Source organism: Effusibacillus pohliae DSM 22757, assembly GCF_000376225.1.
In the GTDB taxonomy this organism is placed as follows: Bacteria; Bacillota; Bacilli; order Tumebacillales; family Effusibacillaceae; genus Effusibacillus; species Effusibacillus pohliae.
In genome coordinates, this window is record NZ_AQXL01000131.1 from 1 (window position 1) to 57444 (window position 57444).

Genomic DNA, 57444 nt, shown 5'->3' on the forward strand with positions numbered 1-57444 from the left:
AGAAGAAAGGCTATGTGGTGACAAAATCAGCTGACGTCACAGCCTAATCAACTTAATTAATCCCCTTAATATGGAAGGAGAATGGGCCTCCCGGGCATCCTATTGCCCAAAAACCGAGGCAAACGATCCCCTACTGCCTCAATGATACTCTATTTTCTCATCAAACACGATGTGGTCGTGCTCAAAGAAGACGTAGCTGTACTCAAAGAAGAAGTTGCTGGGCTCAAAAACGATGTCGCCGGTCTGAAGCAAGACGTGGCCGAAATGAAAGGACAACTGGATGAAGTGACCCAATCGGCACACTACCTTGTTCACAAAACCGGCGAGCATGAAAGAGAAATCTACGTACTGAAGTTAAGACAGAATGGTTAAACGGCCACACGTTTCCACACGCATTGCACTTCAAACACCTCCGCAAACGACCGCACCCACCCGCGTTTGACTTCGTCCATTGGGACCTCGCGGCCAAGCAGTCGCTGCATCGATGTCACACCCTTGTCCACAATGCCGCACGGAACAATATGGGTAAAATGACTCAGGTCCGGCTGCACATTCAAAGCGAACCCGTGCGACGTAATAAAACTTTTGCCTGCCCTGTCGCGGCTCGCCTTAACGCCGATCGCGCAGATTTTTTCATTGCCGACCCAAACGCCGGAGAGCCCTTCGATGCGCCCGCTCTCGATTCCGTATTCCCGCAAAAAGCGGATCACCACTTCCTCCAGCATCCGGATGTACCGGCGCACATCATTTCCCCAACGGGCCAGCGGCAAAATCGGATAGCCGACCAACTGCCCCGGGCCGTGGTAGGTGACGTCGCCGCCGCGGTCCACTTCGTACAGGGAGATGCCCAACTGTTTGAGCTGCTGTTCATCCACCAGCACATGATGTTCCCCGCCCGCCCGGCCGATCGTATACACAGGCGGATGTTCCAACAGATAGACCCGGGTGGTCGATTTATCGGCCATCACTTCCCGGACCGCCTGTTTTTGCAATTCAAAGGCCGCGCCGTATTCGATTTTCCCCAGGTCGATGATCTTGCAAGTTGTCACCATCTCTTGCTCCCGCCTCCTGATAAGCAAAAAGACCCCCGCCTTGCGCGAGGGGCATGTGGTTATTTGGCATTTGCTTCCGCCTGCTGAACTTGTTCGTGCGCATGGTAGGAACTCCGCACCAGCGGCCCGGATTCGACATGCTTGAATCCCCGTTTCAGGCCTTCTTCCTTAAGCGCGGCAAATTCTTCCGGCGTCCAGTAGCGCACGACCTCGAGATGTTTCTTGGTCGGTTGCAGATACTGGCCGATCGTCATGATGTCGACATCAACTGCCCGCAAATCGTCCATCGTTTCCAGCACTTCTTCGTACCTTTCGCCAACGCCCAGCATAATGCTCGATTTGGTCGGAATGTCCGGCTGCATCTCTTTCGCCCGGCGCAGCAGTTCCAGCGACCGGTCGTATTTGGCTTTGGCACGGACTTTGTCCGACAAGCGGCGAACCGTTTCCACATTGTGGTTCAAAATGTCCGGCCGGGCATCCATCACGACCTTCAGCGCGTCCCAGTTCCCCTGAAAATCAGGGATCAGCACCTCGACCGAACACCACGGCCGCTTTTCCCGAATCGCGCGAATCGTGGCGGCAAAAATGGCAGCTCCGCCATCGTGCAAATCATCCCGCGCAACAGACGTGACGACCACGTGCTGCAGCCCCATCACTTCCACCGATTCCGCCACCCGCCGCGGTTCCTCCCAGTCCAGTTCGGTCGGCATGCCGGTCGTTACTGCACAGAAGCGGCAAGCTCGCGTGCAGATCGAGCCGAGAATCATAAAGGTAGCCGTCCGGTTCGCCCAACATTCGAAGATGTTGGGGCAGCGGGCTTCCTCGCAAACCGTATGCAGCCGGTTCCCCCGCATCAGCTCTTTCAGTTCCGTGAAATTCTGGTTGGTGTTGAGTCGTATCTTCAGCCACTCCGGCCGGCGAAGCGGTTTCGATTCTTGCGTCGTCTCGTTCAAGACGTTCAGTTCTTCCACCTGTCCCACCTCCATAGCACGACTTGGCACTTTCGTGCCAAAGCGTGACTTGTGCCCAAGTGATGGCAAAAGCGCGCGGCCGGCGGCTGTGATCGTCTAGTAAAGACTCACCTTGCTCCCGTCGAACGACTCCAACCGCTGCTTGACTGCAGTCAGGAACTTGCCGCAGACCAACCCGTCCAGCACGCGGTGATCGAGCGACAGGCACAGGTTGACCATCGAGCGGATGGCAATCGCGTCGTTTTCCAGCACAACCGGACGCTTGACAATCGATTCCATCGAGAGAATCGCGGCTTGCGGCGAGTTGATGATCGGCTGCGACAGGATCGAGCCGAATGCTCCCGTATTGTTGACGGTAAACGTTCCGCCCGAAATATCATCCGGTGCCAGTTTCCCCGCCCGCGCCTTGGCAGCCAGCTCATGAATCGCATGGGCAAGCCCGAGGATCGACATGCGGTCGGCATCCTTGATGACCGGTACAAACAGAGCATCGTCGGTCGCCACCGCAATCGAGATATTGATCCGTTTCTTTATAATAATCTTATCTCCCGCCCATGTCGAGTTCAACACCGGGAATTCCTTCAACGACTCGACGACCGCTTTGATGAAAAACGGCAGGAAGGTGAGCGAAATTCCTTCTTTTCGCTTGAACTCGTCTTTCACTGATTCACGGAATTTGACCAGGCTGGTGACATCCGCTTCCACCATCGTCCAGGCATGCGGAGCCGTATGCTTGCTTTCCACCATCCGCTTGGCGATGGTGGCCCGGATCGGGGTAACAGGAATCACCGTATCCCCCTCTTCCGCTAACCGCTCTGCCGGTTTCGCCGCCGGGGCTGCAACTGTTGCGCCATTAGCCGGCCGCTCGTCCCCGGTCTCCACAGTCGTTTTTGGTGCGGCAACCTGAACCGGAACAGATCCTGTCGCCGGTTTTGTCGGAACAGCGACCGAGGACAGGTCTTCTTCCGTTTTGATCAGCCGTTGCGCCGCTCCTCCCTGTTCAATGAAAGCAAGAACGTCTTTGCGGGTGATCCGCCCGCCTGCTCCCGTCCCCTTGATCTGTGAGGGATCCAGGTTATGCTCCTGCAGCAAACGCATCACAGCCGGCGAAAAACGGGCTCTCGCCTCCCCGTCCGCTGCTGCAAACACCGTTGCCGCATTCCCGCGGTCCGCAACTGCTGCCGGCTCGGCTGCAACCCCCTCTGCAGCCGCTCCCACCGCCGCTGCCGCTGGCGCAGCTTTTGCTTCTTCTGCCGGGACTTCCGCCCCCACCTCTTCGACGACGGCGATCACCGTGCCGACCGGGACGGTCTCTCCCTCGTGTACCAGAATTTTTGTCAAGACACCTGCAAAATCGGAGGGCACCTCCGCGTTCACCTTGTCTGTAATCACTTCGCACAGCGGGTCGTATTTGTTGATCCGGTCGCCAGGCTGTTTCAGCCATTTGGCAATCGTGCCTTCCGTCACCGATTCGCCCAGTTGGGGCATCTTGATTTCCGCCATTCGACAACCTCCTTGCATCAGGTTCACCCGTTCCGGGCTGCGTCTAGAACTCGGCCAATTTTCGCATCGCATCGGCGATCTTCGTCGGGTTCAACAGGTAGAATTTTTCCAGCGGCGGGCTGTAGGGCATCGCCGGGATTTCCGGACCGCACAGCCGCATGATCGGCGCATCCAGATCAAACAGTGCCTCTTCCGAAATGATGGCGGACACTTCGGCTCCGACCCCGCCAAATTTGTTGTCTTCGTGCACGATCAGAACTTTGCCCGTTTTTCGCGCCGCTTCCAGAATGGTTTCGACGTCAAGCGGCCGGATGCTGACCAGGTCGACCACATGCACCGAAATGCCTTCCTGCGCCAGCGCTTCCGCCGCTTCCAGACAGAAATGAACCATCAGCCCGTACGTGAAGACCGTGATGTCGGTGCCTTCCCGCTTCACATTCGCCTTGCCGATCGGCAGCACATAGTCTTCTTCCGGAACTTCTCCCTTGATCAGACGGTAGCAGCGTTTATGTTCGAAAAAAATCACCGGGTCCTCGTCGCGGATCGCGGCTTTCAGCAGGCCTTTCACCTCATACGGCGTGGAGGGCGCAACGATCTTCAGCCCGGGAACATGGTGAAAAAGCGCCTCGACGCTTTGCGAGTGATACAGCGCCCCGTGCACGCCGCCGCCGTAGGGCGCGCGAATGGTGATCGGGCAATTCCAGTCGCCGTTGGAACGGTAGCGAATCCGGGCGGCTTCCGAAACAATCTGGTTGTACGCCGGCATAATAAAATCGGCAAACTGGATCTCCGCCACCGGACGCATGCCGACCATCGCGGCGCCGATCGCCACGCCAACGATCGCCGATTCGGCCAGCGGCGTGTCCATCACCCGCTCCTCGCCAAACCGCTCGATTAAACCGGCTGTTGCCCGGAACACCCCGCCGCGCACGCCGACGTCTTCACCCAGCACAAAGACGCGCGGGTCTTTTTCCATCTCTTCGGCCAACGCTTCCGTCACCGCTTCAATGTATGATTTGATCGCCATGTTTCCCCGCTCCCCCTACTCTGCGTATACGTGAAGCAGCGCGCTTTCCGGTTCCGCATAGGGCGCTTTTTCCGCCGCTTCCGTCGCTTCATTCACTTCTTTCATGACGCGAGTCTCATACTCGTTGACCAGTTCGTCGGTCAGGATTCCTTCCGCCATAAGGTAGTTGCGAAACTTGAGAATCGGGTCGTGTTTTTTCGCTTCCTCCACCTCTTCGCGGGTACGGTAGCTGCGATCGTCGTCGTCGGACGAGTGCGGCACCAACCGGTACGTCTTCGCCTCGATCAACGTCGGTCCTTCCCCTTTGATCGCCCGCTCGCGCGCTTGTTTAAACACGCGATAGACTTCCAGCACATCGTTGCCGTCCACAATCACACCGGGAAACCCGTATCCGATCGCCCGATCCGCGACGTTCTCGCAGCCCAGCTGCTTGCTGAGCGGGACGGAGATCGCGTATTTGTTGTTTTCCACATAGAAAATCACGGGCAGCTTGTGGACGCCCGCGAAGTTGCAGGCTTCATGAAAATCCCCCTGGTTGGTCGAGCCTTCGCCCAGCGAGGTGAAGGCCACAGTCGGTTCCCGCCGCATTTTGGCGGCCAACGCGATCCCGACAGCGTGCGGAACCTGTGTCGCCACGGGCGAAGAACCGGTGACAATGCGGTATTTTTTGCCGCCGAAGTGGCCAGGCATCTGGCGTCCGCCCGAGTTCGGATCTTCCGGTTTCGCAAACGCGGACATCATCACATCGCGCGCCGTCTGGCCAAACACGAGGGCAACCCCGAGATCGCGATAGTACGGACAAACATAATCATGCTGGCGGTCGAGCGCGTAGGCAGCCCCCACCTGCGCGGCTTCCTGCCCCTGGCAGGAGATCACGAACGGGACTTTGCCCGCCCGGTTCAACAACCACTGGCGCTCATCAAGACGCCGCGCCAGCAGCATGTAGTAATACATTTCTAACAATTGCTCGTTCGTCAGGCCCAACTCTTCATGCTTGCTCACTTTGACTCCCCCCGCACGGAAGATTTCACTTTTTATGGAGCCGGTCCCGCGGCTCGGAACCGGAATTGACATGCTGCCAACCACTCGGAGATTTCCATCGGATCCCCGCCAGAGTGCTTGCCGATTAAGCCTTATATATGCAGCGCCCGGCCTTCCACCGCCAATGCAGCCTCTCCAATCGCCTCCGCCAGCGTCGGATGCGGATGGATCGACAATCCGACTTCCCATGCGGTCGCATCCAGCAGCATCGCCAGCCCCGCTTCCGAAACCATGTCTGTCACATGCGGACCGACCATATGGACGCCGAGCAGGTCATTCGTCTCAGCGTCCGAGACGATTTTGACAAACCCGTCGATTTCTCCGTTGACCAGCGCCTTGCCGATGGCGCGGAACGGAAAATTCCCGACTTTCACCTGATGCCCGCGCTCTCTCGCCTGCTTTTCGGTGATCCCGACACTGGCCACTTCCGGCCGCGAATAGGTGCACCGCGGCACGTGATCGTAGTGGATCGGATGCGGATCGAGTCCGGCGATCTTCTCCACCGCCACAATCCCTTCATGGTCCGCCACATGGGCCAACTGCAGGCCGCCGATCGCGTCTCCGATGGCAAAAATGTTGGACTCGGCCGTCTGCATAAACCGATTCACTTTGATAAAGCCTCGTTCCACACGGACTTCCGTTGCTTCCAGGCCGATGTTGTCGATCGCCGCTTCCCGTCCTACCGCAATGAGGATTTTCTCGGCCCGCAGCGTTTCCGTCCTGTCACCCTGCTGAACCTGGACCGACACTTGATCGCCTTCGATTTGTACCGTCTCCGGCAGCACCTTGGCACCGGTCAAAATTTTCATCCTGCGTTTCTTGAAGTTGCGGGCCAGTTCGTTCGCCACCTCTTCGTCTTCCTGCGGCAGAATGTGCGGCATCGATTCGACAAGGGTCACGTCACAACCGAAGTCGTTCAGCATCGACGCCCATTCCACCCCGATCGCGCCGGCACCGATAATGATCATCGATTTGGGAACTTCCGTCAGTTCCAACGCGTGGTCCGAGTTGATGATTTTGTCTCCGTCGAATGCAAGCCCGGGAAGCGCTTTCGGACGCGAACCGGTGGCGATGATCACATGATTGGGCGTCAGAATTTCAGACTCTCCATCCGGCCTTTCAACCCGCACGGCACCTGCCCGCGGCGAAAAAATGGAAGGTCCCATCACCCGGCCGAACCCTTCGATGACCGGTACGTTGTTCTTTTTCAGAAGATGCTGCACCCCTTTGTGCAGTTGCGCGACGATTTTCGATTTCCGTTCCATCACTTTTGCAAAATCGAGTGTCGGCTCGCCTGTCACAACGCCAAATTCGCCCAGCTTTTTCGCCGCCTGGAACATCTCGGCGCTTTTCAGCATCGCTTTCGACGGGATGCAGCCCTTGTGCAGGCAGGTGCCACCGACTTTTGCCTGTTCGACGACCGCGACTTTCAGCCTCAATTGGGCAGCGCGGATGGCAGCCACATAGCCGCCGGTCCCGCCGCCAACAATCACGACATCATATTGTTCCACCATATGCCCCCCTGTGAGGCCCGGCGGTGCACTGAAGCGGTGCTCCATGCGCTGCCGGGACTCGTTCGTTCCGCTGATTGATTATGGAAAAAAGCGTCACTTGCTGTGCAGGCTCCGTTCGTTCACCAGGAAGTTGCTGCGCGTCCGACGCATCGTTTCGATCCGTTGCTCCGCCAGACGATCCGCTGCTTTGTAGGTCGGAATCCCTTGCTCTTTGGCGATCTGATACACATTGAGCAGGATGTTGTAGATATTTTCGACTTTCTTGCGGGCCCGTTCCGCATTGTATCCTTCCAGTTCATCCGCCACATTGATCACGCCGCCGGCGTTGATCACATAGTCGGGCGCGTAAAGGATTCCCAGTTCCTGCAATTTGTCGCCATGCCGGTCTTCCTTCAGCTGGTTGTTGGCCGACCCGGCGATCGCCTTGCATTTCAATTGCGGAATCGTCTCGTCATTGATCACCGCGCCCAACGCACAGGGTGCGAAGATATCGCATTCCACGCCGAAGATATCGTTCGGCGCGACCGCTTGCGCCCCAAACTCTTCGACCGCACGCTTCACATTGTCTTCGTTGATGTCGGTGACGATCAATTTGGCTCCCGCTTCATACAGATGTTTGCACAAATAGTAGCCGACGTTGCCGACGCCTTGCACGGCCACGACCTTGCCCTCCAGCGAGTCGGAGCCGAACGCTTCCTTCGCCGTCGCCTGCATGCCGCGGAACACGCCGAGTGCCGTCATCGGCGACGGGTTGCCGGACGAACCGTATGTTTCCGAGACGCCGGTTACATATTTCGTTTCCTGGTGAATGATGTCCATATCGTGCACCGTCGTCCCGACATCTTCCGCCGTGATGTAGCGGCCGTTCAGGCTTTGCACGTACCGCCCCAACGCGCGGAACAGCGCTTCGCTCTTGTCAGTCCGCGGATTGCCGATGACCACCGTTTTGCCGCCGCCAAGGTTTAACCCTGCCGCCGCGTTTTTGTAGGTCATGCCGCGCGCCAGGCGCAGCGCGTCCTGAATCGCTTCTTCTTCTGTCGCATATGTCCACATCCGGCATCCGCCCAGCGCCGGCCCTAGCGTGGTGTCGTGAATGGCGATGATCGCTTTCAGACCGGACGCTTCGTCGTGGCAGAAAACCAGTTGCTCGTAGTCGTATTTTTGCATGTACTCGAAAACCTTCATGTGACCTGCCCCCTCAAGGAATTTTGCAGGGAATTGTGATCAGGTATTAATATCAACTCATGATACCTCCACCTTATCACATTCCGTTTCTGTAAGCAAAGAGGTGAACGGGGAAAAATTTGCTTCCCCGCCAGTTACTATGCAAGGAGCGTGCCAACATTTATAACAGCGATTTCAAGCGTTTTGCAGGGGTTTTTTGAACAAATTGTGAACTTCTGTTCACGTCCCTGAAATTTATTTCATGAAATAATTTTCATATCCGATCAGTCTGCTGGATTCCGTATTTCTCCAACTTGTTGTACAGATGTCGGACGGATACACCCAACATCTGGGCCGCCTTCGTCTTGTTACCGGCGCTCGCTTCCAGCGCCCGCAGGATCAGGTTTCGCTCCGTTTCAGCGACCGCCTGCTCGAGCGTCTGCAGCGTCCGGTCCGCTTCCGCTCCCGATTTTTTCGCTTCCTGCGGCTGCCGGGATTGTTGGAGTTCCGGCAGATGTTCCGCCTCAATCACCGTTTCGGTAAATTTCATGTTGATGATCGCCCGTCCCAGCACGTTTTCCAGTTCGCGGACGTTGCCGGGCCAGTCATAGGCCAACATTTTGGCAAACGCCGCGTCTGAAATCCGCTCCACATTGCGGCCGTACTCCTGATTGAACTTGCGGATCAGTTTGTGGCACAGCGGCAGCAGGTCCGTTTTTCGTTCCCGCAGCGGGGGAATCACGATCGGCAGCACGTTTAATCGGTAGTACAGATCTTCCCGAAAGCGGCCGCTGCGGATCGCCTGTTCCAGATCGACGTGCGTGGCGGCGATCACCCGGACGTCGACAGCGATCGGTTTCGACGAGCCAACCCGCAAAATCTCTTTTTCCTGCAGCACGCGCAAAATCTTCGCCTGCGTGCTGACTGACAGTTCACCGATTTCATCGAGAAAAATAGTACCGCCGGACGCCTCTTCAAACAGCCCTTTCTTGCCGCCGCGGGCGGCGCCGGTGAAAGCCCCTTCCACATAGCCGAACAGTTCGCTTTCCAGCAATGTCTCGGAGATGGCGGCGCAGTTCACCCGGATAAACTGGTTGTACCGGCGGACAGACGCGCTGTGGATCGCATGGGCGAACAACTCTTTGCCGGTTCCCGATTCCCCCCGCAGCAGCACGGTCGCCGGCGTCTGGGCCGCAATCTTCGCCTGCTCGATCGCCATCTGCATTTCGGGCGATGTCCCGATAATATCTTCGAACGTGTATTTCGCTTCCAGCTTGCGGATCAATTGTTTCGCTTCGTCCAGTTCATCCGACAGCTTCTTGATCTCCGAGATATCCTGAATCACCGCGACGCTGCCCCGCAGGTTCCCCTCGACCAGCACCGGTGCGACGTTGACCAATACTTCCTTGCGGTTGGGGCCGACTTTCATCTGCACGCCCCGCACGGGCTGGCCGGTCTGCAGGACGTGCATGTGCATGCTTTCCCCTTCCGCAATGTCGACTGTCGCCGGTTTGCCCAGCACATCTTTCTCCGTAAGTCCGGTCAAGCGGGTGTAGGCCGGATTGATCAGCAGTCCGTGCCCCTTTTCATCGACCACCGAAATCGCGTCTTGCGTCGAATGAATGATCGCGCTTAACAGCGATTGGATCTCTTTTAAGTTGGTGACTTCCTCCACCAGTTCCTGCACTTCCGTCACGTCGCGAAACACGGCGACGGCGCCGATCAGTTTCCCCGCGTCGTCGGTGACCGGCACCCGGTTGGTGATGATCCTCGTATCCTCCAGCCATTGCAGTTGGTTCAACTCCTGCTGCCCCGATTGCAGCACCAGATGCAGCCGCGTGTTGGGGATCACCTCTTGTGCGGGATAGCCGATCGCATCCTCCGAACGAATGCCCATGATCCGCTCGGCTGCCGCATTGAACAGCGTGATGATGCCGTTTTGGTCGACTGCGATCATGCCGTCGTGCGTGGAATTCAAAATCACGTCCAGCTCATGCCGCTGCTGCGTCAAGCGGCGGATCAGCCGCTCCTTCTCTTCGATCAGCGACATCAGCAATTGGGCGATGTCCCCTGGAATCAGGATCACGTGTGCCGGCAAACGTTCGAGGATTTTTTGATACGCTTCGCCGGAACCGGTCGCCTCAATCACAAGGTCCAACGCTTCCGTCAAAAACGGCTCAAACGTCCGGCCTGTCGGAATGCCCAACTGGCGGGCCAACTGGATGCCCGGCGCCTGGTCATCCAGGTCGATCACGCCTACCACCTGAACCTGCCCCCTTTCCGTCAACACCCGAAGAATCGACGAGCCGCCCTTGCCGGCTCCAATCAACAATACCCGCTTCATACATCCTCACCCAGTCTTATATATGAAAAAAATTTCAGGAAATATTCTTCATACACATTCTAACACAATCCAGCAGCCAGGAAAGTTGAAACATCCGGCAAAATCCGGAAAATCCCTTGTGCAAGCCGGTTTGATCTTGTATATTGAAGCAAGAAAGGAAGGATTACGATGCTGCGGTTGGTTTCCTGGCTGATTTTGATCGGGATTTTTCTGCTGTCCGGATACGGACTGAATCTGATCCGGGTTGCCGTGATGGACTCGATCAGCAATCCAGCCGCCGTCGTCTGGTGGCGGATTTTGCTCGGCTCGATTTTGATGCTCGGCGGGCTTTTCTTCCTCGGCGGATTCATCTACTACCGCGACAAAAAGCGCGGTCTGGTCCGCAAGCCCGCCTGGAAACTGCAGAAGGAGCGGGAAAAATAAGGCGCGTCTGTCATTGCGCCTCATCCCGCCCCAGTTCGTCCATCCATGTCAGCCACCTGTTCTGTTCGATCAGTTTGCTCAACGAACGGGATTCCGTATACCAGTGCAGACCGGCGAGGACTGCAAGCACTCCCGCCGTGGCTGCCAACCCGAATGATCTGACGATCGCATACCCCAACATGCCTCCGATAAAATTGGCGCCCACATCCCCCATCATCGCTCTGCCCCTGAGATCGGCCGGAAAATAGGCGGCTACCGCACCGGCCAGCAACAGCAGCAACACCGATGCATCGAACGGCACAAACCATAGCAATCCGCCAATTTTCAACAAACTGGCTTTCAATGCTCGGCCGGGGCGGACATCCAAAAGATTGATCCAATTGGCCATCAGCGCGATCACCAGCCCGTCCAGTAAAATCGACAGCACCAGCTTACCGTTCCAATCCGCGTGTTCCGCCGGCGACGCGGCCACCGCCGCCCCCAACGCAAGCATCAGACCGCCGGCTGCCTTCAATAGACCGGTTGTAACTTCGCCTTCCATCACCCATTTTCGCAAATGTCCTTTCAGACCGGCCGCTTCGCGCGATCCGACCATGTCGTCCAACAGACCGAGAAATCCCATGCCAACCGCCAACAGAAGAGCCTGTTCGATGCCTGTGTCAAGCCGCACAAGCTTGTCAACCAGCAGCACCGGCACCCCTGCAGCCAGAAACGCCAACACCATGATCGCTCCGGCGCTCACCGGGATCCGCTCTCCTTTGTAATTGGGGCGCAACCACCCGGCTTTCGCCGCCATCCGGCAATAGGCGGGCAGCAACCGGCGGGTCACAGCCGCACTGACCAAACAACCCGCAGCCGACATTCCGAAACAGATCAAGTCTGTCTGCCCCAAGCCCCCCACCGGCCATCACCTCCACCCGGCTGTCGGCCGTTCCACTTCCCGGTCAACGTCCGGCAGCGCCGGGGAATCGTTCCAACACTCCAGCAGCGCCCGCAAAACGTGCAAAAATTGCCTGCCCCGATGCAGGAACCCGCGTATTGTCCGCCCGTATTCGCGGTTGTGCATCGCAACCGGCACTTCCACCACCCGCCAGCCGGCCCGCAACGCATCGATCGTCATCTTCACCTCCGCACCGTACCCGTCAGCGATGTTGAGCTGCCGGGCCAATTTTTTGCTCAGCGCCCGCTGACCCGACAACGGCGCTTCTGCAGAAAAACCGGTCAACCGCCGGATCCCCCAGCGCGCGATCCCCTTCACCATTCCGAACCCTCCCTTCCCCTGCAGCGGCGGAAACACGCCGACCGTCATGTCAGCCTCCCCGTTTGCCACCGGTTCGATCAGTTTCTGAATCTCCACCGCCTGCTCGCCCATGTCGGCGTCCACCACGGCCACAATTTCGCTCTGAATCGACTGCAGGCCGGTTTTTAACGCCTGCCCCTTGCCGTAATTTTTCCCGTGCCACACCACCCGTGCCCCCGCCCGCAGCGCTTCCGATATGGTGTCGTCGGTCGAACCGTCATCGACCACCAGAATTTCCGCCACTTGCGGCAGGGAACGGACCGCCTGAATCGTCATCCGGATCCGCTCCGCCTCGTTATAGGCGGGAATCATCACTCCCACACGCACGCTTTCCACCTCCGTTATCCTCCTGCTTCGATCCGACAGGAGACCAAGATTGAACGCTACGAATTGTCCAACGGCGGGATCAAAGATTCGGCCGTTGGCTTGACGCCAAAATGGCCCTGTTTGCCATTGATCAGCTCAACCAGCGACAGTAGCCCGCTCGCCTGATCGCAGTTGTCGACCGTCGGGATGCCAAGGCTGCGATAGGCCGGCACGATCGAAGTTTCGTTGTCCGACCGCTCCGCCCCGACAATTCGCACATTTTGTTTGCGAATCTCTTTTAGCAAAGGGATATCGAACAACTGCAGCCGCGCTTGCGAATTTTTGCCGAGTCCGCCGAGCACCACCACCGCGTCCGGCCGGCCCCCCAATTGGCCGCGGATCTGCACCCACCCGCTGTCCTGCAAAAAATCCGCCCAGGCGGCAGAAGCCGTCCCGGTAATGCTGTTCGCCAGCGATTGCGCCGAATGGGAGTAGATGGCGGCACCGCCCGTCTCCGCGGGAATGCCGAGGCCCTGCGCCAACGCCGGCAACGTCGACCCGTCGAGAAACGAGTCCGGGTCTTTCAGTTTGACCGTCGCCAGAATCTGGGCGCCCGCGTTTTGCAGCCAGCCGGCGATTTTCGTCGCATCCGCTTTTTCCAGTTGAACGAGCACGATTCTTTTGCCGGCCAGCTTGTCTTTCACGTACGGATCGCCCAGCTGCCGGATCGCCTGGTCGTACTGGTTCGTCTGCCGCGTCAGCTCCGATACCTTGCGCATCCATTTCGAGTTTTCGGCCCGCAGCCCGTTGTATTTTTCTTCCAGACGATCCAAGAGCGCCACCTGTTCCTTCGGAAACAGCTCCGGTCCAACCGCCCCGCCCAATAAAATGCCGATCCCCAGCGCCATGAACACGGCGATGACCGTCACGAGGTGATAGCGGAATCCGTACATCCGGCCACCTCCTATGCGAACAACAGTTTCAGTTTCCAGTACAGGATCCGCAGGATATTGCGAACCACCGGATTGACTGCCGCCAGCACCGCCACCGGCAGCAGCGTGGCCAGTATCACCACCAGCACCCCATTCCACGAAACACGGGTCTGGTACAGCTGACTGACTCCTTTCGCGTCCACCAGTTTCGGCCCGACCCGCAGCCGTGTCAAGAGAGTGCTGGCCATGCCCTTGCGTCCTTTTTCCAGAAAATCGACCATATTCGTATGCGTCCCCACGGCGACGATCAGTTCGGCCCCCAGCTCGTGCGCGACAAGCATGGCGATGTCTTCACTGGTACCGGGAGCGGGATATTTGTGCGCGCGCAAACCGAGCCGCTCGATTCGTTGCAGCCCCGGCGCCCTGCCGTCCAGATACGCGTGCACCAGCAGCTCCGCCCCGCAGGCCAACCCCGCATCGGAGACAGAATCCATGTCGCCAACGATCAGATGCGGGCGAAAACCGGCCTGCAGCAAGGCGTCCGCCCCGCCGTCCACCCCGATCAGCACCGGTTTTTGCTCCCGGATGTAATGGGAGATCGCCTGCAAATCTTCCCGGTACGTACTGCCACGTACAACCACCAGCACGTGCTTGCCGCGGATGCGGGTCTGCAAGTCCGGCACCGGCAGCGGTCCGAGAAAAAAATCTTTTTCCCGGCCCGCGTATTGCAGGGTGTTATCGAGAAACCGCCGCAATTCGGTGGGCGCGTTCGATTGGGCCAACTCCATGCGGCGGCCGATCTCCCCGCTTGTCAACACTTCAGCCCTTCCCGCGTAGCGATCCCACACATACAAAACACCGTCGAGAATGGTCATCCAATCCCCGTCATGCACCCGATCGATCAGGCTTTGCCCGCTGTCTTCCTCCGGCTCGGCGTCGAGCAGCGGGATGCCCGCCTGCAACAAAAGCAACGGGCCGCGATTTGGGTAGCGCCCCGTCATCGAACATCGCGTATTGACAACCGCCGCGACGCGGGCTTCAATCAACCCTTGCGCCGCGATTTCATCCAGATCTTCGTGTGCCAGCACGGCGATCTCCCCAGGCTGCAGGCGCGGGATCAGCCGCTTGGTTTTCAAATCGCATCGCACGGGCCCGGCTGCCCGAACCTGACCGGCGGACGCCCGCTGCGGAAGAATCGCCATCTCAACCATGCCCTTCTGACGGATTCTCTGTCATTCTTTGGCATTAGTATGGATTTCCAGCCAATGTTTCATACAAAAACAGAGCGGTTTGTTGCAGCAAACCATGGCATTACATAACTCCGGCGGTTCCGTGCATTCTATGGGTAAATTCAGGCAAGATGGAGGGATTGCACGATGGGATACGATGATGTGCATTTTCAAGGAGAAAAAGACGCGGCGGAGGAAATGGACCGCATGGAAAACGAAGGCGGGGGTGTGGTGATGCAGAACATCCCGAACGCCGGGCCGGTGCAGCGAGGTGAACTGGTCGAGGTGGAAGGGGAACCTGGCAAGGCGGAAACGGGCGGGGAGTGACAATTCCTCGCCCGTTCACTTGACTTCCCGCACGAAATCGCAGCTTTTGACGCTTTTGGCTGAAAGCCCGGCGCATCGCCATTCTTGCTGCAGGAAAGCGGACACGGAGAGAGTTGCCCGAAACATGCAGTCGACTACCAAATTCGGTACCAATCGTTTACCCTATTGATTAGGGAAGAAACTGCTAGTATGATATGATATGTTTTGAACAGGGGGAATCGACATGGAGCATACAATCCGTTTTTTTGCCGGCGTCGCCGAGGCAACCGGACATCGCGAATACACCGTTCGCTTGCAGGAAGGAGCGACGGCCGGCGATTTGCTGGCCAAGCTGCAGGCCGATTTTCCAGCCGCGGCCGAACTGCTGGGCCGATGCTTTGTGTCGGTCAATCAGGAATATGCGGATCGCGCCACCGTGATCCGGGAAGGTGACGAGCTGGCTGTGATCCCCCCCGTATCTGGCGGTTCCGGGAACGATCCGCGGTTTGAAATCACGACAGAGCCCCTGTCATCCGACAGGCTGATCCGAAAAGTGTCCAACCCTTACGCGGGCGCTGTCCTGACATTTGTCGGCACGGTCCGTGAGTTTACCAACGGCCAGCGCACCTTGCATCTGGAATACGAAGCCTATCCGCAAATGGCGGTCAAGAAAATGGCGGAAATCGCCGCCGAAATCGAAGCAAAATGGCCCGGCACGCAAGTGGCCATCAGTCACCGCATCGGCAAACTGGAGATTGAGGAAGCGGCCGTCGTCATCGCGGTCGCCACTCCGCACCGGGCAGCCGCGTTTGAAGCGGGAAGGTATGCGATCGAACGGTTGAAACAGATCGTGCCGATCTGGAAGAAAGAAGTGTGGGAAGATGGCTCCGAGTGGAAGGGACACCAGCAAGGCCCCTGGAATCCGCTCGCCCATCCGTTGGAATAATCGACTTGCGAAAAATCCAATCCGGGCGTGGCGGGGATTGCCGCATCTACTCGCAATCCGCTGGAACAACCGTACCTGTGCAGGAGGTGATTCGCCATGGACCATATGCGTTATTCGAGACAAATCCTGTTCGCCCCGATCGGCGAGTCGGGTCAACAAAAATTGCTCAACAGCCGGTTGGCGATCGTCGGCATGGGCGCGCTCGGCACGGTGCTGGCGAACCACATGGTCCGGGCGGGCGTCGGTTTTGTCCGTCTGATCGACCGCGACTTTGTCGAAGAAAGCAATCTGCAGCGGCAAATGCTGTATGACGAGAACGATGCACGGGAGGGAATTCCGAAAGCGGCTGCAGCAGCCGACAAGTTGCAGCGGATCAATTCCGGCGTCGAGGTGGAGCCGGTAATCGCCGACCTGACGTGGCAAAATGCGGAGAGGCTGTTGGCGGATGTCGATCTGGTGCTGGACGGAACCGATAATTTTCAGGTTCGCTTTCTGATCAACGACGTTTGCGTCAAGCACGGGATCCCCTGGATCTATGCTGGCGGTGTCAGCGCTCATGGGATGACGCTCACGATTCGCCCCGGCGAGACGCCCTGTTTGCGCTGCCTGTTCGATTCACCACCGGCGCCGGGCAGCACGCCGACATGCGACACAGCGGGCGTAATCGGCCCCTTGATTCATATCGTCGCGTCGTTTCAAGCGGTCGAGGCGATGAAACTCCTGGTTGGTGATCACGCGGCGCTGCGCCCCTCGATGCTGCATGTCTCGCTTTGGGACCACCACCTTTCGGAGGTGAATGTGAAAGGCGCCAGACGGCCCGATTGTCCGTGCTGCGGCATGCGGCAGTTCGACTATTTGGAACCGCGGTCCGGCACGGAAGCGACCAGTCTGTGCGGTCGCGACACAATCCAAATCTCGCCGCAAGCGGAGATGCAGCTCGATCTGGATGCCCTCCAGCGCAGGCTGTCCCCGCTGGGTGCAACCGAACGGAACAAATTTTTGCTGCGTTTCCAACCGGGCGAGCAAAAACTGGTGATTTTTCCGGACGGCCGTGTGCTGGTGCAGGGAACGTCCGATCCGGCTGTCGCCCGCACCCTCTACGCAAAATATATCGGGATGTAGACGGTTCCCACCGGTTCAGGTGGGACCTTTTTTCCTGCGTGATGAAGCAAACAGACAGGAATGTTCAATTTATTTGCGAATTGAATAGAGTAAGGAGTTCCGCAATTCGACCAACACCGGGGGGAATCTCACGTGAAAGTGTCTTCCAAACTGGAAAAACGGGCATTGGCGAAAGTGCAGGCGGCAGCAGACGAACTGGAAAGAATATTGGCCCAGCGGACGCTGGAAGAGGCGACTCCCGAGCTGCGCGAACAGCTCGACCGCCATCTCGACGGAGATGAGTATTTCGTGCTCGTGTCGCGGGAAAATGGGCTCGCCGTATTACATACCAACCGCTTGCGGGAAGGAATGCACTTTTTCAATTCGAAAATGGAGAAAACAGCCGCCCAGACGCTGCAGCCGATCGCGCAGCCGTATCACCGGGACACGGGCGAATTCCTGCTGGATGCAGCGGCGCCGGTGCGGATCAATGGAAAGCCAGCCTACAACCTTCGGTTGGGGATCATCATCCGGTCCGCCTCGCTCGGCTGGAAAATCCTCGGCGCCTGCGCCGCGCCGACCCTACTGGCCGCAGCCGGAATCTGGGTGGGCGATTCGCTGCTGCTGCGGACGATTTTTACGGCTGTCTCCCTGTTGCTTGCGATCCTCGCAAGCCGGTTGATGTTCCGCGATTTTTTGCGGAATTGGAAACAGTGGATGGCGGTTACCAAATCGGTTTCCTCCGGCAAACTGACAAAACGGGCGGAAACGGGCCGGCGCGACGAATTCGGGCAAATGGCGTTTGAAATCAACAAACTGGCGATCGGCATGCAGAATATCCTGAAGGAGCTGCGCAACGCCTCCGTTTCCACGCAGGACATCAGCGGCAAACAGGAACAGATGGTGCACGACCTGGTGGCCGCTTCCCAACAGTTGTCCGCCAGCCTGCAGCAGATGAGCAGCGGTTCGCAGCAGCAGACCGGTCTGGTGCGGGAGACGGAACAAATTTTGAAACAGATCGCAAGCAAAATCAGACAGGCGGGCGCCGACCTGCAAGCGACCAGCCAACTGTCGCAGGAAGCGGAAAGCGTGGCGAAGCAAGGCATGGAAAAAACGAACACGTTGCAGGCGCAAATGCAACGAATTCAAGCGGCCAGCCTGACGGCCGAAGCGTCGATGCAAGAGTTGGAAAAACAGGCGGCAGGCATTGAGCAAATGATTCGTGACATCCGCGAAATCGCCGAGCAAACCAATCTGCTGGCGTTGAACGCGGCAATCGAGGCTGCCCGTGCGGGGGCCGAAGGCAGAGGATTTGCCGTGGTAGCGGATGAGGTGCGCAAATTGGCGGCGCGCTCCGATGAAGTGGCGTCGGGCGTGATGCAACTAGCGGGAGCGATCATGCTGAAGTCGAATCAGGCAGCCACCATCGTGCAGGAGGAACGGCTGGAAGTGGAGCAGGGAATTCGGCTGGTGCAGGAATTGCAAACGTTGATTCAGACCCTGACAGACAAATCTTCGGTCACCGCCGTTCAAACCACCCGCAACTCGACCATCATGGCAGACGTGTTGCGCAGCGTCGATGACATTGAATCGCGCATTGAAAAAGTCCGGGAGATTTCCGACTCGTTCACCCTGTCTGCGCAAGAAGTAGCCGCAGCCGGCGAAACGCAATACAATGCGACCGAACAACTGGCCGATCAAACGGCCCGCCTGCGGAACGTTTCCGACAAAATCCACCAGATTGCAGAACGGTTTGAGGTATGACCTAAGCCGGCCAAGTTGCATCCGGCTAGTCGAAAGGACAGCCCCCTTGGCTGTCCTCGAAATGGGTCAACGCGACCAGATCAAAATCGTGTGTCCGGTAAAAATCAGCCAAGTCGCGCAGCAAACTCTGCGGACCGATATCGATCAGCATCCCATCATCGGCGTTCCCTTTCCTCACCGGCCCAGACTGCAAACTGTACAAGCGAACGAAACGCGCTGTCCGAAATCGTCCGCCCGGCCAAAATTTCGCGTTCCCGGTCCGGTCGCACACTCAACCGGCACCAGTGCTCGACTGCCAGCAACCTTCTGCCGTCTCCGTCCGTCTGCAGATCGTACTGCGCTTCCTCCAGCAGGTGGATGGCGCTGTACACATCGTACATCGCGTCGGCCAATTTTTTCGCCACCGCCGTCTGGGTCAGTTCATCCTCGGCCAGGATGTGGCGGATCAGGTGTTCCACCCGATCGGCGACTTCCGTCAAGGTCTGTTTCAGCTCCGCCGGTTTCGGATGCTCGATTTGCGCCAACGTACTGCGGAGGTCTTCAATGAACGGCTCACCTCCCCCTTTTTGCAGCGTTTTCAACACCTCCAGCGCCTGGATGTTCGCCGTTCCTTCCCACACCGGATTGACCACCGCGTCGCGCAGCAACCGCGGCGTCACATATTCTTCGATATACCCATTGCCCCCGTGCAGTTCCAGTGAACGCTTGGCCGCCGTCACTCCCAGTTCGCTGCAGCGGTATTTGGCAAGCGACAGTAGGATGCGCAGCAGCTTGTAATCGGCCTCCGTACCGGCACCGTACGTGTGCACCCGGTCAAACTGCTGGATCATTTGGGCGACGATCGCCCAGCCCGCTTCAATCTCGGTGATCAGATCGGCTAATGTTTCCTGCACCATCGGGAACCGGTTGATTTTGCTGCCGAACGCCGTCCGGTGGCTGGTGTAAATGGCCGCTTCCAGAAACGACCGCCGCGCGATCGCCAGGCCGGCGAGGGCCGTTCCAAGCCGCGACACGTTCAACGCTTCCGCCATGTATTTGAATCCTTGATCCGCTTCGCCAATCAGATAGCCGACCGCCTGGTTCAAAATCAGTTCGCCGCTCGCCACCGCCCGCACCCCAAGCTTGTCTTTCAGCCTGCGGATCGACACCCGGTTGCGGCTGCCGTCAGGCAGCGTTCGCGGCAGCAGGAACAGTCCGAGCCCCTTGGTGGAAGGTTTGTCATTCACCCGCGCCAGGGTGATCGCCACTTCGGCGTCACAGTTGCTGGCAAACCATTTTTCGCCGGTGAGCAGATAGTGATCCCCGTTTTTGACAGCGACCGTCTGGGTGGCTCCCACATCGGATCCGCCCTGGATTTCCGTCAGGAATGTGGCGCCTTGCGCGATCGTTGCCGGATCGGTCGAGGCCAACCGGGTCAAATAGTTCCGCTTCTGTTCCTCGGAACCGAACTTCTCCAGGACAAAGGCGACCGACTGGGTGAGCCCGACCGGACAGGTGAAACCTGGCTCCGCTTCGCAGAGCAGGTACAACAGGATGGAATTAACAAAAAAAGGGATTTTCTCGGGCGCATTCTGATCATACCGATAGGCCACCACCCCGGTCCCGTATCCTTCCTGCACCGTTTTCAGATACCCTTCGTTGTACCAAACCTCGTTGATCTCCTCCCCCCGCCGGTTGTATCGAATCAGCCGCGGAGCGCCCTCGCGGTCCGTATGTACCGCCCGCCGGTCGATCGGCCCTGCAGCAAGCGCCCCCGTGTGCATAAACGTTTGTTCCACATAATGATAGACCGCCTGCGGCAGGTACCGTTTCGCGTACCGCGTGAGAATCGGATCATCCGAGTACCAGTTGGCGTCGTTGCCTGTCTCCCATTTTTCGTAATCGATCATCCCGCTCTTCCTCCTTTTTCCTTATGAATCTACAGGTGCTTAACCTGCTGTTTGAGGATCTTTCCACTGGCGTTGCGGGGGAGTTCCTGCACGAACGAATACAACCGGGGTCGTTTGTAATCCGCCAGGTAAACGCTTACAAAATCCCGTAATTCCGCTTCCGTCACATCTCCTTTCGGCACGATCACCGCCTTTACCGTCTCGCCCCATTCGTCATGCGGTACGCCGACAACGCACGATTCGAGCACCGCAGGGTGCCTGGCCAGCACTTCTTCGATTTCCCGCGGATAGACATTGACACCTCCGGTGATGATCACATCCTTTTTGCGATCGACGATATAGACGTACCCCTCCTCATCCCGGTAAGCGATATCCCCGGTAAGCAGCCAGCCGTCCCGGATTACCTCGCTTGTCGCCTGCGGATTGTTGTCGTACCCGAGCATCAGGCTGTCGCCTGTCAACACGATCTCCCCGTATTCGTTGGGAGCCGTGTCGCTGCCGTCAGGCCGCACGACCCGCATTTCCATGTTCACCGACGGACGCCTGCCAATGCTGCCCGCTTTCGTCAAATGCTCGTGCGGACGCAGCATACACCCGTTCGGCCCGGCCTCCGTCAAACCGTACACCTGATAGAAATTATCGTTTTGAAACGCTTCCCGCACTCGCTGGTAGGAGGCAAGCGCCAACGGCCCTCCCCCGTATGCGAACACCCGCATGCTGGACAAATCGTATTCCCTCAGGTTGGGTTCTTTGGCTACAAGCAGGTAGGCCACGGGAGCTGCAAACGTAAACGTGGTCTTCTCTTCTTGGATCCACTTCAAAAACGACTGCGGCGTGAAATCTCCCAACACGTGCGAAGCTCCACAATACAGGCCGCTGACAAAAATGCAGTTCAGCGGAAATGAGTGGGACAGCGGCATCAGGGTTAATATCCGATCGTCGAAAGAAAGCTGGAATTCAATCGAAATCATCGTCGCCGCCGCCAGAATCCGTTCGTGGTTGAACATTGCCCCCTTCGGAACGCCGGTCGTCCCAGATGTGAAGAGAATTTTGCACACGTCCCGGGAATCGATCGGCAAGTTGAGATTGTCCGGGGCGCAGAACGCTGCGGCAACTGCCCCATCCTCGATGCAGATCAGGTGCTGAACCGGGTAGAACTCGCACAATCCGTCTACCGTTTTGGCCAGATCTTTTTCAAACAGGATGCCCTTTGCCTGGGAATTGCGCAAGAGCACAGCGAGTTCCGGGGTCGTCAGGCGGGCGTTGACCGGCATCACGATGCATCCAGCCTTGAGCAGTGCGAAATATGCGTATAAAAAATTTTCATTGTTGCGAGCGAGGATCATCATCCGGTCACCGCGCCCGATGCCGCTTGTTTGCAGCCACCGCGCAATCCGGTTGGCCGCCTCGTTCATTTGCGAATAGGTGAGACGCTTGCCGGAACTGATGAACGCTTCCTTGTCAGGAAACTTGCGGGCGTTTCGTTCCAGCAATCCATGGATGGTCGGTGCGGGTTGGCTCATTCCGATTCCCCTTTCGTTTCTGTTTCCTTCAGAAACTTTTCCCGGTTGGCCAAAATATCCGCTTTCAGCATTTCCAGCTCGGCGATTTTCTCGTCGATCTCCCGCAGTTTTCGGTCCGCATACGCGAGGATCCGCCGCCTCTCCTCCTCGCCCGTCGGATTCGACTCGTACATGTCCACCATCTCCTTGATCTCCTGCAGGCTGAACCCCAGCCGCTTGCCGCGCAAAATCAGTTTCAGCCGGCGGCGTTCCGTGTTTGTGTAGTAACGCTGCTGGGTGGGACTCGCCCGCGTTTCGGAAGCCAGCAAGCCGACCTCTTCGTAATAGCGGATCGTGCGCGGGCTAATGTCAAACATGGCTGCCAGTTCGCTGATTGAATAAAGACGCTCCTGTGACATGGCGACCTCCGCAAGTTGACGTTAACGTAAACTTACCATCATATTATTTTGATAATTCTTTTTTGTCAAGCAAAATTTTCTCTACCCAAGTGTCAGCGCGAGCACGTCTATGGAAATAAACGGGAGGAATGACGAAGGGGTTTCATGATGTGCAATTTCGAAGTGAAAAAACGTAGCAGAGGAAATGAAGCGCATGGAAAATGAGAAAGGTGGAGAGCAGGGGGATGTGTCGGCATTTCACCCCTGCTCGCCTCCCCGCACAAAATCGCCGCTTTTACCGCCTTTTTTCTCCAGCAGGCAGACGTTGGCGATCACCATCCCCTTGTCGATCGCCTTGCACATGTCATAGACGGTAAGCGCCGCTACTGAAACGGCGGTCAGCGCTTCCATCTCGACGCCCGTCACGCCCGTCACTTTGGCTGTGGCGTATATGTCCAGCGCGTTTTCGTCCGGTTGCGGTTCAAACCGGATATCGACTTTCGTCAGTGGCAGCGGATGGCACATGGGGATCAGATCGGCGGTCTTTTTCGCCGCCATGATGCCCGCCACCTGGGCCACCGCCAGCACGTCCCCTTTTTCCATCGATCCTTCTCGAATGCGGGCGAGCGTCGCCGGCTGCATAACGATTCGCGCATACGCGGTCGCCGATCGTCGGGTGACCGGTTTGTCGGTAACATCCACCATGTGCGCCCGTCCTTGCTCGTTAAAATGGGTCAACTCCTTGTTCATGCTTCTCTCCTACCCGCCTATCTGCGACATGCGGCGTTCCGTCGGCTGATGGCTGAGCCGCTCCCCGAACAGCACTTTCGCCATTTCGTGGGTTTCCGGTTTGATGTCCAGCGCCCGGAAAAACAGGTCGGCCAGCGCCTGCTCATCGCCGATATAGTTCCGCACGTTGAACTCGTCCTGCCAGAACAGGCAGGGCTTAAGATTTCCGTCAGCCGTCAAACGCAAACGGTTACACCGTTCGCAAAAATGGTCGCTGACCGGATGGATCAGGCCAAACGTTCCTTTGGCACCCGGCAGCCTGAAATACTCGGCCGGTCCGTTTCCAAACACGGCTGCCTCCGGTTGGGGTGTCAGCCCCAAGGCCAGACAGCGCTCTTTTACATAGTCGAGCGGCAGGTATCGGTTTCGCCATCCGTCATCGTCATGGCCGATCGGCATGTACTCGATAAAGCGGATGTGGATCTCCCGTTCCATCGACAGCCGCAAAAAGTCATCCACTTCATCGTCGTTGAACCCTTTCATCAGAACCACGTTCAGTTTGATCGGGTGAAAGCCAACGCGAAACGCCGCTTCCAACCCGGCCAGCACCTTGCTGATATCACCGCCTCGGGTGATTTGCGCAAACCGGTACTGGCGCATCGAATCGAGCGAAATGTTGATCCGCGTGATGCCCGCTTGTTTCAAAGCTTCCGCTTTCGGCGCGAGAAAAATGGCATTGGTGGTCAAGGCGATGTCCTCGATTCCGGGAATCGCCGCCAAACGTGCCACCAGTTGTTCCACATGCGGCCGCACCAGCGGTTCGCCGCCAGTGAGACGCAGTCGGCGCACTCCCAATTTTGCCGCGACACGCACCACCGCCTCGATCTCGTCAAACGTCAGATGCTTGCCGTTCTCCATAAACTGCATGCCCTCTGCCGGCATGCAATAGACGCAGCGCAGGTTGCAACGGTCCGTCAAGGATATCCGCAAATAATCGTGCACACGCCCAAACCTGTCCGTCAACAACCGGTTTTCCGCCGCTGTTGGCGCCCTCAATGGTTCCATTGTATCAATCTCCTTTCCAAATCGGGAGGACACAGCGTTTCCCCTGTATCCCTTTCGGTCCGACCTCCATGGCGGGAAAATCAACCGGCCAAAAATCTGGCGGCCCGCTGATTCCCGCTGTAGGAAAGCCGACTCGGAGATAGCTGCTGCTGATGGGATGCCAAAACGGAGTTGCCCAATATGCAGTTGGACTACCAGTTTCGTTGGCAGTATTATACCATAGGCTTGGCGCCCCCTCTATTTTGCCGCTTTCTCGAGAACAGCTGTTTCGATCATGGTAAGGGAGACGGCGGAGTATCCTCTTCCTCACGCCGCCGTTTTTTGTTTCTTTGCCAGCGACAACGGTACCCTCCCATTCGCCGTGAACAGATACACGCCGCCGATCACCAGCACAGTGGCGGCCAGCTGCACCAACGTCAAATGCTCACCGATCAGAAAATAAGCCAGGACGGCCGTAAAAACCGGGTTGAAGTTGAGAAACATCCCTGCCCTGGTGCCGCCCACCCGCTGCACGCCCAGATTCCAAAACACCATCGCCAGTACGGTTGCGCCCAGACTGACATACAGGCTCGCAATCCAGAAGCCCAAATCGGCGCTGTCAATGGCAAACGAAGGCAGGTTCAACGGCAGCAAAACCAAAACGCCGAAAACGCCCGCCCACAAGGTGGACATATACGGCGAGACGTACTGCATCGCCTTGCGGCCGGCAACCGAATAGAGGCCCCAGGTGGCGACTGCCGCCAGCATGAACAGATCTCCGCTGTTCAAGCGAAACTGCAGCAACTTCGAGAAGTCACCATGGGAGATCACGGCCACCACCCCGAACAAGGAGATGCACATGCCGGCGAGTTGGCGCGGCGACATTTTTTCATGCAGGATGAAAAATGAAGCGATCGCAATCGCCACCGGATTGAGTGCCGACAAGAGGCCCACGTTGTCGGCGGACGTCCGTTCCAAAGCCAGAAACATGAAAAGATTGAACAGCACGACGCCCGTCAGGCCCATCAGGAACAGAGGCCACACCGCCTGTTTCGGCGGCAGCAGACGCCGGTCGATCAGCCAGACGACCGGCACCAGGCACACAATCGCCCCCAGCCAGCGCATGCTGGTCAGCGTCAGCGGCGATGCGTGACCGACGAGAAATTTTCCCGCGACAAAATTTCCGGCCCAGAGAACGCTCGTGCACATCAACAGCCCATAAAACAGAATTTGCAAGTTCTATTCCCCCTCCAGCCGGAACAGTTCCCGTGCATTGTCGGCGGTTACCACCAGCACCCGTTCGACAGAAACACCGTGAATCCAGGCCGCCGTCTGTGCGACATCGCCCACCCACAACGGGTGGGTCAGCCTGCCCTGATAAGGCCCCCGGTGCGGCCAAGGCCCGTCCGTTTCCAGCAGCAGTTGGCCGAGCGGCACCCGGCGCAGCAACTCCATGTCCCGTTCCCGGTACACCGCTTCCGGCGTCACCGAAATGTAAAACCCGTGCGAAACGATCTCATCGACCACATCATGCGGAGCTTTCAGCCAATGAAACACGGCTCTCTCGATCCCGTGTCGCAAAATCAGCTGCATGCATGGCCGCGCCATCGTGTGGACCGCATGCAGGATGACCGGCAGTCGACAGTTTTTCGCAAGCGTCAGACTCCGCTCCAGAATGTCCCAAGCAAGCCCCGGAATCATCTCCGGCAAACGGCGGCCCTCCGGCAGCGAGTAGTAAGGTAACCCGACCTCTCCGATCGCGCAAATGTTCCCGCCGCCCATTTGCAACAGTTGCTCCAATTGCCCGATTTCCTTCATCACAGACGCCCGCGCAGCTGCATCTCCGGAACATACATCGGGTCGTTCCGGGTGTACGCCCACCCCGATTTTTACAAGCTGCGGGTAGCGATCGCGGATCTGCAACAGCCGCCTGGCCGATTCCAAACCGGTAGCCGGGGCGATCACTGTTTGCACGCCGCCTGCCTGCGCCTCCCGCAGCATCCGATCCAACTGTTCGTCATCCAGTTGATCCAGGTGATAATGCGTATCGATCATGCGGCCGATTCTCCCTCTTGCGCTTGCGGGGTATGTGTCCAAATCCACAGCGCGGCGGCAAAAAACATCCCCATCGTCACCAGAAACGTCTCCTGCAGGCCGATCCAGCCGGACAGCCAGCCGCCCGATAGCGGACCGGCCACCGTTCCCAACAATGTCATACTGGTCGTCACACCGTACGCCACGCCTCGCTTCTCCTCCGTCACAAACCGGGAAATCAGGGCGTTGCTCGTCGGCATCAGACCGCCGATAAACAGGCCGGCTGCGATCCGCGTCGCGGCAAACGCCAGAATCGTCGTGGTCAAGGCGGTCAGTCCAAACATCAACGCCGTCCCGATCGTTAACGCCAGCAGAATCCGCCGATGCCCCACCCGGTCGCCCAACCGTCCTGCGGTGATCGACGAAACGGAGGCAGCAACGCCAGCGAGTGCCAGGATCGTACCGGTGATGGTCGCGACATATGTTTCGGGACCGGCCATCGATTTGATATACAGAGGTACCAGCGGGGCAACGATCATCAGCCCGAACTGGATCAGAAAATTGATAAACGCCATCGGCAGCAACCCAGGAATCTGTGTGACGGCCGACAGACTGGCGAGGAACGATTCCGGCTTTTTTAACGCATCCGTACGCGGCGGTTCCTGCACCTGGAAATGCACCAGCAAGAGTGACAGGAAGCTGATAACGCCCATAAAGTAAAATGGAAACCGGTATCCGAACGCATCGGCCAACAGCCCGCCGATAAACGGTCCGGATGCGGTTCCAATCAACGTTGCCGTCTGGTAGATACCCAGCGCCGCGCCCGTTTTTTCCCGGGGGGTGAACGATGTTACCAACGCCAATGCGGCAGACGCAAAGCCGCCGAGCATCCCCTGCAGAATCCGCAGCCCGAGCAGCTGGTAGACGTTGCCGACAAACCCCATCGCCACCACGACAAAAATATTGCTCAGCAATACCCGTTCGACCATCAGCTTGCGGCCGTGCCGGTCGCCGAGATTCCCCCACAGCGGCCCCAACAGGGCGGCGAACAGCGGGGCGGCCGCCATCAGCACTCCCGCCCAGACGGCCACCTGGTGGGTCTCCGTAATCCCGAGGTATGGCAAATACAACGGCAAAAACGAAAAAATAAAACTCAGACTGATCCCCGCTCCGCATTGCACAAAGCACATCATGTACAAATTCCGTTTCCACGTCTCCAACCGATCCATCTCCACCCGGTTTTGTTTCTTTCCACATTGTAACGGAAAACCGCCGAAGAAGGAAAGTGGGCTGCAAGCACCCGTATCCGTGCAGAACCGAACACAAACGGCGCCCTGCCGCGGGCGCCGTAACAAACGGGAGATATTAAAGTTCTACGTGGAATACTTCCAGGATATTCGGGATCTCCGCGATCTGCCGGATGACTTCCGGGCTTGCCGGGTTGTCGATCCCAAGCACCATCACCGCCTTGCCGCCGACTTCTTTCCGTCCCACCTGCATCGTTGCGATATTGATGCCGGCATCGCCCAGAATCATCCCGATCCGTCCGATCATCCCCGGCTGGTCCAGGTGCGAGGTGACGATCATCCGGCCTTCCGGCGCGGCATCGATCGTGTATCCGTCCAGCCGCACGATCCGCGGACCGAAACCGTTGTTTAACGTGCCGGCTACCCGGCGAGTCTGATGCGGCGTACTCACCTCAAGCCCGATCAGGTTGGTGAAAACGCTGTGCTTGCCGGTCTTCGATTCGACCACCTGAATCCCGGACTGTTCCGCCACCAGCGGCGCATTGACAAAATTGACCTCCGCCCCGTGGTGATACGACAGGATCCCTTTCAAAATCGTCCGGGACACGGGCGCCACTTCCAGATTGCTGATGTCGCCGCTGTAGGTAATTTCGATTTTTGTCACTGGATGGTCGACCAACTGGGCGGCCAGTTTGCCCAATTTTTCCCCCAATACCAGGTACGGTTCCACCTGCTTCAGTTTATCGGCCGGGAGGGACGGCAGATTGACCGCATTTTTGAACGGTTCGTCGCGAAGCACTTTCAAAACTTCCTCCGCCACGTCGATCGCCACGTTGATCTGCGCTTCTTCGGTCGACGCCCCCAGATGCGGAGTAAGCACCACGTTCGGAAAATCTTTCAGCGGATGGTCTTTCGCAATCGGTTCTTCCTCGTACACGTCGAGCGCCGCGCCGGCCACCTTGCCCGACTTGAGCGCTTCGATCAAGGCCGATTCCTTGATGATGCCGCCACGCGCGCAGTTGAGGATGCGGACCCCGTCTTTCATCATGGCAAACTCGCGCTCCGCCAGCAGATGTTTCGTCTCTTTGATCAGCGGCGTGTGAACCGTGATAAAATCCGCTTCCGTCACGATCTCATCAACCGTGCTCGGTTTCACGTTCAGCGAAGCGGCCCGTTGCGGAGACAAAAACGGGTCGTAAGCCAACACCTTCATTCCGAACGCCTGCGCCCGTTTGGCCACTTCCGCGCCGATCCGTCCCAAACCGATAATGCCGAGCACTTTCTTGTTCAGCTCGACACCGACGAACGTCTTGCGGTCCCATTCCCCGCGCAGGATCGATGCATGCGCTTGCGGGATTTTGCGTGCCATCGCCATCATCATCGCAAACGTATGCTCCGCCGTGGAGATGGTGTTTCCGTCCGGCGCATTGATGACCACAATCCCCCGCTGGGTGGCGGCCGGAACGTCAATGTTGTCGACTCCTACACCGGCCCGCCCAATTACGCGAAGGCGCGTCGCATGTTCCAGCACCCGTGCATTGACGCGCGTTTGCGAACGAACCAGCAACGCGTCGTATTCGCCAATCATTCTGCAAAGCTCGTCTTCCGGCAACCCGGTTTTGATGTCCACCTGAATGTCGTCCGCCTCTCGCAGCTTGCCAAGGCCCTGTTCCGAGATCGGATCGCTGACCAGTACTCGAATCATTCTAGCCCCTCCCTGTTTTTCCGGCCGATTTTGCAAAAAGACCGTCTGAACCCCTTGTCTGTTGCAAAAAGGGGCCCAGGCGGTCGGCCATTATCTCCAGTTGCACTCCCTTGTGGTAACCCACTTCCGCCAGTCATGCAACTTGCTGGTGTGTAATTTATGAGAAAATTGTATTAGTACAGAGCCCGTCTGTCAATCCTAAATTGTAGCAACATTTTTTGACAGATCAGGAGGGCCCGATGCATCAGGTCGAAACTTTGCTGTTTGCCGACTGGTTCCCGACGCGGGACGGATTTGTCGGAATCCGTCCGGAATATTGTGGAACCGCCGTCTATCAATATCGTTCGGAAAATCCGCTCAAACATTACTGGTTTCAGCAGCAAGACGTCGCCTATGCGCTGTACGAAGAGTTGCGCCAGTACCTGGCAGTCTAGCGGCAAAAATAGGCGCCCGGTGCATGCGCTATTTTTTGCGGGCAAACAGATGCATTGTGTCCCGGTTCGCCACTTCGTCAAACACGGCAAAGCCGCTTTCGTCAAAAATCCGGTGCAGTTCCTCCGGCTTGTAAAAAGCATAATACAGATCGTCGATAAACCCGTCCTCCCCTTCCGTCAAAAAAGAGGCATACAGCACACCGGTGTCTTTCAGCACCCGCCGTACCTGTGACAAGGCGACCGGCAGGTCTTGTTTCATCAGATGCAGCAGCGACAGGTTCGCCCAAATGCCGTCAAACATGTCGTCCGGATACGGCAGATTGCGAAAATCGCCTTTCCGGAACGGCACGTCATTCACCGTCTTTTGGGCGATCGCCAGCATCTCTTCCGAGATATCCAATCCCTGTACATGCACCCCGTACCGTTTCAGAGTCAGCGTGTCCCGGCCCGCACCGCTTCCCAGATCGAGCACCTTGTCACCCAACAGCATCGTCGTGAACCGCACGACCAGACCGGGGGTCAGTTCCGTATGCCGCCACTCATGAGAACGTGCCAATTGATCGTACCGCTGTTTTGTCCGTTTGATGTAGTCCATCGATACCGCCCCAAACTGTTGATCATCAGGATATTGTATTCGATATTCGCTGGCCCGATCCCTCCCGGCAAAAAAGAAAACCCCCAAGCGATCGCTTGAGGCGCGTGTTTGTTGTAAGTCAAACGCTTTCAGCGGGCACCGAGAAACGACAGGCACACCCACCATTGGTATTCTTCTTCCGTTCCGTGACTTTCCAGCTCTTTGTAATACTGGATAAACTCTTGACTGGTCATGCCAAACTTCCGTTCACAGGTTTCCACAAAAGAACGCATGGCTTGTTGACGCCGTTCCAAATATTGTGTCATACCTGACCCTCCCTCGAGTATGAGTATAACACATTTGATTAAATGTGTCATTATCATTTCACACTTTCCACAAAAAACACAAAAGAGAGCCTCAGCGCCCTCGAACCTGAATTTTTGTGCTTTTTACTTTGGCAAAACCACCAGGTTGGCCACCATCGGCCCGTGCGTGTTCGCATCCGGGTGCGTCAGGCAACGGATTTGAAACGTGCCCGGTTTGTTGGCCACGAGCTTGACAATTTCCGTTTTGCCCCGTTCCGCCGACCAACGCCGCCAAACCGGCCGTCATCCACAGACGGTTCCGGGCGCTCCATTGCACTTTGCCCATAAAAAATTCCCCCCTAGATCATGGCTGTTGGGACGACCACTCCACTACCATGTCTATGGGGGAAAAGCCCCGCTCATTCTACCTTCAGGATTTCGAACGTCATTTCGCCGCTCGGCGCCGGCACCACCACTTTTTCGCCTTTTTGTCTGCCCAAGAGGCTTTTGCCGATCGGCGATTCGTTGGAGATCCGGCCTTCCAGCGGGTCGGATTCGGCAGGACCGACGATCGTGTACACTTCCTCCTCCCCGTCCGGAACTTCCCGGATCGTCACGGTGGAACCGATCGTCACCACCCCGCTCACCTTGTCTTCATCGCGGATCAACACCGCGTTGCGCAGCTGATTTTCGAGCATCAGAATCCGCGATTCGACCATTCCCTGTTCGTCTTTCGCCGCTTCATACTCGCTGTTTTCACTCAGATCCCCGTAGGACCGGGCGATTTTTAAACGCTCCTTGACCTCGGCGCGCTTTGTCGTTTTCAGGTATTCGAGTTCTTCCTCCAGTTTGCGAAGTCCTTCCTGTGTGACATAGAATTTGTTGTCACTCACTCCAGATGTACCCCCCTATCTCTCCGGCCCCCATATTGTACCAACAAATGTTGTCAATGCAAAGAGGGTTCTTGCAAAGGATCACGGTATTCCTGTTTGGTGATCACGAACGACTGCCCATTCCACATCTCGTGAATCTCCCAGTACGGCATCGTGCTGCCGGGCCGCGTCGGGATCGCGTCTTTGCGGTACGTTACCAGTTCCCACCCTTTGTCGGTTTTCTCCACGCGATCATACGCGGCTTGCGAATGCCACACGGGAACCAGGCCCATTTCCGTGACGGTGAACATCGTACCATATTGGTAGCGGCCCGCACAGTTGCATGTCTCGACCACCAGAAATTCTGGCCGTTTGTCGGCGACAATGTTCTCGAAAATACTGCCGTTCGGCATCCATTCCAGAAACACGTTGGAGGCTGTATCGGATATAGTACGCAGTTTCGTCAACTTCCATGTATGCGCTCCGTTTGCAGCTGTTTCCCTCACGGCTTCATACAGGTCGCCGTAGCCGACCGGCCTGCCCGCAGCCAGGATCTGGGCCGCCACAATCCAGCGATTCGGCTGCAGCACGCCGACAAACCCGATTTTCGCCCGGCCTTCGTTCCATCCGGCCACCTTCTGCTGCAAAGCGGCCAGCGATTCGGATGCTGCGGTCACGTTGACCTGTCCGCCGTCCATGCGATAGGGCACGGCGAGCAAGTCGAACAGTTGCCGATTGGGAAGCAGCAGCCCGTCTGGTACGGCAACCGGCGCATGTGACAAAATCAGCCACCTGCCGTCGAGCAGCGCCGCCCTCCGCCCCGGCTGCACTTCCAACTGATGGCAGCCGTAGCGGATCACCCGCTCCTCGCCCCGCTCGTTCACCGAAATCGGCAGAATGCCCTGCAGCGCATACACGTCAACCAATCTATCGTCTCCCGCTGTGCGGGAAGCGTAAGGCAATTGCACCGGAATCCCATCGATCTTCAGTGCCGAATGGCTGGTCTCCGCATACGCCAAACCGGACGCCAACCACCCGAAAACAGCCAGGAACAAGACCATCGCCCGCAATATCATAAACCTTCCCCCTTTCTTCTCTAGGATGAAAAGAAGCAGGGAATTTTATGAATTGCGGCGGCGGGAGGGCAAGCCGTTCCCTACAGGTCTTCTTTCCGCAGCAAATTGAGTTCTTCCAGTTGAAACACGGCCGCCTTCGCGAGCCGGGCGTTTTGTTTGCGAATGCTCTTTTCGATGCAGTTTCTGACAAATCGGGCGTTGGAAAAATTATACTTCTGCTTCTCACGAAAACACAGGCTCATCAACGCTTTCTGGTATGCCGACGATACCTTATAATCGTACTCTTTGGCAATATAGGTGGCAATCGACAGCAGTTCGTCCAGGCTGTAATCTGGAAAATGCAGTTGATAGGGAATTCGTGACGCCAGTCCGGGGTTGCTGCTGAGAAACTTCAGCATCGGCTCCCGGTAACCGGCGAAGATCACAATGATCTCGTTCCGATGATCCTCCATGTACTTGAGCAGCGTTTCCACCGCTTCCATGCCAAAATCGTTCGGATTATCCCGCACCAGCGAATACGCCTCGTCGATAAACAGGATCCCGCCCCTTGCCTCCTGCAACACGGCCATCGTGTCTTTCGCCGTGTGGCCGACATAGTTCCCCACCAGATTGACGCGGCTGACTTCCCGGAACTTCTCTTCTTTCAAAATCCCGATCCGGTGAAACAACTTCGCCAAGAGCCGGGCGACGGTCGTTTTGCCGGTTCCCGGATTGCCGAGAAACGCCATGTGCATGCTCATCGACGGCGTCTTGTAGCCCTGCTTCTTGCGAAACTGCTGAACGGCCGTATAATGGGCCAACTCGTGGATCGTCGATTTGATCGGTTCCAACCCGATCAATTGATCCAGTTCCCGCAACGCGTCCTCGTATTGCCGGTCCGGTAAAGCGGTCCATTCCGGATCGCCCGCCGCCGAAGCGGCAGCAGCCGGGGCGGATGCGACCGGTTTTGCGAGCGGCGGATCGAGAATCACTTTTTTTCCGGCTGCTTTCGCGTATGTGAACGTGAGCGTATTTTGACTCATACAGTCCCCCCAACGCACACTCCCACCGAAGCGGCGCAACCCGCAAAAGCACGGGAACCCGCACTTTGGGTGAGGTCAAACAGGATGGTGAACGCAAAACGGTGTCAGATCCACCGCAATCGTGCGCCTGTTACCTATCCTATGTAGCGATCCGGGAGGCAAGTACTCGAATAGCCTTTGACGAGGCCGCCGTCCAGCGCCACCCTCCTTTTGCAACATTCTGAAAGTAGCTCCAGTATACCAAAAGCGGCTACATCCGAAAAAGAGTCAATGGTCTTGTGCTGCTCGACATTTGTCACAAAATGTTCCGAAATGGGCCGTTCCAACGTCTATTCTACAACAACCGCATGCCGGCAAAAATCAGTTCGAACAAAGCCAGTTCCCCTGAATATCGATTTGTGATAGGATAAGAGAGGTAGAAAGGGAGGTTGAAACCGGACATGAATCAAAGTCTCAGAGGTATGCTCGTAGCAGCGGTTCCCGCCACACTTGGAATCCTGTTCGGAATCGGCGTCATTGTGTACGGTCTCGATCATGGCCATAAATCGGAAGAAGCGGCTGCACAAGCGGGCGGAGACAAGAAACAGCAACAAGCGGCCGGGACGCAGCAAACTTCCGGTCAATCGAGCCAGGCATCCGGGCAATCCGCCAGCGGAGATGCGGAGATCAAGAAACTGGTAGAAACAAACTGTGCCGCTTGCCACGGTGCTGACCTGAAAGGCGCTTTCGGTCCATCGCTGGTCGAAGCGGCCAAGAAATACGACGAGAAACAAATCGTCGAAATCCTGAAAAGCGGAAAAGGCTCGATGCCCGCCGGGCGAGCGGCAGGCAAAGAGGAAGCGGTCGCAAAATACATCAAATCTCTCGCAAAATAATTCGAAACACCCCGAACCGGGGTGTTTTTTACACTCAGTCGAGCTGCAGCGATTTTCGCAGGGACGCGGTCACATCCTGTTCGTTCGTCAGCAAAAAGCGAACGGTCTCCCGCTCGTCGATCTGCAAACTCACCTGCACGCGGTCGTTGTCCGGATGAAACAGCACGGTCAATTCCTGAACTCCTCTGTTCCGGCCTTTGCCGGCGACAAAATCAAACTCCTGCACCCGGCCGTTCCAGAACCGCGAATCGAGCTTTTCCTGAAATCCCAGTTCGGACAGTGCTTGCATCAGCCGCGCCTGTTCCCGGTTCGGCTGGATGATGATCGCTTCCAATCCGGCATATTCGTCGCACCGTTCGTTCATCGCAGCATCCCGAAAAATCTGGGGCCGCAAGTAATACCGGATGGCGTGCGTCGACACCGGGAGCCATTTCGGCAAGCGGTAGGCAAACGGAAACTCGACGATCAGCGTATCCTCAAACATTAGCGGTGGATGCGTTTGAAACTCGTCGATTTTTTGTTCGATCACTTCGTCCTTCAGTTGGGCCCGCATCACAAAATCAACGTCAATGGCTTTGTCGGTCCGCTCCACCATCTCCCGCCAAAACTGAAAGCTGCCTGTCAGCGTTTCGCCGGCCGGAATCATATTGCGGTGGAGCTTTAGAATCGTCTCAGGTCGGTCGCACCCAAGCTCAGCCATAGAGTTGTTTAGCACCCCGATTCCTCCATTCACGAATTCCCTTACGAACAGTATACACCAAGATGCCGTTTTAGGCACGGAAGAAAAAGGGAAACTTATCCACCCGGTACGCTCCGGGCCGATTCGAAAGCGGATTGAATCCGCTCATTTGGCAAGCCGCTCGTCGACTTTTTCGCTATCCCTGAACTTTTCTACATTATTTTCCGGCAAGCGCTTTTCCGATCGGTTCGAACACGATTTGCAGCGGCACCGTCGGTTTCGGAACATCGACGCCGGCGATCAGCAGGGAACCGATGATCGCCGCCAGTCCCCACAGCCCGCCGCAAACGATCACCTCTTTTTGCAACCCTTTGGCCAACAACGATCGAATCTGGAAGTACGCGGCAACCGCCAGCAACAGCAAAAAACCGATGATTTGAATCTTCACTGCTTTTTCACCTCTTTTTCCTGCAGATGCAGGGGCGCTCCCGACATGCCGGTTCGTATAACGGAGAAGTCTGCCAGGATCTCCACTTCCGTTTCCGGGAATCGTTGCTTCCATTGTTCCTTCAGCGATTTCCACGTTTTTGGATGCGTCCGTTGCACCTGCTCACCGAAACCGAAAATGTCCGCCTGATAGTCCTGCTGAGCCTTGGCGATCGCCCGCCGAACCCGTTGTTCAATCGATTTTTTCAGGGCTTTCTCGGCAATCTTGACATTTTGCGGCTCACTCAAATCCAGGTTCGTGTCATTTTCGTGGATCACACCTTCCCCCTCTACCCGCAGCCTGATTTTGACCCGGTTGCCGTTGATCTCCGGTTTGATCTCGCGTTCTGCCTTTGTCAGATCGACACTGACGTTGCCGCCGCCTTCCGGAACATAGGCTGTGATCACCCCTCGTTGCAGTTTTCCCGTCACCCACATCCATCCCCGTGTCTCCTCGTCATTCAGATAGCCTGCCAGTTTAAAATCCTTGAATATGGCCATTCCCCACAAACGAATCGTTTGCCGCTCCTGCCGGCCGCGCTCTTCCAGCTGTCCTTCCCCTGCCTGTCCACCGTTTCCGGCCGGTCCCTTTATATCCGGAACAGACACCGATTCCATTGCAGCCATCACCGGTTGAATCCCTTCTCCGCTGGCCATAATCAGAAAATCGCGAATGGTCACCTCTACGCCGACACCCGTTCGTTCCAGCTCGCGAACCGCTTCCGACGGGATGCGTTCAAAAGGATATTGCACCTGCAGCATTTCCTGCCCCTGCCGGCCTTTCGCCACCAGGATCTGGGTGCGCAGCCGGCTGGTCGGGTCGCGGCTGAATTGATCCAGCAGATCCCCGATTCCCCGCTTTGCCAAACGTTCTCCGATAAATATCACCCGGCGATGGCCCTTGTACAAACGGCGCGACAGCTTCTCCTGCACCTTCCGTTCCAGATCATGCACGTTGCGGCCGGTTGCCGATACGATAAAAACGCTCCTTTGCTGTCCGCCGCCCGCTTGCTCGCCGCTGGGTCCGATGCCGACGGCGTTGGGCAGCGCGATCTGAAACGTCCCCAGCACTTTGCCATCTTCCGTCAGGTCCAGCGCGGATCCCATAACAAACGCGAGGTCGTTGATCTCGGTGCGGTCCCAGCAGCCGGTCGTGGCCAACACAATCAGCAGCAACACGCAGCATACTGCCTGTCGAATCCGCTTCGGCACTTCCCATTCACCTCACTCCGTCCGCTTGCCCCGCTTCGGACCCGGTTTCTGGCCCCGCGGCACGCGCATCTGATTGTGGAACACCGTCATGCTCGGCCGCCGGTTCATCCTCCACCAGGGTGCCCGAACCCCAACGTCTTTCAGGTTGCGAACGGTGAGCGGCGCCACAGGCGCAAAATAGGGAACGCCAAATGAACGAAGGCTGGTGAGATGTATCAGAATGGCCAACACGCCGATTGTAACTCCATACAGGCCGAGCGTACCCGCCAGAAAGATCAACGGAAACCGCAGGATGCGAATCGCGATCGCAAAATTGTAGCGCGGCATCGTAAACGATGCGATGCCGGTAATCGACACGATGATCACCATCGGGGCGGAAACGATTCCCGCTTGCACGGCGGCCTGTCCGATCACCAACGCTCCGACGATGCTGATCGCCTGCCCCACCTGTCTTGGCAAACGAAGACCCGCTTCCCGCAACGCTTCAAACGTGATCTCCATAATCAGCGCTTCGACGAACGCCGGAAACGGACTTGGCTCCCGCGACGCGGCGATCGTCAGCAGCAGATTGGTCGGAAGCATCTCCTGGTGAAAGGTGGTGATCGCCACATAAAGAGAAGGAAACAGCATCGCCACAAACAGAAAAATGTAGCGAACCCACCGAATCGCGGCCGCAATCAGAAAACGTTCGTAATAATCCTCATTGGCGTTCAACGCCTCCCAGAAAAAGGTCGGGACAATCAGCACAAACGGCGTAGTGTCAACCAGAATCGCCACTTTCCCCTCCAATAAATTGGCCGCCACCACGTCCGGCCGCTCCGTGTGTAGTACTTGGGGGAACGGAGAAAACGGCAAATCCTCAATCAGTTCCTCAATATACCCCGATTCCAGCACGCCGTCGATGCGAATCCGCCCGACCCGCTTGCGGACTTCCCGAACGATCGAATCGGCTGCGATTCCTTCGATATACGCGATGATCACATCCGTTTTCGACAATTCCCCTAGCGACAGTGCTTCCAGTTTCAGACGGGCCGTCCGCAGCCTTCTGCGCAGCAGGCTGGTGTTGGTGCGAATATTTTCCGTGAAACCTTCACGCGGACCGCGGATCACCGATTCTGCCGGAGGCTCTTCGATCGACCGCTTCTCCCACGTTTTGATGCTGGCGATCAGCGCGCTGTTCTCCCCGTCCGCCAGGATCGCGATATCGCCTTTCAAAATGCTTTGTACCACATCGGACAACCTGTCGACGGTCTGCGTTTGGGCGACGGCCACCACCTGGTGTTCGAGGATTTTCCCCATCCGTTCGAGATGGCCCAGCCCCTGCGGCAGTCCTTCGAACATCATCGGTTTCAGAACCACCTCATCCAGGTGCTTCATGTCGACAAGGCCATCGACAAAAACCAGCAACGCTTTGATCTGTCCGTGAATGTGAAGCGGGCGGAACACGACGTCGGAGCAATTGTGAAAGACCTGTTTCAAAATCGTTTCGTTTTGCAATAAATCGCTTCGGATCGGTTCACCCTGCAAATCGGCAACCGGTACCTCCAACCATGTCTGGCCCACCGGTTTGTTCCGCCTGCGTTTGAAAAACTGGCTCATCTTCTGACCTCCGAATCAACACAAGGATGGTATGGATGTTTCATGCTTTTGTCCCCGCGGCTTTTCTTCCGTTTCACCGAGTCGATCAGCAGTAACAAACTGGGTATAAGGTTGAAGGTAAAAAGAGCCGCCCCCGGAAACGTGAGAGTCAGAAATTGTTTCATGTCGGCCGTATTGTCGCTCGTCCAGCGTTCTCCGATGATCAACAGCAAGGTCAATGGAATCACAACGGTTCGGTAATCGGACAATCGGAACAGTTGTTTCACACAAACGCAAAACACAAATAGAAAAGCGGCTTCCTTGAGAAAGATGCCCATCGTCCAGGCCGCGACGATGATCGGGTCGATCCGTTCGATAAATTCGGCAATGCTGATATACCGGATCACTTCAAAAAACGGGTAATTATGTTTGCTGGTGATATCCCCCAGCACCGTGATGGTTTGCAGATTGATGAATATCATAATCAACACCATGATGCCGATCGCCAGCAGGGAAACTTTGCGTCCATCGCTCCGCCGATCCAGATAGGGCAACAGAAATGCGAGTACGAACACCTCCCCCAGCCAGCCCGACGGTACAATGGCCGCTTTCAACACCGGTAACACCCCGTTTCCCAGGAAAGGCTGCAACCGGTCAAACTCCATATTCGGCAGTGACAAGACGAAGAAAGGGATCAAAAACAGAACAAAAAAGGGAACTAGAAACTGGCAGCAACGTCCGATTGACTCAATGCCCACATATACGGTGATGCCACACAACACCAGAAACACTCCCGCTTCCACGACCACGGGAGTTCGCGGCAATGCGACCGTTTCGATAAAATCCGTATGCTCCCGGGCGATGACGATCACAAACAGATAGTAAATGTACACCAGATACACATTCAACAGTTTGGCGGCCCAACCGCCGATGATTCTCGAACTGTATTCGATGATCGTCATGCCCGGATACCGCCTGCCCAACTCCGCCAATACCAATACGCTCCAAATCCCGGTGGCGGAGGCGGGGATCGCCGCCAGCCACGCGTCCTGTTTTGCTACCGCGCCCATCACTGCAGGCAGGGATAAAATGGCGGTGGCCATCACCAGGGGAATCAGGAGCATCCCCAATTGTCCGCTCGTGATTTTCTCCTCAACCCGCATCTCTGTTCCTCCGTTCCGTTGCCGTTGCTTTGTCGCCGCACTGAACCCTTCCAGCTTTCCGCAAACGCAAGTATATTTTTCCAACTGACATTCATTTCATGCAAATCAGCAATCACCGCACAAGAAAACACTCCGTTTCCCCATCTCTTCGGCAAAAAACACTGCGAATTAGCCAATGTGGTAACGGAGAAGCTACAGATAAGCAAAACGGGGAAGGATGAAGACGGATGAGCCAGGATTTGATCAATCGGACTTGTGAATCGTTGTCGCTTCCGCTGTACGCACTGATCCACGACTCGGTGATCCATGCGTTGAAAGCGTCTCGCGTATCCCGGCAGGTGGCGCTGGCCGTATTGCGCGAGATTCCAAAATTGCCGCTCAGCCGGAAAGAACAGGAAGAATTGAAAAGCGCCAAAGGCGGGATCGAATTGGAAGACAGTTTTGGCTCCGGTAATTTTTTTGTGGTGGATGCGGGGTCACAAGAGGCGTTTGTGTGCGCCGACAAAAAACATGCCAATTATCTGGATCATCTGTTGGAAAGCCGGTCGGATCAAGACTTTTTGCCGGATGATGCTGCACAAGGCGGCGACAGGAAAGCAGGGGGCGGCCAGGCGGCCGCTTTCCGCCGGCAGCAGGGGCAAGGGCAAGGACAGGCGCAAGGACAGCAAGTCACGACTGAAGATTTGCTGGCCAAACTGCAGATGGTCGAGCTGATGTTGCAGGGAACCCAACCAAAGAACAAGCGCCGCAATATCCGGATCGGCCAGAGAAACCAGCAGACCGGGAAGAACCTGCTGCAGCAGATCGCTTTGCTGGAAGTGCTGCGCGGGACTGATCCGAGCGAACTGCTAAACCGCTTGCAGATGCTGCAATTGGCAGAACAACTCACAGCATCGGACAAAGACCGGCAGGGCGGGCGAACGGGACAGCAGGCGCAGCAACAGCAAGACCAAAAACAGCATGGCGAAGATCAGCAACAGGACGCCCAGACTCAATCCCAGGGGGCATCACAGCAGCAAGGCAACGATCTGCTGGAGACGCTTCGCGAATTGCAGCTGGTGAAAGCGTTGCAGCAGCTTTAGTCCTTTTTCGACCGGTAATACGGCAGCTTGGTGAACTTTTGTTTGCGAAAAAACAGCACATAAGCCAGGATCATGACTCCCGCGCCAATTCCGGCATACAGCAACCATTTCATTCGGAGATCCCTCTTTTCGCAAGATCGGTGTCCAACACGTGAACTGACACCACTAGCATTTCTGGATTTGTGAAACGCCATTCAAAATACCACACAAAAACAGCCGCTTCCGCCACGGCAGCATCTTGCCGGCCGATCGGCGAGCGGCTGTTTTTGTTCTGGTTAAACCCGTTTGGCAAGAATCATCGCTTCGTACAATTCTCCGAGCGTGGTCACCCCTTTTTGCCGGATCTCCTGCAGCAGAATGCTCCACAGTTGGGCGGTCAGCTTCGCATCGCCGATGGCCGTGTGCCGGCCCGCAACCGGAATCCGGCAGGCAGCCAGCAGATCATCCAGGCTGTACTGGTTGAGTCTTGGCCATACCCATTTTGCCACATCATGGGTATCGAGCACGCGGTGCGTCAAATGGGTGCGCGACGTTCGCCACAGGGCGGCGTTTAAAAACCGCACATCATGGCCCGCATGATGCATGACCAGTACGGCATCTCCCGCGAATTCGAAAAATCGCTGCAGTACATCCGCCACCTTCGGCGCGGCCGCCACATCCGGATCGCGGATGCCAGTCAGTTTGCTGACGACCGGCGGGATCGGTCTGGCCGGCTCCGGACGGATCAGAGATTCGAAAGCGGCGTCCGGCATGATCCGCTCTCCGATCATTTCCACCGCACCGATCGCAATCAGTACATCTGTATTCGGATTGAAACCGGTTGTCTCCGTATCGACCACCACAAACCGCGTGTTGGCAAGCGGCGCCACCCAGCCGGCTTCGTTTTTTGTGTTGGATTCCTTAAGCAGATGGCGGATCAACGCTTCCTTCCGCAGATCCGAGTCTCCGGCCATCGACAGCGGCAGAACGTTCGCGTTTTTCGAACGGAAAAAACGGCGCAGCATGCCAAGCAGATTCTGTTCCATCGGCGTTCGCTCACTTCGGCTTGCGGAACCGCCTGGCGGTCCGTTTTTGCAGGTGTCTGGCCGTTCGCATCGCTTCTTTCAAAGCGGCCGCTTCCGTGTCCGACAGCCTATCCGGGCACACATAATTGCCCCAGATCCGGTGATGGATAAACAGCCGCAACGCGCCGGCCACACGAGACGCCCATTGCTCCTCCCAAATCGCCAGATCACGCAAGGCCGCAATCCGCTCCAAAGTGGATGTCGCATGGACACCGTGCGCCAGCGACCAGAGCCGGGCAGCATTCACGATCTGCAAATAGCCGCCTTCCTTGATGTTGAGTTCTCCCATATGATCGCCCCACTTTTCAGTTCGAAAACGGTCGCGCCAGTCGAGCGCCACCGGCTGCTGCCAACCGTGTTGGGCCGTTTGCCAATGGACGAAGGCGAGTTCCCTCACCTGCCCGGAAAACCATTCACGAAGCTCGGCAGCCAACCGGAAATCGCCGCAGATCGGGCGCATATCGGCCGCCATCGCCAAAAAACGGGCATTGTTCCCATCGGGATAACCGGCATACGATCCGATCGCCTGCCGCCATTCCCGCAACGATCCGTTCCAGCGGGGATTTGTCGCCATCACAAAACCGGGACAATAAGGGTAGCCGACCGCAGCCAACCGGCTGACCACCCACTCGGCCAACATTTGAAAAAATGCCCTCGTCTCCCCCCGCGTATCGGAAGGTTCCTCCAGATACAACAGAGCATTATCCTGATCCGGCGCCAGCGTCTGCTCCCGGCGCCCGCCGCTGCCCAGCAAAAGCCAGCAAAACGGGGTGGGCGGGGCCCCTCGGCCGGCGCTCTCCAAATCGGCCAGCGTCAATTCGATCGTGCGTTTGATCAACTGGTCGTGCCACTGATTGATGAAGGAGAGAATTTCGCAAGCATCGAAGCCGGATCTTTGCCAATCGCGGGCCACATCCGGCATCCGGTCATGCAGCACCCGCAACGCGCGAATCTCGTTCGCACTCTCCACCTGGCTGATGATCTGCCTCAACATGGATTGCCCGGCTGCCTGCATTCCATTACTCCTTTCCCGACGATTCCAATTGAACAGATAAAACGTTGTCGATCTTTGAAATCGTTTCCACCACTTCTTGCAGATGAGAATCGACAACAGGAGGAGCGGAAAATTCGATCGTTGTACTCACGACATCCTCATCCGCGTGCATCGAAACATCGGTGATATTGAGCCCTTTTTGTCCCAGAATCGCGGCGATTTCGGCCAGCAGCGCCGGCCGATCGACCGACACGTAGGTCAACTGTTTCCGCTGCGGTTTATGGATCCGCTTTTGTAAGCGCGGAATTCCAACCATACACAAGATCACAAGCGCGACCGTGACAGTTGCGACAAAATATTGCCCGCTGCCGACCGCAAATCCGACAATCATCGCCAACAGCAGCATGGCGGCGGTCGAGTAGCCGCTGATCGCAAACCGGTCGCTGCGCAGCACGATCCCAGCCGCCAGAAATCCGCCGATTCCGCCGCCCACCTGGGCGGCCAGGCGAGCCGGATCAAAACGGGCATTCGGATGGTTGGTAAAGTCGGCAAACGAATAGGTGGAGAGCCACATCAACAGGCAGCCGGACACGGATACGAGAATATGCGTTTTCAAACCGGCCGATTTGTTTTTTCTCTCCCGTTCCCAGCCCAACAGTCCGCCAAGCAGGATGCTGAGCGAGATGCGCAGCAGAAAAACCAAATGGAGATCGGATGCTGCAGCCACTGCTAGTCACTCCCCATAAGCAGGCTTTTCCGGAACGGCAAGAGAACGGGACCCCTGAAGCCCCGCCCCCGCCCACACCCGCTTCCATTTCGACTAAGCGAACGGTTTTCAGATTGACGGGGCCCCGCAATCCCCCTGGACCGTTTGCATCAGTTGAAAGCCGCTTCCGTAGACGTTTTGGCATAGTGGCCGCCGTTTGGCAACTGTTCCGGATAGCCGGATGCGCCGTGTTCGCTGATGTCCAGTCCGATGATCTCCTCTTCGCGGCTGATCCGCAGACCCACCGTGACTTTGATCAGGTACATGATGACAAACGATGCCACGAACACATAGGCGAATGAGGCAGCAACACCCAAGAACTGTACCCACAGTTGATGCAAACCGCCGCCGTAGAACAAACCCGGCTGACCGACACCAACCTTTTCAACGAGGTCAGGAGCAGCAAAGAACCCTGTCGAAAGTGTTCCCCAGATCCCGGCGACGCCGTGAACCGAGAAAGCCCCAACCGGATCGTCGATCTTCAGCACGCGTTCGAAGAAGAGAACCGAGAATACCATCACAATCCCTGCGATTGCACCGATTACCACAGCCGCCCACGGTTTGACGAACGCACAGGATGCGGTAATCGCAACCAAAGCTGCCAAAACGCCATTTAACATGTAGCCGATGTCCGGTTTACCGAGTACCGCCCAGACGGTGAACACAGCTGCTACGGCACCGGCTGCTGCCGCCAGATTGGTGGTCAGTGCCACATACGGGAAGAACGCTCCGTTTGCCGCCAAGGTCGAACCCGCATTAAATCCGAACCAACCAAACCAGAGAATGATTACGCCCAAGACAGAATATACCATGTTATGGCCCGGAATCGTGTTCGACGTACCGTCCTTGTTGTACTTCCCGATACGCGGTCCCAACAGGATGGCGCCAACGAGAGCCGCAGTTCCTCCAACCAGGTGAACGACCGTCGATCCAGCAAAATCCTGCATGCCCAGGCTGGACAGCCAGCCGCCGCCCCACACCCAGTGGCCGATCACCGAATAAATCGCGGCGATGAATACAGTTCCAAACACGAAGTAGACGATCAATTTTGCACGCTCTGCGATTCCGCCCCAGAAGATCGCCAACGATACGCCTGCAAATACGACCTGGAAGAGGAATTTGGCGCCAAGCGGTACACCGGATGCGGAAAGAGACGCAAACACCTCATTCACCTGATCATCCGCTACATGCAAGAACCAACCGCTCGTACCGAATACACTGTTTCCTGTTCCGAAAGTAATGGCAAAACCAACCGCCCAGAATACAAGTGTCGTAAGTGCGAAGCTGAGCACGTTTTTGCCGGCAATATGCCCTGCGTTTTTCATCCGCGTGGCTCCCGCTTCCAACAACGCGAACCCGGCTTGCATCAAGAACACCAGAACCGCTGCCACAATCACCCATACAGAGTCGACCGCGAGCATCGCGTCCTGAACAGTCGGTTCTTGTCCGGCAGCCAGCGCCTGCCCGGTCAACATCGACAAAAGAATCGGCAACAGCGTCAATCCTTTTTTCATCCTGTCTCCTCCATTCATGTGTGTTTCCTTACCCTGACATGTCAGTGAGATCCTGCAGCAGCAGAATGCTCTCCGCAATCTGTACCATGCTCTTGCGGTTGCGCATTGCCTCCCGCCGAATCCGCCCGTACGCTTCCGCTTCCGAGAGTGCGAACCGGTCCATCAAAAGCCCCTTCGCCCGTTCGATCAATTTTCGATTGTTCAGCTCGGTCAGCGCCTGTTCCGCCCGTTTCCGGTACATCCGTTCGCTTTGCCAGCCGGCGACGGCGGTTTTGACCGAACAAACGGCAGCCAACGGGTCGGTTGCGGGCGTCAGGATGCCCTTTGCCCCGATCTCGTCGAACAAGCGGACGACTTTCCGGTTCAGGCGGGCAACGGCCCACAGCACAGGTCCTTGTTCGGCCTGCAGCAACGCTTGCGTCCAGCTGGCCAAATCGACATCGTCCTGCAAAATGCAAGCCTCAGCAGCCACCTGCACGGCGATGGCGGCAACCGCCTGCTCGCCGGATTCCGGCTGTTGCGGAACCTGGACAAACCGCAGACGATACGGGCATTCGGCCAACACCGACGGCAACCATCCGTTCAGCCGATTACCGGAACCGATGACCACAATTTCATCACGCACCCGCCTCCCCCTCACTTCTTTCCGGTTTCATGTCAGAATATATAACACATCACTTCATATCTGTATTCTATGTGCAAAATCAGAAAAGTTCAAACTCGCAATGTAATCAAATATGACGTAACATCTGGATAAGCAACCGTTTTCACTCGATTTTTCTCTGTTTTTCATATCATGTTATGTTTTATTACATAATTCGTCCTGTATCATGCTCAGGCCGCAACAAAACAACCCCTGTCCGTTAGACAGAGGATGCGTGCGTTTGCCACTGCCATTGTGGGTGTTCGATTGGATTCCGGCAGTCTGCGGCCGTTATATTTTCAAAAAATCTGATGTCAATTTTACTAACGCATTGCTTTTGTCAGGGTCCATGAAAGGTACGACCCTGCTGTTGGCGTTCGGGTATTTGACCGCGCCGATCCCTTCGCCGCCGCACGAGGCGCGGAACGCCTCCAGTTCCCGCAGATACTCCAGCAAGTGGTGGTAGAGGTTGTAGAAACACAACGCGGACGCAAAATCCGCATCTGCGGTTTGCTCGGTTCGCTGGCTCCAGATCCCGTTTTTCCTCGCTTCCAGCGCGCGTTGGACCGTTCCAAGGCCGGCACTCCGTCCCGCCACCAATCGCTCCTGCAGCCGGATCACGACCCGGATCGCCTTGTTGGCAAACTGAAGTTCGCCGTGCGCCCGGCCGATTTTTTGCAGATCGATTTTTTGCAGTTCCTTCACGATGTCGCGGATCCGTTCCGCCATGCTCTCAAACGAGTGAAACATCGCCAGCGGATCGCGGCCGGCCGTGTGAAATCTCTTGTCCTCGCGGATCAGACGGGAGATGTCCTTGCCTTTTTCGATATACGCGCGAACCTGCGAAATCTGCCCTTTCATCACGGGATCATACGGGGTTACGCGGCGGTCCTGCAAGTCCAGGCAAATGTAATGGAGCAGGGCTCGCAACATGCGTTCCGACTGGACGGCAGCCACTTCCGCCCGCGCTTCGTGCGCCGGTTTGTGCAGCAGGTTGACCAGCGTACCAATCCCCATCCCGATCGCGACCAGCGCCATTTGGTTGAAGGCCGATTCGGCGAACGTCAGGCGGCTCGTTCCCATCGTGTTGATCGCGATGACGACGGCGACCAGCAGCGAGTTGGTCCAGCCGATTCTCACGTGCAATGCCATCAGCAGCAGGGCGACTCCGCCCATCACCAACCAGGAATTGCCCGCAACAAAGAGCACCCATGCGCCCAAAGCCGCCCCCATTAAGGCGCTGGCTGTCTGTTGCAGTCCGTGGCGAAAGGTCCGGTAAATCGAAGGTTGTACCGCCAGGACCGAAACGATGCCGGCGAATTGGGGCGTGTCGAGTTTACAACTGCGGGCGATCAGAATCGAGAGAGACACGGCCAGGGAAGTTTTGATCACGCGCGCCCCGATCATGCACAGCCTCCTTCCCTGCGGTTTGCCGAACCGCCTGGTGGACACCCGGCAGCATCCGCATTGCATCTCCCGTCACCGGCGGGTTCTTGCCTTCCCGGATTTTCTGGGCAATTTCATACAGCAGCCCCATCCTCAGTCCCTCCCGTTCTCACATGTTGTGGTTTGTTTTCAGGATACCAGGGAGGGAACAGGAACTCAATTTTTTATGTTAGGATATATGACGTAAACTTTCCGTCTTATCCGCTGATGCCGGAACTGACCTGGCCGACCTTTGCCTTGCCTCCTTCTCCGATCCAGGTTCGCTTCCATTGCCCCTGTACCGCCAGCAAAAGCAGGAAGGCGCAAACGGCTATTCCGGACAAAGCAAGGAAACCGGGTGTGAAGGAACCGGTCGACTGCTTCAGGTTGCCGAGAATCTTGGGCAGGAAATAGCCGCCCAGGCCACCCGCCGCCCCGACGATTCCGGTGATAATGCCGATCTCCTGCTGGAACCGTTGCGGCACCAACTGGAACACGGAGCCGTTGCCCATCCCCAGACTCATCATGGCAATAAACAGCATCACGGTCGTCGGCCCCAGTCCGGGCAGTGTCGAGATGCCGGCCATCATCGCGGCGACCACCAGGTAGAGACCGGTCAGCATCCGAATCCCGCCGACTTTGTCAGCCAGCCATCCCCCCACCGGTCGGAAGAAACTCCCGGCGATCACGCACAAGGTGGCAAAATCAGCCGCCCGCACGGGAGACAATCCGTATTGCGTGTTGAAAAATATCGTCAGATAGCTGGACATGCCGACAAAGCCGCCGAATGTGACGCTGTAAAAGATGCAGAAAAACCAAGCGTCTTTTTGCTTCAATACGTTCGCGTAATCGGCCCACTTCCGGGGTTCGGGTTGATTGGGGCTGTCCTTTGCCAGCAGGGAAAACAAGACAAAGGTAATAAGCACCGGAAGCAGGGCGAAACCGAACACCACATGCCAGTCGCCGCCAAAATGCTGTGCGATCCGGTTGGCAAAGAGAGTCGTAAAGATGGTGCCGCTGTTACCCGCACCCGCGATTCCCATCGCCAATCCCTGGTACTGCGGCGGATACCAGCGGCTGGCAAGCGGCAGCGCCGCCGCAAAGCTGGCTCCAGCCACCCCCAGCAACAGAGCGATTACGTATAGCTGGTTCATGCTGTCCGCCAACAGCCAGCCCCAGGAAAGCGGAATCATGGTGAGCAGCATCCCGATCTGTCCGGTCTTTTTCGGGCCGATCGAATCGGTCAAATACCCGAGCACCAGCCGCAGGATCGAACCGCCCAAAGTCGGCAGGGCGACCAGGTTGGCCTTATCGGCTGCGTTCAAGTGAAAGTCGTTTGCAATCACAACGGCAAGCGGTCCCAAAAGCACCCAGACCATAAAACTCACGTCAAAATACAGGAACGCGCTGAACAAAGACGGCGTATGGCCGCTTTTTAAGAAACCTTTAGGCTGCACTCTGTCCACTCCCTCTCTTTTTTCATCTTCAGGAAAAGAAAAATAAAACCATTCCTCCGCTGCCGCCCTCTCTCCATCCCCCTTTGCGTCCATCCGGCAAAAAAAGCCTCTGCTCGTTTCCGAACAGGGGCTTCATTGCCCGGCCATGCCACTCTGGCACACAGCAAGATGTTTTCTCAGTTGAGAGAATAGTACAGAGGCCAGCTGTACACAACCCCTCATGTTATGTTTTCTGACATGCTTTTCTTATTTCCGTACCTTGAATGACGGTTTGCCAAGTAGTTCTCGGCGCACCCGATCCCAACATGCGTGCATGAACGATTGCAAGGCGCTTGCCGAGCCCCCCAGCATCCTGATGGCGAGTCCGTTGTTCAAAAGCAAGCTCACCCCGGCATATACCGGATCGTCCCGCCCGAAACTGATCAGTTCCTGAAGTTGCTCCACGTGCCGGTTGGAAATCTTCTCGGATAACACCCATAATGTGCCAAAATGTGTAAAGTCTCCAAAAATTTGTTTCGCATCCAGCCAGTTTCCGGGTTCCAGCACAAGCGAGTCCCAAACCGTCCATTTCCCGTTCCAATACACCGAAAACCGACTGACCACCTTTTTGTATTGAAATACCTCGCCCCGGCCTACCCTGCCCGGTGTCAGAATCTCGCCAATGATGGCCTGGGCGCCGGTTCTCATCTCCACAACCGTCTCCCCGATAAAATCGGCCCCCCTATAGGGGACCAGCGGTTCCGGAAAATATTCCAGAACCGCTCCCTCGTGCAGGTAAAAACGTTGAATTTGCCGGCTCTCGAAGGCGGCCAGCGAGGGATGCAGCTTGCATGAGGATTGGTTGGTCAAATAGAGATGGGTGTTATTCAGTAGACGACATTCAATTTCCTGCCGATCCCCGTTGAACAAGCCTGGCGATGCGTCCATCAGATACAACAGGAGTTCGCCATGTTCTCCCGTGAACGGTTTTGCCACTTTCAAGGGCGCCCTCTGCCGGGTATCGGCCAGTATGCTGACACCACGGTTCAAAGCGATCGTCCCCGTCCAGGAGCCGTGAACCTTCACACCGTCACCCTTTCCGTTTCACCGTGATACGCTTGCGAGATCCAGCGGGCGATCTCCGGAACCCCGATATTTTCAAACAGATTGGTGAAGAAAAACGGTCTATCTCCCCGCATACGGCGGGAATCCTGTTCCATCACCTGCAGGCTGGCGCCCACATGTTCCGCCAGATCGATTTTGTTGATCACCAAGAGATCGGACCGGGTAATGCCTGGACCTCCTTTGCGGGGAATTTTCTCGCCCTGTGCGACGTCGATGATATAGACGAACAGGTCGACCAACTCGGGACTGAACGCGGCGGCCAGATTGTCTCCCCCGCTTTCGATGAAAATAATGTCGAGATCGGGAAACCGTTTCTCCAGTTCTTCCACCGCGGCAAAATTCATGGAAGCATCTTCCCGGATGGCGGTATGGGGACAGCCTCCGGTCTCCACCCCTATAATGCGGTCCGCCGGTAAGACACCCGTTTTCGTCAGGATTTCGGCATCCTCTTTTGTGAAAATATCATTGGTGATCACCGCCAGACTGTACGTGTCTTTCAGGGTCCAACACAATTTTTCAACGAGTGCCGTTTTGCCCGATCCCACCGGGCCGCCGATGCCGACCCGCAACGCGCGTCCTCCCTGAAAACTCCTGTGTTTCCATGCATGATCGTGGTGAACATGCCCCAGACACATTTTCGTTTCCTCCTTTGAATTTCCTATTTTTACGACATGAAAAGCCGGGAATACAGCGTTTCATGCCGCATGGCTTCAATTTCTTGCAGCAAAGAACAACTGTAAAGCGCATCGGCTGCGGGCGGATCGGCCAGCAACCGACCGGTTGCCTGCTCGATCATGGGAAACATCGACTGCAACACTTTCTGTGCCTCCAGCTGCCCAATCGTCATCGCACGAAGCGCATTTTGTACCAAACTGTTGATTTCGTTGTACAAGTAGCATACAACGGCTGTTTTGCGCGATAACTGGAGATGCATGGACAGCCAGCCGTGGACAACGGCGGGATGTCCGTAGCATTCCTTATTTCGAATCCAGTCGCTATACAGGTCGAGTCCACTGGCGGGATACAATTCCCGCGCCAAGGCCAGGTATCGTTTCCCGACCTTGATCGCACCCTCTCTCGATTCGCGGGCGAAGCGGGACAACGTCAACCGCCGGTCCAGGTTTTTCAGATGTTCCTCTGCATTTGTCCGATCCGGTGAAGCGGTGTGCAGCCATTCCGCATAATGACAGCTCCAGTAGACCCCGGTGCCCTCCATCGGGGCCAAACCGGTAACCAGATAGGCGGTCAGCCATTCGAGCAGACCATGCGAGTCCTTCACCCGATTTTCCTGGAGAGCGGTTTCCAGCCCGTACGAGTGAGAGAAAGCCCCGACCGGAAAAGCGGAATCCGTCAATTGCAGTAAAGGCAGCAGAGAATGCATCCCTGTCCCCCCTAAAACAGAAAATAGCGCTGTGCCATCGGCACCGTCTCGGCCGGTTCGCAGGTTACCCGTTCCCCGTCCGCCATCACCTCATATGTCTCCGGGTCCACTTCAATCTTTGGTGTGACATCATTGTGAATCATGTCTTTTTTCCCGATGTTCCGGCAATTTTTCACCGGCAACACCTGTTTTGCCAATCCGAGTTGCTGCGGCACCCCCGCTTCCCAAGCCGCTTTTGAAACAAACGTGATCGCACATTTCGCAACCGCTTTGCCAAAAGAAGCAAACATCGGACGCCCCATCACCGGTTGCGGAGTCGGAATCGACGCATTCGGATCCCCCATCGCGGCATAGGTGATAAAACCGCCTTTCAATACCAGTTCCGGCTTGACGCCAAAAAAAGCCGGCTTCCACAAAACGAGATCAGCCCATTTTCCGCGCTCGATCGAACCGACGTATTCGGCAATTCCGTGGGCAATGGCAGGATTGATCGTGTATTTCGCCAGATAGCGTTTGACCCGGAAATTGTCGTTGTCCCCCGTCTCTTCCGGCAGAGGACCTCTTTGTTTCTTCATCTTGTCGGCCGTTTGCCAAGTCCGGAGAATCACCTCCCCCACTCTCCCCATCGCCTGCGAATCGGAACTGATGATGCTGAATACGCCGAGATCATGAAAAATATCTTCGGCCGCAATCGTCTCCGGCCGGATCCTGGAATCGGCAAACGCCACATCCTCCGGGATCCGGCTGTCCAAATGGTGGCACACCATCAACATGTCAAGGTGTTCGTCAATCGTGTTCACCGTAAAAGGCCGTGTCGGGTTGGTGGAAGAAGGCAGGACGTTCGGTTCCCCGGCCAGCCGGATGATGTCAGGAGCGTGTCCGCCGCCCGCCCCTTCCGTATGGTAGGTGTGGATGGTGCGTCCGGCGATCGCCCGGATGGTATCTTCCACAAATCCCGCTTCATTCAGTGTGTCGGTATGAATCGCCACCTGGACGTCGAAGCGGTCCGCGACTGTCAGGCACGTGTCGATCGCGACCGGCGTCGTTCCCCAGTCCTCATGCAATTTCAACCCGATGGCCCCGGCCTGAATCTGCTCTTCCAACGCCGCTGCATCCGACGCGTTCCCCTTCCCGAGAAATCCCAGATTCATCGGAAATGCTTCCGCCGCCTCCAGCATGCGGTGAATATTCCAGGCACCCGGGGTGCAGGTCGTGGCATTCGTCCCTGTGGCTGGCCCGGTGCCGCCGCCGATCATGGTGGTGATACCGGATGCCAGCGCGGTTTCAATCTGCTGCGGACAGATGAAGTGGATATGGGTGTCGATCCCGCCCGGTGTGACGATCAGACCTTCTCCGGCAATCACTTCGGTCGAGGCGCCCACCACCAGTTCCGGATCCACCCCATCCATCACATCCGGATTGCCCGCTTTTCCGACACCGACGATGTGTCCATCCTTGATTCCGATATCCGCCTTCACAATCCCCCAATAATCGAGAATCAACGCGTTGGTGATCACTACATCCAGTACGCCCTGCGACCGAGTGGCCCGGGATGATTGCCCCATACCGTCCCGCAGCACTTTGCCACCGCCAAACTTGCATTCATCGCCGTAAACGGTGAAATCTTTCTCCACCTCGATAAACAACTCCGTATCCGCCAGACGCACTTTGTCACCAGTGGTAGGGCCAAACATGCTGGCGTATGCTTCCCGGGTCATTTTCAATCCTGTCTGTTCGGGTGATGGATTTTGCTCAATCGCTTGCTTGACCGACCCGGACACCAGCCCGTTGTGTCCGTAAATTTCCCGGTTGCCGCCGATCGCGACCAACTGCACGACCTTTTCCTCCCCTGGCTCAAACCGTACCGCCGTTCCGGCAGGGATGTTCAGACGCATTCCCTTGGCTTTTTCACGGTCAAAATCGAGTTCTTTGTTCACTTCATAAAAATGAAAATGAGACCCCACCTGCACCGGCCGATCTCCCCGGTTAATCACTTTCAAATCGGTCGTTTTCCTTCCGGCATTGAGCAAAATCGGTTCGCTTTTCAACCGATATTCACCCGGTATCATGACCATCTCCCTCACTTCCCTTCGTTACTCTCTGAACGGGCGGGTGTACTTGACCATTTCATATTTGGTCTTTGACTATGGTCCCGTCCTTGGGCCGGATCGGCATATGAACTGTGACCAGCTTTGTCCCGTCCGGGAAAGTCGCCTCCACCTGCACTTCTTGAATCATCGCATCCACCCCTTCCTGTACATCTTCTTCTGTCAGGATGGTGGTTCCCCAATGCATCAGCTCACTGACCGATTTTCCGTCTCTCGCCCCTTCCAGAATTTCATATGTGAGAATTGCCATCGCTTCCGGATAGTTTAATTTCAAGCCGCGTTTCTGGCGGCGGCGGGCCAAATCGGCCGCCACCACGATCCACAATTTTTCTTTCTCCCTGTCCGTCAGATGCATAAACACCAACCTCTCTCACACGGTCAGATAAACCCGGACCACGTCTTCCCCGATCTTCGTCGGTTGGCCTTCCGCCGCCACGGATCCTTTTTCCAAAACGTAACAATAATCCGCCACAGCCAAGGCGAAATCGAGACTCTGTTCGACCAGAACGATCGCCATGCTTCGTTTCTCTTTTAGCGACCGGATGACTTCTTCAATCTCCTGCACAAGATTCGGCTGAATCCCTTCCGTTGGCTCGTCAAGCAACAGCAGTTTAGGCCGGGTGACCAATGCTCTGGCGATGGCAAGCTGCTGCTGTTGACCTCCGCTGAGGTCACCCCCTTTGCGCGAACCCATGGTTTTCAACAATGGGAACATCTCGTAGATCTCGTCCTGAATCTTGCGCTCCCGTTTGGGTAACGGCTGTAGTCCCAACTGTAGATTTTCTTCCACCGTCAATTGGGGAAAAATCTCCCTCCCCTGCGGCACATAAGCGATCCCCCGGGCGGCCCGCTGTTCCGGTCTGAGATTCGTGATGTCCTGCTGTTCGAAGCAAATCGTTCCCCGCTGCGGATGCAGAAGACCGATGATAGTTTTTAAAAGCGTCGTTTTCCCTACCCCGTTCCGCCCCAGCACAGACACTACCTGTCCGGTTTGCACGGAAACATGTAAGTTGCGCAAGACCACCGTTTCTCCGTAACACACTTCCAGATTCTCCAGCTTTAACATGCCGCTTCGATCCTCCGTCCCAGATACACTTCCGTCACCCGGGGGTCTTCCTGCACCTCTGCGATGGTTCCCCGGCAAAGAATTCTGCCTTCATGCATGACTGTCACATGGTCGGAAAATTTTCTGACAAATTCCATGTCATGATCCACCACCAACAGCGAACGGGTTTTCGCAATTCCTGAATCAACTGGCCAGTCTTTTCCGTTTCCGGTTTGGTCATGCCGGCCACCGGTTCATCGAGCAAAAGCAGTTCTGGATTCTGCATCAGCAACATGCCGATTTCCAACCATTGCTTCTGCCCGTGTGCCAATGTCTCGGCTTTCATATGCGCGAAGTCGAGCAGGTTGATCATTTCGAGCTGCTGCCAAATCTGATCCCGTTCTTCCGCTGACAGTTTTGCCCGTAGAGCGGCCAGCAGGTTGCGGTTTTGTTGCATCGATAATTCGAGATTCTCAAACACAGTCAGATTGCCGAATACAGACGGGGCTTGAAACTTGCGGCCGACGCCCAAGCGTGCAATCTGATATTCCTGCAGTTGGGTCAAGTCGATTTCACCCTTGAAAATCACTTCCCCACGCTCCGGTTTGACTTTGCCGCAGATGACATCCAGCAGGGTGGTTTTGCCCGCCCCGTTCGGACCGATCAGAAAATGAACCTCGCCCTGTCGCATTTCGAAATCGATCTGGTTCAACGCTTTAAAACCGGCAAAATCAACCGTTACGTCTCGGATCCAGAGAATGGGTTTCATAGAAACGATCCACCGCCCTTTTCCAGCCGAATTTTTCCCGAAACCAATCCGACACACCAACAATTCCGTGTGGCAAGAAAAGCACGACGACAAGAAACAGTCCTCCGAGAAAATACAACCAGATATCGGGATACGATTCGCTAAAAAAGCTTTTCGCTGCATTTGTCAACACAGCGCCGACAACCGCTCCGAATAATGTTCCGCGGCCGCCAAGAGCCACCCTTTTCTTTGACCAGGTACCAGACAAACCAACCGGGCCACGGACTCAGCCCCAGGCGGATTTTTTGTTGGTTTGCGCCGGAAGTTTGCGAAGCTTCACCACCGGAACAGCCCGTCGTCGCAACCAGCAGCAGGGCACTGATCAACCATGCAGCCAGTTTTCTCATAAAATCCTCCTCCTCGCTAAAAATTGCTCTTGAATAAAAAAGGAGTTAACAAACAGATTGTTAACTCCTCCCGGGCTTTTGTCCCTCCGTGTAGCATTTGCACCAGGCAAATGCCGTTCTCTCTTGGACCAGTCCCCACCGAACATCCCGTGGGCGGAACCCTAGAAAACCTTGATCTATGTGGTTGTGGTTTGAGCATAGCAAAATCGGTTGGGAAGTTGAATATTCCATGTTAGACTATCTAACACGTAATCGAAATTTGAGAGTCTTGTTGAACCTGTAAGTCGCGACAAAGAAAATTTCAGCCACCCCGTTCAGTTTGTTCGGGCGGCCGAATGAGTACTGACAAATGGGTGGAAGGCTATTTTTTCTGCTGATTTTTGTAAAACTGTGCCAATTGACCTTCAATGATGGAGGTTGACCAGGAACGTTCGGTCCGATTGTGCAGTTGATTGCGAATTCCCCGCAGCAGGCGGGCGTCGTCCAGTTCCGTTTCCGAAGGCAGGGGTTGCTGCACCGGTTCCGAGGGCGTCTGCGGCGGCTCCAGGATCTGCTTGATCTGGTAAATCGGATACTCCTGATCCATCATGTCTTTGATCCGCAACAACCGCGCCACGTCATTGATCGAGTACAGCCGTTGCTCGCCTTCAGAACGGAGCGGACTGACAAGTCCCAGTTCTTCGTAATAGCGAATTTGCCGCAGGGATAGCCCTGTTAATTTTTTCACAATCCCGATCGTCAGCACGGCCATGTCGCGAGGCACCGGATCCACCGGAACATCCCTCCGTTTCTGCTGGGCAACGCGATGGGCCGCCGGCAGGTGTGCAAACCGCTCCTGTTGCTCCCGCCGTTCAACCGCTGCGGGCGGTGAACCGCCAGGCTTTGCCCCTGGTTATGGCGATTCCGCCGGCGCCCTGCGCCAATCCTCAAATTTCTTCCACGCGTCTCCCGCATCCAGTACGGAGCGGCCGAGTTCGATTCCCTCTCCCATGTTTTGCACCCGTTCCGTCAGCCACAAACGCAACCCGCTGTTGAGCAGCACCATATTTCGGTACGCATGTTCTCCTTGCAGCACGCCGGCGATCGACGCAGCCTGTTCGGCGGCCGTCAAATTCGCCGGTTCATTTTCCGCGTGCAGTCCGTATCGCTTTGGATCGATCAGGTGTTTTTCCATCGTGCCGTCCTGAATCCAATACAAGGCGGAAGGACGGTTGACGGGCACATCCTCCGAACCGTCGATTCCCTGCACGATCATCGCCCGCTTGTAACCCAGTTTCACCGCCAGCTCCGCCGCCTTTTCGAGAACGGTCGTGTGGAAGACGCCCGCCACCAGATAGTCGGCGTTTGCGAGGTTGAGGAATTTTTCCGCTGTATTGAGCAGCGTCCGCACCCCGAGCTGTTCGCGAACCGGACGCAGTTGTCTAAGCGGCCGGCAAAAATTTTCCGTGTCGATGAACGCGATCCCCAATTGATTGAGCATCCGGCCAACCGTTTGCCCGTCGCCGCCTGTCGGAACGCCCGCCTCGCGCAGGATTTCACGCAAGCTGACCCCATACTTGGGCGGCAGCGTTCCGCTTCCGTGCAAGACGACCGGCACGCCGGCCGCAGCCAAAACGGCCGCCACCGGGATGGTCGCCGCAAACGATTTTGCCCGCCCATCATAAGGCCCGGCACAATCCAAAACACCGCCGAGCGAATGCGGGATCACGGTGGACCGCTCCCGGGCAGCCTCGATAAACGCGAGCAGTTCGTCGACCGTCTCGCCTTTCACCCGTTCCGCGATGAAAAATGCGCCGATCTGGGCATCGCTCGCCTGCCCGTCAAAAATCTGTGCGGCCGCTTCCTTGGCCGCTTCGTACGGGAGATCCTTGGCCCCTTTTTTGCCGCGGCCGACTTCCTTGAGAAATTGCTGCATTGTGTTCCGCCCCTTCGTCGCGATTCCCGCCAAAGCCATACCAA

At 56.6% G+C, this 57444-nt stretch carries 58 protein-coding genes, 2 pseudogenes and 3 riboswitches (1 of these 63 only partly in view); of the genes and pseudogenes, 9 read left to right on the top strand and 51 right to left on the bottom strand.

Annotated features, from left to right (window positions below; translation table 11 throughout):
• Positions 1–177: 177 nt before the first annotated feature.
• Positions 178–372 (top strand): hypothetical protein, encoded by a 195-nt coding sequence (locus C230_RS20605; protein ID WP_156807473.1) that lies wholly within the window; start codon positions 178–180, stop codon positions 370–372.
• Here the strand turns inward: C230_RS20605 and lipB are convergent.
• From lipB to C230_RS0114750, 8 genes are all read right to left on the bottom strand, one after another.
• Positions 369–1052 carry a lipoyl(octanoyl) transferase LipB gene (lipB, locus tag C230_RS0114715; RefSeq protein WP_018132814.1) on the bottom strand — a complete coding sequence of 228 codons (684 nt, stop codon included), beginning with the start codon at positions 1050–1052 and terminating at the stop codon, positions 369–371. The two genes, C230_RS20605 and lipB, sit on opposite strands and share 4 nt — an antisense overlap.
• A gap of 59 nt (positions 1053–1111) precedes the next feature.
• Positions 1112–2014, bottom strand: coding sequence for a lipoyl synthase (gene lipA, locus C230_RS0114720; RefSeq protein ID WP_407635581.1), 903 nt, complete (start codon positions 2012–2014; stop codon positions 1112–1114).
• Positions 2015–2119: 105 nt separating this feature from the next.
• The gene (locus C230_RS0114725; protein WP_018132816.1) at positions 2120–3526 is read right to left on the bottom strand and encodes a dihydrolipoamide acetyltransferase family protein; all 1407 of its coding nucleotides are present in this window, start codon (positions 3524–3526) and stop codon (positions 2120–2122) included.
• A gap of 43 nt (positions 3527–3569) precedes the next feature.
• On the bottom strand, positions 3570–4553 hold the full coding sequence (locus C230_RS0114730) for an alpha-ketoacid dehydrogenase subunit beta (RefSeq protein WP_018132817.1): 984 nt from the start codon (positions 4551–4553) through the stop codon (positions 3570–3572).
• A 15-nt stretch (positions 4554–4568) separates the two neighbouring features.
• A complete protein-coding gene (locus C230_RS0114735; protein ID WP_051074266.1) occupies positions 4569–5507 on the bottom strand; it encodes a thiamine pyrophosphate-dependent dehydrogenase E1 component subunit alpha in 939 nt (312 codons plus the stop codon).
• Positions 5508–5686: 179 nt separating this feature from the next.
• A complete protein-coding gene (lpdA, locus tag C230_RS0114740; protein WP_018132819.1) occupies positions 5687–7108 on the bottom strand; it encodes a dihydrolipoyl dehydrogenase in 1422 nt (473 codons plus the stop codon).
• Positions 7109–7201: 93 nt separating this feature from the next.
• A complete protein-coding gene (locus C230_RS0114745; RefSeq protein WP_018132820.1) occupies positions 7202–8293 on the bottom strand; it encodes a Glu/Leu/Phe/Val family dehydrogenase in 1092 nt (363 codons plus the stop codon).
• A 253-nt stretch (positions 8294–8546) separates the two neighbouring features.
• Positions 8547–10616: a sigma 54-interacting transcriptional regulator gene (locus C230_RS0114750; RefSeq protein WP_018132821.1), complete on the bottom strand. Its 2070-nt coding sequence runs from the start codon at positions 10614–10616 to the stop codon at positions 8547–8549.
• Positions 10617–10784: 168 nt separating this feature from the next.
• Between C230_RS0114750 and C230_RS0114755 the strand changes: the two genes are divergently transcribed.
• Positions 10785–11039: a DUF2627 family protein gene (locus C230_RS0114755; protein ID WP_018132822.1), complete on the top strand. Its 255-nt coding sequence runs from the start codon at positions 10785–10787 to the stop codon at positions 11037–11039.
• A 10-nt stretch (positions 11040–11049) separates the two neighbouring features.
• Here C230_RS0114755 and C230_RS0114760 read toward each other — a convergent pair whose 3' ends face one another.
• From C230_RS0114760 to steA, 4 genes are read right to left on the bottom strand one after another with little or no spacing between them, the layout of a single operon-like run.
• Positions 11050–11940 carry a hypothetical protein gene (locus C230_RS0114760; protein ID WP_018132823.1) on the bottom strand — a complete coding sequence of 297 codons (891 nt, stop codon included), beginning with the start codon at positions 11938–11940 and terminating at the stop codon, positions 11050–11052.
• A 6-nt stretch (positions 11941–11946) separates the two neighbouring features.
• Complete coding sequence (locus C230_RS0114765) at positions 11947–12675, bottom strand: glycosyltransferase family 2 protein (RefSeq protein ID WP_018132824.1); 729 nt, start codon at positions 12673–12675, stop codon at positions 11947–11949.
• A gap of 47 nt (positions 12676–12722) precedes the next feature.
• Complete coding sequence (locus C230_RS0114770; protein ID WP_018132825.1) at positions 12723–13598, bottom strand: copper transporter; 876 nt, start codon at positions 13596–13598, stop codon at positions 12723–12725.
• An 11-nt stretch (positions 13599–13609) separates the two neighbouring features.
• Complete coding sequence (steA, locus tag C230_RS0114775) at positions 13610–14779, bottom strand: putative cytokinetic ring protein SteA (RefSeq protein WP_018132826.1); 1170 nt, start codon at positions 14777–14779, stop codon at positions 13610–13612.
• Between the two features lie 174 nt (positions 14780–14953).
• Between steA and C230_RS0114780 the strand changes: the two genes are divergently transcribed.
• The 4 genes from C230_RS0114780 to C230_RS0114795 all read left to right on the top strand — a co-directional run bounded on the left by C230_RS0114780 (position 14954) and on the right by C230_RS0114795 (position 18923).
• Complete coding sequence (locus C230_RS0114780; protein ID WP_018132827.1) at positions 14954–15133, top strand: hypothetical protein; 180 nt, start codon at positions 14954–14956, stop codon at positions 15131–15133.
• 223 nt (positions 15134–15356) lie between these two features.
• Positions 15357–16058 carry a molybdopterin converting factor subunit 1 gene (moaD, locus tag C230_RS23645; protein WP_018132828.1) on the top strand — a complete coding sequence of 234 codons (702 nt, stop codon included), beginning with the start codon at positions 15357–15359 and terminating at the stop codon, positions 16056–16058.
• A 96-nt stretch (positions 16059–16154) separates the two neighbouring features.
• Entirely contained in the window at positions 16155–17180 is a 1026-nt protein-coding gene (locus C230_RS0114790) for a ThiF family adenylyltransferase (RefSeq protein WP_018132829.1), read from the top strand.
• Between the two features lie 132 nt (positions 17181–17312).
• Positions 17313–18923 carry a methyl-accepting chemotaxis protein gene (locus tag C230_RS0114795; RefSeq protein WP_018132830.1) on the top strand — a complete coding sequence of 537 codons (1611 nt, stop codon included), beginning with the start codon at positions 17313–17315 and terminating at the stop codon, positions 18921–18923.
• Positions 18924–18948: 25 nt separating this feature from the next.
• On the opposite strand, the gene C230_RS22675 is transcribed toward C230_RS0114795, so the two are convergent.
• From C230_RS22675 to serA, 10 genes are all read right to left on the bottom strand, one after another.
• A complete protein-coding gene (locus C230_RS22675) occupies positions 18949–19101 on the bottom strand; it encodes a hypothetical protein (protein ID WP_156807474.1) in 153 nt (50 codons plus the stop codon).
• Positions 19079–20812, bottom strand: a complete 1734-nt coding sequence (locus tag C230_RS20610; RefSeq protein ID WP_018132832.1) for an acyl-CoA dehydrogenase family protein — start codon at positions 20810–20812, stop codon at positions 19079–19081. The genes C230_RS22675 and C230_RS20610 overlap by 23 nt, the downstream gene beginning before the upstream one ends.
• 29 nt (positions 20813–20841) lie before the next feature.
• Positions 20842–22335, bottom strand: a complete 1494-nt coding sequence (locus tag C230_RS0114810) for a class I adenylate-forming enzyme family protein (protein WP_018132833.1) — start codon at positions 22333–22335, stop codon at positions 20842–20844.
• Positions 22332–22733, bottom strand: a complete 402-nt coding sequence (locus C230_RS0114815) for a MerR family DNA-binding protein (protein ID WP_018132834.1) — start codon at positions 22731–22733, stop codon at positions 22332–22334. Before C230_RS0114815 ends, C230_RS0114810 begins: the two co-directional genes overlap by 4 nt.
• Before the next feature lie 237 nt (positions 22734–22970).
• On the bottom strand, positions 22971–23462 hold the full coding sequence (gene moaC / locus C230_RS0114820; protein ID WP_018132835.1) for a cyclic pyranopterin monophosphate synthase MoaC: 492 nt from the start codon (positions 23460–23462) through the stop codon (positions 22971–22973).
• A gap of 9 nt (positions 23463–23471) precedes the next feature.
• Positions 23472–24506 (bottom strand): GTP 3',8-cyclase MoaA, encoded by a 1035-nt coding sequence (gene moaA, locus C230_RS0114825; protein WP_018132836.1) that lies wholly within the window; start codon positions 24504–24506, stop codon positions 23472–23474.
• Positions 24500–24657: riboswitch (molybdenum cofactor riboswitch) on the bottom strand. (Overlaps the previous gene by 7 nt.)
• Before the next feature lie 155 nt (positions 24658–24812).
• Positions 24813–25721, bottom strand: a complete 909-nt coding sequence (locus C230_RS0114830) for a DMT family transporter (protein ID WP_018132837.1) — start codon at positions 25719–25721, stop codon at positions 24813–24815.
• 3 nt (positions 25722–25724) lie between these two features.
• Entirely contained in the window at positions 25725–26540 is an 816-nt protein-coding gene (locus C230_RS0114835; RefSeq protein ID WP_018132838.1) for a TatD family hydrolase, read from the bottom strand.
• A complete protein-coding gene (locus C230_RS20615; RefSeq protein ID WP_018132839.1) occupies positions 26537–27739 on the bottom strand; it encodes an MFS transporter in 1203 nt (400 codons plus the stop codon). Before C230_RS20615 ends, C230_RS0114835 begins: the two co-directional genes overlap by 4 nt.
• 145 nt (positions 27740–27884) lie before the next feature.
• Complete coding sequence (serA, locus tag C230_RS0114845) at positions 27885–29471, bottom strand: phosphoglycerate dehydrogenase (RefSeq protein ID WP_018132840.1); 1587 nt, start codon at positions 29469–29471, stop codon at positions 27885–27887.
• A 66-nt stretch (positions 29472–29537) separates the two neighbouring features.
• Positions 29538–29618: riboswitch (ZMP/ZTP riboswitch) on the bottom strand.
• A gap of 92 nt (positions 29619–29710) precedes the next feature.
• Here serA and C230_RS0114850 point away from each other — a divergent pair.
• The gene (locus tag C230_RS0114850; protein ID WP_018132841.1) at positions 29711–29905 is read left to right on the top strand and encodes a hypothetical protein; all 195 of its coding nucleotides are present in this window, start codon (positions 29711–29713) and stop codon (positions 29903–29905) included.
• A 28-nt stretch (positions 29906–29933) separates the two neighbouring features.
• On the opposite strand, the gene C230_RS20620 is transcribed toward C230_RS0114850, so the two are convergent.
• The 5 genes from C230_RS20620 to C230_RS0114880 all read right to left on the bottom strand — a co-directional run bounded on the left by C230_RS20620 (position 29934) and on the right by C230_RS0114880 (position 33754).
• Positions 29934–30500, bottom strand: a complete 567-nt coding sequence (locus tag C230_RS20620; protein WP_018132842.1) for a class I SAM-dependent methyltransferase — start codon at positions 30498–30500, stop codon at positions 29934–29936.
• A 128-nt stretch (positions 30501–30628) separates the two neighbouring features.
• Positions 30629–30805 (bottom strand): hypothetical protein, encoded by a 177-nt coding sequence (locus tag C230_RS22680; protein WP_018132843.1) that lies wholly within the window; start codon positions 30803–30805, stop codon positions 30629–30631.
• Positions 30806–31203: 398 nt separating this feature from the next.
• The gene (gene greA, locus C230_RS0114870) at positions 31204–31677 is read right to left on the bottom strand and encodes a transcription elongation factor GreA (RefSeq protein WP_018132845.1); all 474 of its coding nucleotides are present in this window, start codon (positions 31675–31677) and stop codon (positions 31204–31206) included.
• Positions 31678–31730: 53 nt separating this feature from the next.
• Entirely contained in the window at positions 31731–32732 is a 1002-nt protein-coding gene (locus C230_RS0114875; RefSeq protein WP_018132846.1) for a hypothetical protein, read from the bottom strand.
• 80 nt (positions 32733–32812) lie between these two features.
• A complete protein-coding gene (locus tag C230_RS0114880) occupies positions 32813–33754 on the bottom strand; it encodes an AAA family ATPase (RefSeq protein WP_018132847.1) in 942 nt (313 codons plus the stop codon).
• Positions 33755–34194: 440 nt separating this feature from the next.
• On the opposite strand from C230_RS0114880, the gene C230_RS21495 reads away from it, so the two are divergent.
• Complete coding sequence (locus C230_RS21495; RefSeq protein ID WP_083910609.1) at positions 34195–34629, top strand: c-type cytochrome; 435 nt, start codon at positions 34195–34197, stop codon at positions 34627–34629.
• 34 nt (positions 34630–34663) lie between these two features.
• On the opposite strand, the gene C230_RS0114890 is transcribed toward C230_RS21495, so the two are convergent.
• From C230_RS0114890 to C230_RS0114910, 5 genes are all read right to left on the bottom strand, one after another.
• Entirely contained in the window at positions 34664–35344 is a 681-nt protein-coding gene (locus tag C230_RS0114890; RefSeq protein ID WP_156807475.1) for a sporulation protein, read from the bottom strand.
• Positions 35345–35525: 181 nt separating this feature from the next.
• Entirely contained in the window at positions 35526–35756 is a 231-nt protein-coding gene (locus C230_RS0114895) for a hypothetical protein (protein ID WP_018132850.1), read from the bottom strand.
• Positions 35753–37006, bottom strand: a complete 1254-nt coding sequence (locus C230_RS0114900; RefSeq protein ID WP_018132851.1) for a Ger(x)C family spore germination protein — start codon at positions 37004–37006, stop codon at positions 35753–35755. The genes C230_RS0114895 and C230_RS0114900 overlap by 4 nt, the downstream gene beginning before the upstream one ends.
• Before the next feature lie 12 nt (positions 37007–37018).
• The gene (locus C230_RS0114905; protein WP_018132852.1) at positions 37019–38605 is read right to left on the bottom strand and encodes a spore germination protein; all 1587 of its coding nucleotides are present in this window, start codon (positions 38603–38605) and stop codon (positions 37019–37021) included.
• Entirely contained in the window at positions 38602–39747 is a 1146-nt protein-coding gene (locus C230_RS0114910; RefSeq protein ID WP_018132853.1) for a GerAB/ArcD/ProY family transporter, read from the bottom strand. Before C230_RS0114910 ends, C230_RS0114905 begins: the two co-directional genes overlap by 4 nt.
• Before the next feature lie 227 nt (positions 39748–39974).
• Between C230_RS0114910 and C230_RS0114915 the strand changes: the two genes are divergently transcribed.
• Entirely contained in the window at positions 39975–40829 is an 855-nt protein-coding gene (locus C230_RS0114915) for a hypothetical protein (protein ID WP_018132854.1), read from the top strand.
• A 275-nt stretch (positions 40830–41104) separates the two neighbouring features.
• Here the strand turns inward: C230_RS0114915 and C230_RS20630 are convergent, their stop codons facing one another.
• From C230_RS20630 to C230_RS20660, 19 genes and pseudogenes are all read right to left on the bottom strand, one after another.
• The gene (locus tag C230_RS20630; RefSeq protein WP_018132857.1) at positions 41105–41854 is read right to left on the bottom strand and encodes an exonuclease domain-containing protein; all 750 of its coding nucleotides are present in this window, start codon (positions 41852–41854) and stop codon (positions 41105–41107) included.
• A gap of 10 nt (positions 41855–41864) precedes the next feature.
• The gene (locus C230_RS0114935; RefSeq protein WP_018132858.1) at positions 41865–42908 is read right to left on the bottom strand and encodes a DUF294 nucleotidyltransferase-like domain-containing protein; all 1044 of its coding nucleotides are present in this window, start codon (positions 42906–42908) and stop codon (positions 41865–41867) included.
• Positions 42909–42912: 4 nt separating this feature from the next.
• The gene (locus C230_RS20635) at positions 42913–43614 is read right to left on the bottom strand and encodes an MgtC/SapB family protein (protein ID WP_018132859.1); all 702 of its coding nucleotides are present in this window, start codon (positions 43612–43614) and stop codon (positions 42913–42915) included.
• A 149-nt stretch (positions 43615–43763) separates the two neighbouring features.
• The gene (locus C230_RS0114945; protein ID WP_018132860.1) at positions 43764–45167 is read right to left on the bottom strand and encodes an ammonium transporter; all 1404 of its coding nucleotides are present in this window, start codon (positions 45165–45167) and stop codon (positions 43764–43766) included.
• Between the two features lie 28 nt (positions 45168–45195).
• Positions 45196–45792 carry an ANTAR domain-containing response regulator gene (locus C230_RS23175; protein WP_018132861.1) on the bottom strand — a complete coding sequence of 199 codons (597 nt, stop codon included), beginning with the start codon at positions 45790–45792 and terminating at the stop codon, positions 45196–45198.
• 309 nt (positions 45793–46101) lie between these two features.
• Positions 46102–47217 (bottom strand): FUSC family protein, encoded by a 1116-nt coding sequence (locus C230_RS20645; RefSeq protein ID WP_018132862.1) that lies wholly within the window; start codon positions 47215–47217, stop codon positions 46102–46104.
• Positions 47147–47347, bottom strand: coding sequence for a hypothetical protein (locus tag C230_RS23025; RefSeq protein WP_169332856.1), 201 nt, complete (start codon positions 47345–47347; stop codon positions 47147–47149). Before C230_RS23025 ends, C230_RS20645 begins: the two co-directional genes overlap by 71 nt.
• Before the next feature lie 106 nt (positions 47348–47453).
• Positions 47454–48692, bottom strand: coding sequence for a nitrate/nitrite transporter (locus tag C230_RS0114960; RefSeq protein ID WP_040393750.1), 1239 nt, complete (start codon positions 48690–48692; stop codon positions 47454–47456).
• Positions 48693–48938: 246 nt separating this feature from the next.
• Entirely contained in the window at positions 48939–49757 is an 819-nt protein-coding gene (locus tag C230_RS21505; protein ID WP_018132864.1) for an urease accessory protein UreD, read from the bottom strand.
• The gene (ureG, locus tag C230_RS0114970) at positions 49754–50431 is read right to left on the bottom strand and encodes an urease accessory protein UreG (protein ID WP_018132865.1); all 678 of its coding nucleotides are present in this window, start codon (positions 50429–50431) and stop codon (positions 49754–49756) included. Before ureG ends, C230_RS21505 begins: the two co-directional genes overlap by 4 nt.
• Positions 50432–50460: 29 nt before the next feature.
• Positions 50461–51177, bottom strand: a complete 717-nt coding sequence (locus C230_RS0114975; protein WP_018132866.1) for an urease accessory protein UreF — start codon at positions 51175–51177, stop codon at positions 50461–50463.
• Positions 51178–51188: 11 nt separating this feature from the next.
• On the bottom strand, positions 51189–53252 hold the full coding sequence (gene ureC, locus C230_RS0114980; RefSeq protein ID WP_018132867.1) for an urease subunit alpha: 2064 nt from the start codon (positions 53250–53252) through the stop codon (positions 51189–51191).
• Positions 53253–53304: 52 nt separating this feature from the next.
• Positions 53305–53640 carry an urease subunit gamma gene (locus tag C230_RS0114985; RefSeq protein ID WP_018132868.1) on the bottom strand — a complete coding sequence of 112 codons (336 nt, stop codon included), beginning with the start codon at positions 53638–53640 and terminating at the stop codon, positions 53305–53307.
• Between the two features lie 15 nt (positions 53641–53655).
• The gene (gene urtE, locus C230_RS0114990; protein WP_018132869.1) at positions 53656–54351 is read right to left on the bottom strand and encodes an urea ABC transporter ATP-binding subunit UrtE; all 696 of its coding nucleotides are present in this window, start codon (positions 54349–54351) and stop codon (positions 53656–53658) included.
• A pseudogene (gene urtD / locus C230_RS20655) lies at positions 54345–55099 on the bottom strand (urea ABC transporter ATP-binding protein UrtD). The gene urtE and the pseudogene urtD overlap by 7 nt, the downstream one beginning before the upstream one ends.
• Positions 55062–55319 (bottom strand): annotated as a pseudogene (locus C230_RS23440) (urea ABC transporter permease subunit UrtC); the annotation flags it as partial. The pseudogenes urtD and C230_RS23440, both read right to left, overlap by 38 nt.
• The gene (locus tag C230_RS0115000; RefSeq protein WP_018132870.1) at positions 55240–55485 is read right to left on the bottom strand and encodes a hypothetical protein; all 246 of its coding nucleotides are present in this window, start codon (positions 55483–55485) and stop codon (positions 55240–55242) included. The gene C230_RS0115000 and the pseudogene C230_RS23440, both read right to left, overlap by 80 nt.
• A 65-nt stretch (positions 55486–55550) precedes the next feature.
• Positions 55551–55661, bottom strand: a riboswitch (guanidine-I (ykkC/yxkD leader).
• A gap of 185 nt (positions 55662–55846) precedes the next feature.
• Positions 55847–56257, bottom strand: coding sequence for a MerR family transcriptional regulator (locus C230_RS0115005; protein WP_018132871.1), 411 nt, complete (start codon positions 56255–56257; stop codon positions 55847–55849).
• Positions 56258–56377: 120 nt separating this feature from the next.
• Positions 56378–57444, bottom strand: the 3' portion of a protein-coding gene (locus tag C230_RS20660) for an anthranilate phosphoribosyltransferase (RefSeq protein ID WP_018132872.1). Its footprint extends 10 nt past the window's final position; 1067 of the gene's 1077 nt are visible here — the last part of the coding sequence; its start codon lies beyond the right edge, outside the window; it ends in the stop codon at positions 56378–56380.

Bases quoted from the DNA above. Each gene is read 5' to 3' on its own strand.
- lipB (WP_018132814.1), bottom strand. From the start codon at position 1,052: ATGGTGACAACTTGCAAGATCATCGACCTGGGGAAAATCGAATACGGC.
- C230_RS0114725 (WP_018132816.1), bottom strand. From the start codon at position 3,526: ATGGCGGAAATCAAGATGCCCCAACTGGGCGAATCGGTGACGGAAGGC.
- C230_RS0114730 (WP_018132817.1), bottom strand. From the start codon at position 4,553: ATGGCGATCAAATCATACATTGAAGCGGTGACGGAAGCGTTGGCCGAA.
- C230_RS0114735 (WP_051074266.1), bottom strand. From the start codon at position 5,507: ATGTATTACTACATGCTGCTGGCGCGGCGTCTTGATGAGCGCCAGTGG.
- lpdA (WP_018132819.1), bottom strand. From the start codon at position 7,108: ATGGTGGAACAATATGATGTCGTGATTGTTGGCGGCGGGACCGGCGGC.
- C230_RS0114745 (WP_018132820.1), bottom strand. From the start codon at position 8,293: ATGAAGGTTTTCGAGTACATGCAAAAATACGACTACGAGCAACTGGTT.
- C230_RS0114750 (WP_018132821.1), bottom strand. From the start codon at position 10,616: ATGAAGCGGGTATTGTTGATTGGAGCCGGCAAGGGCGGCTCGTCGATT.
- C230_RS0114755 (WP_018132822.1), top strand. From the start codon at position 10,785: ATGCTGCGGTTGGTTTCCTGGCTGATTTTGATCGGGATTTTTCTGCTG.
- C230_RS0114770 (WP_018132825.1), bottom strand. From the start codon at position 13,598: ATGTACGGATTCCGCTATCACCTCGTGACGGTCATCGCCGTGTTCATG.
- steA (WP_018132826.1), bottom strand. From the start codon at position 14,779: ATGGCGATTCTTCCGCAGCGGGCGTCCGCCGGTCAGGTTCGGGCAGCC.
- C230_RS0114780 (WP_018132827.1), top strand. From the start codon at position 14,954: ATGGGATACGATGATGTGCATTTTCAAGGAGAAAAAGACGCGGCGGAG.
- moaD (WP_018132828.1), top strand. From the start codon at position 15,357: ATGGAGCATACAATCCGTTTTTTTGCCGGCGTCGCCGAGGCAACCGGA.
- C230_RS0114790 (WP_018132829.1), top strand. From the start codon at position 16,155: ATGGACCATATGCGTTATTCGAGACAAATCCTGTTCGCCCCGATCGGC.
- C230_RS20610 (WP_018132832.1), bottom strand. From the start codon at position 20,812: ATGATCGATTACGAAAAATGGGAGACAGGCAACGACGCCAACTGGTAC.
- C230_RS0114810 (WP_018132833.1), bottom strand. From the start codon at position 22,335: ATGAGCCAACCCGCACCGACCATCCATGGATTGCTGGAACGAAACGCC.
- C230_RS0114815 (WP_018132834.1), bottom strand. From the start codon at position 22,733: ATGTCACAGGAGCGTCTTTATTCAATCAGCGAACTGGCAGCCATGTTT.
- moaC (WP_018132835.1), bottom strand. From the start codon at position 23,462: ATGAACAAGGAGTTGACCCATTTTAACGAGCAAGGACGGGCGCACATG.
- moaA (WP_018132836.1), bottom strand. From the start codon at position 24,506: ATGGAACCATTGAGGGCGCCAACAGCGGCGGAAAACCGGTTGTTGACG.
- C230_RS0114835 (WP_018132838.1), bottom strand. From the start codon at position 26,540: ATGATCGATACGCATTATCACCTGGATCAACTGGATGACGAACAGTTG.
- serA (WP_018132840.1), bottom strand. From the start codon at position 29,471: ATGATTCGAGTACTGGTCAGCGATCCGATCTCGGAACAGGGCCTTGGC.
- C230_RS0114850 (WP_018132841.1), top strand. From the start codon at position 29,711: ATGCATCAGGTCGAAACTTTGCTGTTTGCCGACTGGTTCCCGACGCGG.
- C230_RS20620 (WP_018132842.1), bottom strand. From the start codon at position 30,500: ATGGACTACATCAAACGGACAAAACAGCGGTACGATCAATTGGCACGT.
- C230_RS22680 (WP_018132843.1), bottom strand. From the start codon at position 30,805: ATGACACAATATTTGGAACGGCGTCAACAAGCCATGCGTTCTTTTGTG.
- C230_RS0114875 (WP_018132846.1), bottom strand. From the start codon at position 32,732: ATGATATTGCGGGCGATGGTCTTGTTCCTGGCTGTTTTCGGGTGGTTG.
- C230_RS0114880 (WP_018132847.1), bottom strand. From the start codon at position 33,754: ATGAGTCAAAATACGCTCACGTTCACATACGCGAAAGCAGCCGGAAAA.
- C230_RS21495 (WP_083910609.1), top strand. From the start codon at position 34,195: ATGAATCAAAGTCTCAGAGGTATGCTCGTAGCAGCGGTTCCCGCCACA.
- C230_RS0114905 (WP_018132852.1), bottom strand. From the start codon at position 38,605: ATGAGCCAGTTTTTCAAACGCAGGCGGAACAAACCGGTGGGCCAGACA.
- C230_RS0114910 (WP_018132853.1), bottom strand. From the start codon at position 39,747: ATGCGGGTTGAGGAGAAAATCACGAGCGGACAATTGGGGATGCTCCTG.
- C230_RS0114915 (WP_018132854.1), top strand. From the start codon at position 39,975: ATGAGCCAGGATTTGATCAATCGGACTTGTGAATCGTTGTCGCTTCCG.
- C230_RS20630 (WP_018132857.1), bottom strand. From the start codon at position 41,854: ATGGAACAGAATCTGCTTGGCATGCTGCGCCGTTTTTTCCGTTCGAAA.
- C230_RS0114935 (WP_018132858.1), bottom strand. From the start codon at position 42,908: ATGCAGGCAGCCGGGCAATCCATGTTGAGGCAGATCATCAGCCAGGTG.
- C230_RS0114945 (WP_018132860.1), bottom strand. From the start codon at position 45,167: ATGAAAAAAGGATTGACGCTGTTGCCGATTCTTTTGTCGATGTTGACC.
- C230_RS20645 (WP_018132862.1), bottom strand. From the start codon at position 47,217: ATGATCGGGGCGCGCGTGATCAAAACTTCCCTGGCCGTGTCTCTCTCG.
- C230_RS23025 (WP_169332856.1), bottom strand. From the start codon at position 47,347: ATGGGGCTGCTGTATGAAATTGCCCAGAAAATCCGGGAAGGCAAGAAC.
- ureG (WP_018132865.1), bottom strand. From the start codon at position 50,431: ATGTGTCTGGGGCATGTTCACCACGATCATGCATGGAAACACAGGAGT.
- C230_RS0114975 (WP_018132866.1), bottom strand. From the start codon at position 51,177: ATGCATTCTCTGCTGCCTTTACTGCAATTGACGGATTCCGCTTTTCCG.
- ureC (WP_018132867.1), bottom strand. From the start codon at position 53,252: ATGGTCATGATACCGGGTGAATATCGGTTGAAAAGCGAACCGATTTTG.
- C230_RS0114985 (WP_018132868.1), bottom strand. From the start codon at position 53,640: ATGCATCTGACGGACAGGGAGAAAGAAAAATTGTGGATCGTGGTGGCG.
- urtE (WP_018132869.1), bottom strand. From the start codon at position 54,351: ATGTTAAAGCTGGAGAATCTGGAAGTGTGTTACGGAGAAACGGTGGTC.
- C230_RS0115000 (WP_018132870.1), bottom strand. From the start codon at position 55,485: ATGAGAAAACTGGCTGCATGGTTGATCAGTGCCCTGCTGCTGGTTGCG.